Raw genomic sequence first — 55,251 nt, 5'->3', positions numbered from 1 at the left:
TTGAGCGCCCCCGTCACATCCGCTGCGCTTCGTTGCACCCGCGTGGACCAGTCACGGAGTTTCTTCTCGTTATAGGAGTTGTTGTGCTCATGGAGATCGCGGATCCGGTTGGCGAGGCTGTCCACGGCTGCACTGTGAGGATAGACGCGGGTGGCGGACTCAAGCGTCTCGGCGAGCTCCAGGAGGCCCAGAAGCGGACGCGGAGGCCCTTCCGCGGGTTCGTCTTCGGTCGGGACCCAGTCTGCGAACACATCCGCCCAACGTGCTTCGACCTCCACCCTGCTCACCGACGATTCGAATAGCGGCAGCACCAGGTCGAGCATCCCTCCCGGCCTATCCACGCGGCGGTCCAGGTCTGGCACCGACACCGTCGGCATCCCGAGCCCCAGGACGGGCATCGCTGTCACCGTTGTGATGGACCCGCAGGAGATCCCAATGTTGCCCTGCATCCTTTTCACGACACTCTGTTGAATTTTGGCGACCTCGACAATGTTGATGGGCCACCAGTGACTCATTTCTTGCTTGCGGAAGTAAGCAATGGCGTCGAGACGGGCGTTCTTCGATACAAACTGAAGACTGATGAAGGAGGGAAACTCGTCCGCGTCGGAAAGCGTGTCCTGGTTCACCAGAACAGCGAGGGCACGGCTGGACCCTGGCTTCTTGCCGAGCTCCTCGACGATCCGTTCAACGGCACTGACACGTCCGCGGCTGGCAACGTGGAGAAACTGGCCGTGATTGAACTTCGCTGCACGACCCGGTTGCTCCCGCTGCCACCACTCAATGACCGACTTCAGCCATTCATCCCGTAGCAGTCCGGGCGCCGGGATGTCCGGCATCGCGTTCGGAAGCCCAATCCCCGAAGCACCATCCTCGATGCGGCATACCAGCGGAGTGGGGAGCTCAGTCAGCCGCGGGAGTGCCGCGCTGATACGCGCGTACGTAACATCAACGGTTGCGCCGGAAATGACCCCATTCGCTGTCAACTCCTCCAACGGCCGCGATCGCCGGGCCATCGCAGCCAATGGTGTCGGTGCCCCAGACTCTGCCCCCGGGACGGAGACCACGTCGTACTCACTCAATCGGGGCAGGTGGGCCGACACCCGGATCAGCTGTCCAAACGGCTCGTCCGCTCCTCGAACCGAGGAGATCGAAGGAGCACTGAGAATGGTCAGTTCATGAGGGGGATGCGCACCCCCGCTGTCGATACGGTCGCGCATGACCGCACCGTTGTGTTTGTGACCGTGCAGAACCAGGTCGACCTGGTTGGCGGCGAGCCACCGCCGGAAGTGTCCGAGGTTCAGGATTCCCTCAAATGATTTGATCTCCTCGGCCGTCCCCACCGGCAGCAGCTGGTGATGCAGGCCAACGATGCGCAGCGGTCCGCTCTCATTCGCCCCCCCGAGGAGGCTGCGCGCTTCTTGGAGCTCGACGTCACTCATTCGCGCGATATCGGCGCGTCCACGCGCCGTCCACGCTTCGACGAGTGCGCTGATGGCGGGGTCCTTGTCAGCGCGCTTGCGCAGCTCGTCGATGTGCGCGGCGAGCCCGTCTTCGGTGTTCAGTTGCGAGCCCGAGTAGATGGAGGAGTTCAGACCGACTAACACGAAACTGTTGTCCGCGGCTGTCAACACCGGCGCGGGCTCGGTGGACATTTCGGACTCAGACAGCCATCCGACCAAGTAGCCCTCTGCGCGAAGGGCCCGTATCCCCGCGAAGCGCTCGTCGCCTGTCGCATCCCGATCCACGTCATGGTTGCCGGGGATGACCAGCACTCGTTCGCGCGCGGGCAGGCTGTCACCGAGCGCGTCGAGCACTTCCGTCAGCTCCGCGTACCCTCCGAACGCTCCCCCGTTGGTGATGTCACCCGTGACGATGACGGCATCCAGTGACTCGTCGGAGCCGCGCAGAGACTCATCCAGTCCGCGCAGGCTCGACATGAGCAGCTTCTTCCGAGTTCCCGCAACGTCCCGAGGAATGACCTTGTCTTTGTGATCCGCGGTAGGCACGTGGCGACCCGCGCCCGTGAGATGCAAGTCTGAAAGATGAAGAAGCGTGGCCATGCAGATCCCCCCAGGATTCGAGTCAGGTAATGGGGAGCCTAATCATTCGATGGATCCGAAACCGCGGCTCGCCCTCTCAGGAAGGTCGCCCGAGCAGGCGCACAGATACGCTCTCAGGGAAGGGGGGGGGGCGATGGATTATCGCAATGCGCAGTCCGCGTTTCTTTCGCAAGCAGCTGAGATCCTGTCTCGCGGGCAGGTCGTGGGTGTGCGGGGTTCGCTGACGCGGGAAGTGCGCCAGGCAACCATCACGCTGCGCAGCCCGCTCGAACGATGCATCGTCGTGCCCGGGCGCAACAACAACCCCTTCGCAGCGATCTACGAAACGCTGTGGGTGATCGCCGGCAGAAACGACATCGAAGACCTGTCCGAGTACCTGCCACGGGCACGAGACTTCTCCGACGACGGGGACACCTGGCGTGCAGGCTACGGCCCTCGCCTTCGCGCGTGGCGCGGTTTCGACCAACTCTCGGGGGTCGTAGAGACTTTGACGGGGGACTTACAGAGTCGTCGCGCGGTCATCTCCATCTACGACCCGGAACTCGACAGCCGGCCGTCGAAAGATGTCCCGTGCACGAACTGGCTGCAGTTCACCTGCCGAGACGGGCTCCTCGATCTTGGTGTGACAGTGCGCAGCAACGACTTGGTGTGGGGCTTTTCCGGAATCAACACCTTCGAGTGGAGCGTCCTCCAGGAGATGGTGGCATTTTGGCTCGGCGTCGGTACGGGCAAGGTCACTTACTTCATCGGCTCGCTCCACCTGTACGACCGTCACTTTGCCCGCGTCGAGCGGATGCTCAGCAGTACGCTCGGGCCTGACCCCTACGAGGCACCTGCCGTGGCCCGGTTCGCCACCCCACTGCGCGACCTCGAGCTCGCGCTTGCGAAGTGGTTCGAACTGGAGGCTCAGACCCGTACGGGACGTCGGCTCGAGGCGGTGGAGCTGTCTCAGATCGCTGACCCTCTGCTCCGCGACTTCCTGGCGATGATTAATCAGTACTGGTCGCACCAGCGGGGCGAACCCGCTGGGTTCGACGACATCGTCGATGCCGGCCTCCGCGCGGCGGGCATCGAGTTCGTGTCCCGCGACCAGGCGCGGGCCCTCACCAGTCCCGCCCCCGACGGCTACCTGGCCGACTTCGTGAACACGCTGCATCGGGTGAAAACCAACGCCTACGGAGACAGCTGGAAGCGGCGTGGGGAGCTGCAGTCGATCCTGCCGAACATTGCCCGGAAGATCGACCGGCTAGAGCGCCTGGACCTCGAGAACGGCGCACCGCTCGTCGTATTCGATACCGCCGTGGATCTGTTCGTCTACTCCGTGAAGCACATGACGTTCCGGGCCGATGTCGAGTCACGTGATGGGCTCGCATCGTGGAGCGATGGCCCTGGAGGGTTCGAGCTTCTTGCTGGCCCGCTCATGTCTGGCGACCCTCACACCGTCGATGTCGAGACCGCTCGTAGCATGGTGCTCAGCGACTTCCGCACCGTGGAGGAGCTGGTGGATGGCGGCGCAGATGACTCGACGCGAGCTGCGGCGATCGAGGCCCTCGCTGCGAGTGCATGGGTTTTACTCACGAGTGTCGCGCGGGCAAACCCCTGGGTGATTCGCGAAGCGGCGACGGAACTAGCGAAGTTCGCGGACTGGAAGGAGTGAGATGGGACGCACACCCCCTAAGCCTCGGGCAGAGGTCTACGACATCTTCTGGCGCTTCACCGCTGAGCGTCACCGCGTCTACGAGCAGCGTGTTGCCGGGACGCCGGGCCCCTGGACCGACGACCCGATCCTTAACACATACAAGTTCTGCAACGTCTACCGCGCTGCCGACCGCGTCTCCCAAGCACTGATAAAAGAAGTTATCTACGTGGACGACACCACGGCGGCCGAAGACCTTGCATTCCAAATAACGATGTTCAGGACCTTCAGCAACATCAACACCTGGCAGTCCCTCGTCCGCCACTTCGGACGCAAGCCTGTCATCGACGACCTACTCGGAGATGGGCTCGAGGAAGCGCTGAACGCGGTACGCGCCGAGAATGGCAGGCTCTACACCGGCGCGTTTATTCTGTGCGCGACGAACGCCTACGGCCGGGGCACAAAGCACCTCAACCACATCGAACTGTTCCGCGACATGTTTGCTGCGCAGGAACTGCAGAAACAGATCCTGCGCGCAGGTTCGCTCCGGGAGGTGTACGAAGCGCTGCACTCGTTCCCATTGATGGGCGACTTCATGTCCTACCAGATCGCCATCGACCTGAACTACTCCGAGCTGACGGACTTCTCCGAGAACGACTTCACCCAACCCGGCCCGGGGGCGCTGCGCGGAATCAAGAAGGTCTTCGAGAACACGGGCGACTACTCGCCCGCCGACATCGTGCACTGGATGGTGGACCGACAGGAGTCCGAGTTCGCCGCACGTGGCCTCGAATTCAATGGCTTGTTCGGGCGCCCTCTTCAAGCTATCGACGTGCAGAACTTGTTTTGCGAGACGGACAAGTATTGCCGCGAGGCACTCCCCGAACTCAAAAGCGCTCGGACCCGCATCAAAGCTAAGTTCTCTCCCTCTCCCGATCCGGTCGAAGCCTACTTTCCACCAAAGTGGGACCTGTCGGTTTCCTCGCCCGCCCCATTGAGGAGGCTATTCTCGCTATTGCACGCGGGATGACCTCACCGGCCACAAAATGCGATGTCAGGTACAAGCGGGGCCAATCCACACCCACGATTCGAAAAGACCGCACGCTGTCACTCGCTGTCGCAAGCAGCTTTCGTAGGTTTTTTCGATTCATGCCCCTGGAGGGACTCGACGCCCCATCCGTGCCGCCTCCACATTCGCGGTTATGGGTGCAAGTGGTCAATCTCGTAAGCGAATGCGGCGGACTGCGCGAATGGGGACCCCAGGGGTTCGAGGGGCCACCCACCGGTACGAATCGAAAAGACCGCACGCAGGCACTCGATGTTGCGAGCAGCTCTCGTGCGGTCTTCTCGATTCGTGCCCCTGGAGGGACTCGAACCCCCAACCGTTTCCTTAGGACGGAACTGCTCTTCCATTGAGCTACAGAGGCTGGCGGGATTGAGTTTAGCCGCATCGCGACGGTGGGCCCTTCGAGAACCTCAGGGACCAGCGAGCGCCGATCCGTCGCACGGGGGATGCCGCGCGTCACCCGCGCCCGATAGCGTGAGCGGAGCCGAGCAAAGCTCGCGCCGCCCCCAAGACCCGAGAGCGAGACATCCGTGACCGACGCCTCGAACGCCCCACGACTCAGCGACGACGTCGTGGACGACCACATCCCCTCCCCCGACACCACACCGCGAGCCGCGGGCGCAGACGGCGAAACCGCCCTCAGCATCCGCGGCCTGCACAAGCGCTTCGGCGACAAGGTGGCCGTCGACGGCATCGACCTCGATGTTCCGGCCGGCTCGTTCTACGGCCTCGTCGGCCCCAACGGCGCCGGCAAGACCACCACGCTCTCGATGGCCACGGGCCTCCTGCGCCCCGACGCCGGCGAGATCACCATCCACGGAACGGATGTCTGGCATCACCCCCTCGAGGCCAAGAAACTCGTCGGCGTGCTGAGCGACAACGTCCGCCTCTTCGATCGCCTCACCGGCGAGCAGCTCGTCACCTACTCGGGCCTTCTCACCGGCTTGGACAGGGAGACCGTTGCGACTCGCGTCGCCGACCTCCTGCGCGTGCTCGACCTGCAGGAGGCCGCCGGCACTCTCGTCGTCGACTACTCGGCGGGCATGACCAAGAAGATCGCGCTCGCGTGCGCCCTCGTGCACGCGCCCCGGTTGCTCGTGCTCGACGAACCGTTCGAATCCGTCGACCCGGTGTCGGCCGCCAACATCCGCGACATCCTCGCCGGCTACGTGCGCACCGGCGGCACCGTGATCGTCTCGAGCCACTCCATGGATCTCGTGCAGCGCATGTGCGACCACGTCGCCATCATCGCGCAGGGCCGCGTGCTCACCGCCGGAACAGTGGATGCTGTGCGCGGCGACTCGAGCCTCGAAGACCGGTTCGTCGACCTCGTCGGCGGACGCAGCCACGAGGAGGGGCCCGAATGGTTGCGCATCTCCTAAAGCTCAGGTGGCTGCTGCTCGCCAACTCGCTCAAACGCAGCCCCTGGGTTCTCGTCGGCGCCATCTTCGGCGGGCTCTACGCCCTCGGCGCACTCGCCGTCGCGACCGTCGGGCTCGCCCTGCTCTCGGGCGCCGAACCCGAGACCGCCCGCATGATCGTGGTGCTCGCGGGCGCCGCGCTCATCATCGGGTGGGTCGTCGTGCCGCTGCTCACCTCCGGCATCGACCAGACGCTCGACCCCAGCCAGCTCGTCACATTCCCGATCCCCCTCAACAAACTCGTCGCCGGCCTCGCCCTCGCGGGCCTCCTCGGCATCCCCGGAATCGTCACGCTGCTCGGCGCCCTCGCCACCACGGTCACGTGGTTCCGCTACCCGCTCGCAGCCATCGCGGCACTCGTGTGCGCGGTCATCGGGGTGGCCACCTGCATCCTCGCCTCGCGCCTCGTCGCGACCCTCAGCCGCCGCGTCGCCGCCAAACGGCGCTACCGCGAGCTCGTGGGCATCCTCATCTTCATCCCCATCATCTTGATCGGGCCGATCCTCTCCTTCGTCGGAACCGGGCTCGACGCGCTCTCCGACCGCCTCCCCCTGATCACCGACGCCGTGTCGTTCACCCCGCTCGGCGCCATCTGGTCGGTGCCCGCCGACATCGCCCTCGGCGACTGGGGTGCCGCGGGCATCAAATTCGTCATCGGCCTCGCGACCCCCGTGGTGCTCGCGCTGCTCTGGCGACGCGGCCTCGCCGGCGCCCTCGTCACTCCCACCGAAAGCGGCGGTGGCGCGGCAACGCGCGGCAAGCTCGGGTTCTTCGGCACCCTCCCCGCGACCCCCACCGGAGCCGTCGCCGCCCGCGCCCTCACCTACTGGATTCGCGACCCCCGCTACTCCCGCCAGCTGCTCATCGTGCCTCTCTTCCCGGTGCTGCTCATCTTCATGAGCTCCACAGGCATGTCGCCGGGCCTCCTCATGCTCGCCGGGCCCGTCATCGCCTTCTCGCTCTCCCTCGCGATCTACAACGACATCTCGTTCGACAACACCGCCTTCGCCTCACACATCGCCGCGGGCCTCAGCGGCACCGCCGACCGCGCCGGTCGCGTGATCGCCGTCGCGAGCTTCGGAGTTCCGCTCGTCGTCATCGCGACACTCGCGACCGCCGCATTCTCCGGATCGTGGGATATCGCCGCACCCGTGCTCGGCATCGCCCTCGGGGTGCTCCTCAGCGGGTTCGGTCTCGCGAGCGTGTCCTCCGCGCGCGTCGTGTTCCCCGTCCCGGCCCCCGGCGACAACGCGTTCAAAACCATCCCCGGCACCGCGACCATCAGCTTCGTCAGCTCGTTCGCCGTCATGGGGCTGCTGTTGGTCGCGATCCTGCCCGAGCTCATCCTCGGCATCATCGCGCTCGTCACGGGTAACCTCGTGCTGGGCTGGATCACGCTCGTCGTCGGGGTTGTGCTCGGCGCAGGTCTCACGGTGGCGGGCATCCGCATCGGGGGGCGCATCGTCGACCGGCGCGCGCCCGAGCTGCTCGCGAGTCTGACCAAGCAGGGGTAGCGGGCCCTACGCCGCCGGCAGGTACTCTTCCCAGTCGGGCTCGGCGCGCTCGACCCCGCGCACGAGCCACGTCGTGCCGTGCGGGGGCTTCGGGCGCACGCGCAGCGTCCAGCCCATCTCGCCGGGAGTGCGGTCGCTCTTGAGGTTGTTGCACTTGAGGCAACACGCCACGAGGTTCTCCCACGAGTCCGCTCCCCCGCGCGACCGGGGCAACACGTGGTCGATCGTCGTCGCCGTGGTGCCGCAATATGCACACCGCTGACCGTCGCGCCGCAACACCCCGCGGCGGCTCACCGGCACGAGGCGGTTCGACGGGATGCGCACATACCGTCTCAGCAGAATGACCGACGGGCGATCCCACGCCTCAGACAACCCGAAGACCGGGTGCTCCTCGTCTGCGGCGATCACGGTGGCTTTGCCATTCATGACGAGCACGAGAGCTCGTTTGAACGACACGACCGCGAGGGGCTCGAACCCGGCGTTGAGAACCAAAGTGCGCATGCTCATCCTTAGACCCACGTCCCTGCACGGCTTGCAGGGAATCGAAGTGTCTTGGACCACGACCGGTTCACCCGGGAGCAGGCAAACAAAAAGGCACCGTCGAGGTGACGGTGCCTAACTGGTGCGAGCGGATGACTGCATTCCGCTCCGACTGCTGAATCGTATGTAGAACAGCGCGCGAACATCCACGGTTTGGATGCTGCGGCTACTCGACATTCGGCTCTCCGAAGAACTGGTGGAACTCCAAGGCCCTCAGAATAGCCCAGACCCCCGCGTTTGCACCTGTGCAGGAGCCCCGCGTCATCCGCTGTTCACACGAGGCGCGCGCCCCACACTGCGTCATTTCCGCGAGGGTACGCCCGATCCGGCGTACGCTCGCGGAAAGTGCGTACTCTCGGCTCGTACTTGAGCCCCAGGGGCGACCCCGCGAGAGAGCGGCAACCACGCCGGGAGCGGTGGGCGGCGGCCGTTCGCCTGGCCGGCGCTAGATGCCGACGTAGACGTGGATGGCCACCTCGTTGGGCAGCTCGAGGCCGTTCTCGTAGCCCTCGACCTCGACGAGCACATACGACCCCGCGGCCGAGAACTGCGCGTCGGCACCGGGCAGAACGCCGGCGCTGCGCAACTGCTCGAGCAGCTCGCTCTCGTATTGCACGGGCTCACCGAGCCTGCGCACCGTGCCCTTGACGGGTCCGACGGCACCGTGCACGAGCGCGACGATGTTGACGACGCCATCGGCGAACTTGCCGGTCGGCTCCTGCCCGAGCTCGTCGAGCCCCGGGATCGGGTTTCCGTAGGGCGAGTGCGACGGCCGGTCGAGCATCTCGATGATGCGGCGCTCCACCGACTCGCTCATCACGTGCTCCCAGCGGCAGGCCTCCTCGTGCACGAGCGCCCAGTCGAGACCGATCACGTCGGCGAGCAGGCGCTCCGCGAGGCGGTGCTTGCGCATCACGTGGGTGGCTTTGGCGCGGCCGTCGGCGGTGAGCTCGAGGTGCCGGTCGCCCTCGACGACCACGAGGCCGTCGCGCTCCATGCGGCCGACGGTCTGCGACACGGTGGGGCCGGAGTGACCGAGACGCTCGCTGATGCGGGCCCGGAGGGGAACGATGTTCTCCTCCTCGAGCTCGAAGATGGTGCGCAGATACATCTCGGTGGTGTCAATGAGATCCGTCATCGCGCCCTTCCTGCTCTCGCTCCCTAGGTAACCCTAACCTGAGGCGGCCCCCCGGCATTCCTGCCACCCCCCGCGCGCGCCGGCGCACGCCCGTGCGCGCTCGTGCGCAGAGCGGATGCCGCCGCGTCACCCTTCGACACGCCTCGATAACATGGGGGGCATGCCTGACATCGTCATCCCCACCGACCTCCTTCCCGCCGACGGTCGCTTCGGGTGTGGCCCGTCGAAGGTGCGGCCGGAACAGCTCGCCGCGGTCACGGCCCTCGGAGTGAACGTCATGGGAACCTCCCACCGCCAGGCACCCGTCAAGAACCTCGTCTCGAGCGTGCAAGTGGGCCTCGCCGACCTCTTTTCGCTCCCCGACGGCTACGAGGTCGTGCTCGGCAACGGCGGGTCGACGGCGTTCTGGGATTCGGCCGCGTTCTCCCTCATCGAGCGCCGCAGCGAGAACCTCACGTTCGGCGAGTTCGGGTCGAAGTTCGCCGCGGCCGCTGCCGCGCCCTTCCTCGACGCCCCGCACGTGCTCAAAGCCGACGCCGGGTCGCGCAGCGAACCCGAGGTCGTCGACGGCGTCGACGTCTACGCGTGGCCCCACAACGAGACATCCACGGGGGTCATGGCTCCCGTGACGCGCGTGCACGGCGACGCGGGCGCCCTCACCGTCGTCGATGCGACGAGTGCGGCCGGCGGCATCCAGTTCGACGCCGCCGAGACCGACGTCTACTACTTCGCCCCCCAGAAGAACTTCGCCTCCGACGGCGGACTCTGGTTCGCCCTCATGTCGCCCGCCGCGATCGAACGCATCGAGCGCATCGCCGCCTCCGACCGCTACATCCCCGAGTTCTTGAGCCTCAAGAACGCCGTCGACAACTCGCGGCTCGCGCAGACCCTCAACACCCCCGCAGTCGCGACGCTGCTCATGCTCGAGAACCAGATCGAGTGGATCAACACCAACGGCGGCCTCGCGTGGGCCGACGAGCGCACGCGCGAATCGTCGAACGCGCTCTACGCGTGGGCCGAGCGGGTCGACTACGCGACGCCGTTCGTTGCGAACCCCGACCACCGCTCGAGCGTCGTCGTGACCATCGACTTCGACGACTCGATCGACGCGACCGCCGTCACGCAAGCGCTGCGCGCCAACGGCATCGTCGACACCGAGCCCTACCGCAAGCTCGGCCGCAACCAGATCCGCGTCGCGACCTTCGTGGCCATCGACCCAGACGACGTGCGCAGCCTCATCGAGAGCGTCGAGTTCGTCGTCGCCGCCCTCTAGCGGGCAGCCCGACGACCCCGAGACCCCGAACTCATGCCCCTGCGCCTCTGGCTCAAAGACTCCGAGCGACGCCCCAACCCCGCGCCGGTGCAGACGGATGATCGTGCGCCCATGCTCCTCGGAACGGTCGGCTGGCTCGCGGCCCTCATCACCCTGCTGTTCTTCGCCGGCCCGATGATCGAGGGCGGCAACCGGTGGTGGCTTCTGACGTGCGCGATCGGCGTGGCACTCGGCCTCGCCGGGCTCGTCTACGCCCACCTCAAGCGGCGGCGCGCCCGGCGCTGACCCTGCGGGTGGCTCGCCCATTCGCAGGAAGAACCTCGCCCGGGGCCACAGAGACTCCTGCGGCCCGCGTTCTTCGGCCGAAAGCTCCTGCTAGTCGGGCCGTAGGTCAGCGCGGGTCAGCGGCGGCGACGACGACGCGATGTGGATGTCTGCGCCGCATCGTCGCTCGACCGCTGCGCGTCATCCGAATCGTCGTCTGACTCATCGCTGTCGTCGTCATTCGACTCGTCGTCGTCGTCTGAGTCGTCTGACTCGTCAACGTCATCGTCGTCGTCGTCGTCGTCGTCCGAATCGTCATCGTCGTCCGACTCGTCGTCGTCCGCCCCGTCTACGAGCTCATCGATGTCGACACCGTCGAGGTCGCCGCCGTGCAGCACGGGAACCGGCGCGCCGTCGTCGGATTCGTCGTCATCGTCCGACTCGTCGTCATCCGACTCGTCGTCGTCATCGTCTTCGAGGGCGGCGAGTTCGGCCGCTTCCGCATCCTGGGTCGCGCGGTACTCGGCGAGCCTGTCGACCCACGGCACCCAGTCCGGCGAGAGGATGGCGCCCTCACCGGGCATGAGCTCGACCTCGAGCACGCTCGGCTCTTCGCCCTCGACGTGGGCGATGCTCGCGGTCCAGAACCAGCCCGGGTAGCCGAGCATCGCGGTCTCGAAACGCACCGAGACGACGCCGTCGCCCTCGTCGAACGCCGAAGCGGGCGCGCCGATCATCTCGGCGGTCGTGATCTCGAGCAGCGCGGTGCGGGCGCGCGCGAGGTCGTCGTCGGTCGCCTCGATCGTCGGACGCGCGATCACCGCGGCTTCGACGGCCGCCGCGACCGCAGGGTCGATGTCGTCGGCGGCGACCTCGCTCTCGGCGACGTCGTCGATCGGGGTGTGCCGGCGATCGGTCTCGCCAGCAGCAGTGGTGTCCGCACCGCTCTCCGTAGCAGCGCCGTCGACCACGCCGTCGCTCACCGCCACGTCACTCGCGGCGGCAGCGTTCTGCTGTGCGTCGTCACCTGTCCCGTCGCCCACGGCGTCACGCATCCAGTTCGTCGGCGACTTTTCTCAGCATCGCCGCGATCTTGCGGCTGTGGCTCGAGTCGGGGTAGCGGCCGCGCTTGAGGTTCGCGCCGATGCCATCGAGGAGCTTGACGAGGTCTTCGACGATGATCGACATGTCGTCGGCGGGCTTGCGGGTGAGCTTCACCATGCTCGGGGGCGCCTCGAGGATGCGCACCGAGAGCGCTTGAGCGCCGCGCTTTCCGTCGGCGATGCCGAACTCGAGCTTCGAACCCGCCTTGACCGTGGCGCCTGCGGGGAGCGCCGAGGCGTGCAGGAAGACTTCGCGGCCGTCATCTGCTGAGATGAAGCCGAAGCCCTTCTCGTCGTCGTAGAACTTGACCTTGCCGGTAGGCATGGCGGCCCCTCTTTCTTGTCGCTGGAACATCCAAGCCTACGTGGTGCCGGGTGCATCTAGGCTTGACCCCGTGGTGAAACCGACGGAGTCCAGTGCGAACCGCGCCGAGCGCGTGCTCGCCTACATGCTGATCTCGATCGTCGCGCTCTCGCTGCTGTCGTTCCTGGCCGTGATTTTCGCCACACTCGCCGGCATGGTCCGCCAAGACTTCGGCGAGGGCGTCTGGCCCGCCATCACGATCCTCCCCCTCTTCGGTCTCCCGATCGCTTTCGTCATGCTGATCGTCCTGGTCGTGGTGAGTGCGCGACGGCGCGCACGCGGCAGCGCTGGATGAGCGACACTTTTTCGCTCGCAACCCGATTGCGAGCTCTCGATGACGAGACCCTGGCACGGGAGATCCGTGCGCGCGAGGTGCGCGCCGGCAGCATCAAAGACTTCTTCGACCTCGCCGAGGCTTTTCTCGACCGCCAGTCGATCCAGGTGCAGCTCACGCGCCTCGACCGCATGACCCTCGCGGTCGCGGCCGCCGCGTCGGCCGCGACGCCGTCTCGCGCGGTCACCGTCGACGAGGTCGTCGCGATACTGCGAGAGAAGGGGTCCGAGACGGATGCGAGCGCCGTCGAGTCTCGATTGCGAGCGCTCGTCGCGCTCCTCCTCGCCGACTCCGACACCGCCGACGAGGCCGACACCGACTCCGACAACTCGAACACGGCCGGGTCGGATGGCGCGGACTCCCCCACCTTCGCCGCGACCGTGTACGACAGCGTCGCCGAACAGCTGCGGTCGTGGCCGGCATTCGGTCTGCCGGGCCTCGACGAGCTCGCCTCCGCGGTGCCCGGGGGCGTGATGGAGCCCGTCGCCGACGTCGACATCCGTTTCATCGACCGGGTCGCCTCCGAGCGGGCGTTCGCGGCGACGAGCGAGATCACCGAGATGCTCGCCGAGCTCGAGCGCGAGCCCGCGCGCGAGCTCGCGAAGGGCGGCGTCGCCCTCCCCGACTCGAAGCGGCTCGCGAACGCCATGGCCGTGGCTCTCGAGAGCGTGCCGCGCCTGTTGACGATCGCGTTCGACGCCGACCTCGTGGCACGAGAAGGCGGCTTCGTGCTCATCACCGAGGCGGGCGGCGCGTGGCTGCAGCTCGCGACCGGCACCCGGTGGGGTGCTCTCGTCGACGGCTGGCGCAGGCGACTGCCGCCCGACATCCTCGCGGTTCTGCGCGAGCGCGACCACGCCGCGTGGGGTTCCGGTTTCGCGCGCTACATCGACTGGCTCTACCCCGCGGGAGGGTCGTGGATGGCCGACCGCATCGAGGTCTACACGACCGCGGCGGAGCTGCTCGGCATCACCGCAAACCAGGCGCCGAGCTCCCCCGGGTCGCTGCTGCTCGCGTCGGGAGCCGACGCGGCCGCGCCGGCCATGACCGAGCTCCTGCCGCGCGAGGTCGAACAGGTATACCTGCAGCACGACCTCTCGATCGTCGCCCCCGGGCCCCTGACACCCGAGGTCGACGGGCGGTTGCGCTCGATCGCCGACGTCGAGAGCCGCGCCCTCGCGTCGAGCTATCGCGTCACCGCGGCGACGATGAACCGCGCCATGGCCGCCGGCGAGACGGCCGAGAGCGTGCGCGAGTTCCTCTCCGCGATCTCCCTCACGGGCATCCCGCAGCCGCTCGACTACCTCATCACCGAGGCATCCGCTCGCTACGGACTCCTGCGTGTGGGCTCGATCTCGGAGAGCGACGCCGGCGACTCCGGCGCTCGCAGCTACGTGCGCAGCGACGACGAGGCGATGCTCGGCACCGTGCTCGTCGACCAGAACCTGTCGGCCCTCGGTTTCACGCGCATCGACGGCGGCCACGCCCACAGCCGCTTCGCCCTCGACACGGTGTTCTGGAGCCTGAGCGACGCGCGCTACCCCGTGGCCGCCGAGGATGCCGCGGGCGAGGTCGTGAGCGTGCGTCGCCGTCGGCACGCCCGACCCGCACCTCCCGCGACGGCCGACTCGGTCGCCGGACTCCTCGAGCGCTTGCGACTCGGAAGCGACGACGAACCCGACGAGGCCTCGGAGGCGTGGTTGTCGAGGCAGCTCGAGACCGCGATCCGCGTGAAAGCGGCACTCACGGTGAGCGTGACGATGCCGAACGGCTCGATCGTCCATTACCAGCTCGAGCCGACGAGCATCGCGGGCGGGCGTCTGCGAGCGCGGGACCGGCGCTCCGCGATCGAGCGCACCCTGCCGCTCTCGAGCATCGCCGGCATCTCGACCGCCGACGACGCCTGAGCGGCGGCGAGCACGCGGCCCGAACCGGCCACCCGGACGACCGCCGCTCGAAGGGGGTTTCGCGGGCGGCGGAGTCAGCTCTCCGCCAGCACGGCGCGGTTAGACTTCCGTGGTGAATTCCGCCCCCGCTCCCGCACCGGTGTCTGCCATCCCGGGCCCCCTCATCGTGCAGAGCGACCGCACCGTGCTCCTCGAAGTCGCGCACCCGCTCGCCGAAGACGCGCGCCACGATCTGGCGGTCTTCGCCGAGCTCGAACGGGCCCCCGAACACATCCACACCTATCGCATCACGCGACTCGGGCTGTGGAACGCGCGCGCAGCCGGTCACGCCGCCGACGACATGATGGCGACACTCGAGAAGTACTCGAAGTTCCCGATCCCCCAGAGCGTCTCGGTCGACATCGCCGAGACCGTCGCGCGATACGGACGCCTCGTCATCGAGCGCGACAACGAGGGCGTGCTGACGCTCACTGCCACCGACTCCGCCGTGCTCGCCGAGATCGCGCGCGCGAAGAAGATCGCCAACCTGCTCTTCGAGAAGCGCGGGGACAACTCGTTCGTCATGCAGCCGTGGGCGCGAGGCGAGCTCAAGCAAGAGCTGCTCAAGCTCGGGTGGCCGGCGGAAGACCTCGCGGGCTACACGCCCGGCACGCCCCACGAGATCGCTCTCGACCACTCGGGCGGGTTCGCTCTGCGCGAGTATCAGGACCACGCGGTCGCGAACTTCTTCGAGCACGGTTCGGGAGTCGTCGTGCTTCCGTGCGGGGCGGGCAAGACCCTCGTCGGCGCGGGCGCGATGGCCACCTCGAAGACGACGACGCTCATCCTCGTGACCAACATCGTGTCGGCCCGCCAGTGGCGCGCCGAGCTGCTCAAGCGCACGACCCTCACCGAAGACGACATCGGCGAGTACTCCGGGCAGCTGAAAGAGATCAAGCCCGTGACGATCGCGACCTATCAGATCCTCACGGCGAGGCGGAAGGGCGAGTACGCCCACCTCGCGCTCCTCGACGCCCTCGACTGGGGTCTCGTGATCTACGACGAGGTGCACCTGTTGCCCGCGCCCGTCTTCAAGCTCACCGCCGACCTCCAGGCGCGTCGCCGCCTCGGCCTCACCGCCACACTCGTGCGCGAAGACGGGCGCGAGGGCGACGTCTTCAGCCTCATCGGACCCAAGCGCTTCGACGCTCCGTGGAAGGAGATCGAAGCTCAAGGGTTCATCTCCCCCGCGTCGTGCTTCGAGGTGCGCATCGACCTCCCTCACCAAGAGCGACTCGAGTACGCCGCATCCGCCGACGACGCGCGCTATCGGCTCGCCGCGAGTGCCCCCGCGAAGCTCGACGTCGTGCGTCAGCTCGTCGCGAAACACGAGGGCGAACGCATCCTCATCATCGGGCAGTACCTCGACCAGATCGACGAGCTCGCCGAAGCCCTCGACGCTCCGCAACTCACCGGTGCGACCTCGGTCGACGACCGGGAGCGGCTCTACCAGGAATTCCGCGACGGCACGACGAAGATCCTCGTGGTGTCGAAGGTCGCCAACTTCTCGGTCGACCTCCCCGAGGCGACCGTGGCGATCCAGGTGTCGGGGTCGTACGGCTCGCGCCAGGAGGAGGCCCAGAGGCTCGGCCGCCTGCTTCGCCCCAAGGAGTCGGGACTGCCCGCCAACTTCTACACCCTCGTCACGCGCGACACCGTCGACCAGGATTTCGCCCAGAACCGGCAGCGGTTCCTCGCCGAGCAGGGCTACAGCTACACGATCCTCGACGCCCACTCGCTCGACGCCGCCGCGGCGTGACCACGCCGGACGTCCACTCGCACAACATGCGCTTTACGCCCAGACAACTCCCAGCGCTCTCGCAAATAATAGGGACATGAGTGATGGCCCGAAAATCCTTATCGTCGACGACGAACCCAACATCCGCGACCTCTTGACCACGAGCCTCCGGTTCGCCGGTTTCGCTGTGCGAGCGGTCGGCAACGGCGCCCAGGCCATCTCGGCGGTTCTCGAAGAGGAGCCTGACCTCATCATCCTCGACGTCATGCTCCCCGACATGAACGGCTTCGGCGTGACCAAGCGACTGCGGTCGAGTGGATACACCTCGCCCATCCTCTTCCTCACGGCGAAAGACGACACCGAAGACAAGATCACCGGCCTCACCGTCGGCGGTGACGACTACGTGACCAAGCCGTTCAGCCTCGACGAGATCGTCGCGCGTATCAAAGCGATCCTCCGTCGCACCATGGCCGAGGAGGAAGACGCCATCATCCGCGCGGGCGAACTGACCATGGATCAGGACACCCACGAGGTCACGATCGGCGCAGAGCAGATCGAGTTGAGCCCCACCGAGTTCAAGCTCCTGCGCTACCTCATGCTCAACCCCAACCGCGTGCTCTCGAAGGCTCAGATCCTCGACCACGTCTGGGAGTACGACTTCAACGGAGACGCCGGAATCGTCGAGAGCTACATCTCCTACCTCCGCCGCAAACTCGATCAGTTCTCGGCCGAGCCGGTCATCCAGACCAAGCGCGGATTCGGGTACATGCTCAAGGCGACCAAGGTCTGACGGGCTCCGGGCAGCCTCCGGAGGGTGCGCCGCCCAGAACCCCACCAGGCTGACGCGCTAGCCTGGCGTTCTTATGCCTGAGCCCCTCGCCGAGCGGTGGAACGCTGTTTCGCTGCGCACGAAGATCACCACGGTGACCGTGCTTCTGGTGACCCTCGGGCTCCTCGTTGCGGGAGTCGGCACGATGACCGTATTGCGCACGTACCTCATCGAAGCCGTCGACGCGAAGCTCGAAGACACCGTGGGCGGGCTCAGCGTCGGCGAACTGCTCGAACTCGACTGCATGAACCCCGGGCCGAACGACTACTACGTCGCCGTCATGAACGACAACGGCCTCGTCATCTGCGAGAGCACGCACGCCGACCCGCCGCCCGTGCTCTCCCAGATGAAAGAGGGCGACATGAGTGTCGACCCTCACCCCTTCACGCTGTGGGATGCCGCGGGAGCGACCCAGTGGCGTGCCGTCGCCGTGCCGATCGCCGACGTCAACTCCTCGGCCACCGGCGGACTGCTCGTGGCCCTCAACCTCGACGACACCAACGACATCATCGGGCGCTACGCGAGCATCTTCCTCGGATTCGGCCTTTCGGTCGTCATCCTCGGTGCGGCCCTCACGAGGCTCCTCGTCACGACGACCCTCGGCCCGCTGCGGCAGGTCGAGGCGACCGCCGCGGCGATCGCCGACGGCAACTTCAGTGAGCGGATGCCCGGCGCGACGCCCAACACCGAGGTCGGCCGACTCAACGGCTCCCTCAACACGATGCTCGCCCGCATCGACCGCGCCTTCGGCGATCGGGCCAACACGATCGAGCAGATGCGCCGATTCGTCGGTGACGCGAGCCACGAGCTGCGCACCCCCCTCGTATCGGTTCGGGGTTACGCCGAGCTCTATCGCATGGGAGCGCTGACCTCGCCCGAAGACGTCGCGCAAGCCATGGAGCGCATCGAGAAGGAGGCGATCCGGATGGGTGAGCTCGTCGAGGATCTCCTCGAGCTCGCGCGCATCGACGAGGCGAAGCCGCCGAAGTTCGCTCCCGTCGACCTCGTTCCCATCGCCTACGACGCCGCCCTCGACGCGATGGCGCAAGCGCCCGACCGCACGATCAGCGTCGAGATCATCGAGGTCGAGCTCGGCGAGCCCGACGAGAACGACGTCGGAGACACCCCGGCCGGGCCCGCATCGGACGACGCCGTTCCCGCATCGACGCCCCGGTCGCTCGTCGTCGCGGGCGCGCGTCGCCTCACGGGCTCGCAGCTGCTGCGGTTGCGGCCGCGCCGCTCGGCGAGCAAGCGCGCGACCGTCGACGAACCCGTCGAACGCGAGGCCGAGGAGAGCGCCCTCCTCGAGACCCCCGCGATCGTGCTCGCCGAGGAGAACAAGATCCGCCAGGTAGTGACCAACCTGCTCGGCAACGCGATGAGGTTCACCGACCCCGGAAGCCCCATCGAGATCGGTGTGAGCGTCGACCCGCGCGCCGAGGTCGCGATCGTCGACATCATCGACCACGGCGACGGAGTCCCCCCGCAGATCCGCGACAAGGTCTTCCAGAGGTTCTGGCGCGCCGACACCTCCCGCACGCGGGAGACGGGTGGCAGCGGCCTCGGCCTCGCGATCGTTCTCGGCATCGTCGAAGCCCACCGGGGCACCGTCGAGGTTCTCGACACCGAGGGTGGCGGAGCGACCTTCCGGATCGCACTCCCCCTCCTCCCCTCGGACTGGACGCCCCAGCCTTCCCCCGAGACGGCCTGACGCCTCACACCCGCGCGTCGCTGCCCTACGGTCGACCCGACATCCGCTTCACGCGGGTGCTCTGCGGCCGGCAGGAGTAGAAGAGAGGCCCATCCCATGACCCGATATCAGGTCGACAGTGACGCGGTAATGACCACGACGACCGCCGTTCGCGCGTCGATAGCCACGATCTCCTCGGAGGTCGGCGCGCTCAACGCGCGCTTGATCGAACTGCAGAGCAGTTGGACGGGGTCGGCGTCGACCGCGTTCCAGTCCGTCGTCATCGACTGGAAGGCGACACAGCAGCAGGTCGAGGCGAGCCTCGAGTCGATCACCGAGGCCCTCGCTCTCGCCGGTCAGCACTACGCGGACGCCGAGGCGACGAACGCCCGCCTCTTCCTGCGCTGAGCACACTGCCGCGCGAGCGCACGAAAAAGGGCGACTCCCGAAGGAGTCGCCCTGATTCGTGTTCTCGTCGAACGAACCGCTGAGCCGAGGCTTAGAAGTCCATGCCACCCGTGGGGTCGCCGGCCGGGGCCGGGTTCTTCTCGGGCTTGTCGGCGACGACGGCCTCGGTCGTGAGGAAGAGGCCGGCGATCGACGCTGCGTTGAGCAGAGCCGAGCGGGTCACCTTGACCGGGTCGTTGATGCCGGCGGCGAGCATGTCGACATACTCGCCGTTGGCGGCGTTGAGGCCGTGACCGGTGGGCAGGTTGCGCACCTTGTCGGCGACGACACCGGGCTCGAGACCGGCGTTGAGCGCGATCTGCTTGAGCGGCGCGTCGACGGCGACGCGAACGATGTTCGCACCGGTCGCTTCGTCACCCGTGAGGCCCGTGAGGGCGTCGCTCTCGAAGGCCGTCTTGCCTGCCTGGATGAGCGCGACGCCACCACCGGCGACGATTCCCTCATCGACGGCGGCCTTGGCGTTGCGCACGGCGTCTTCGATGCGGTGCTTGCGCTCCTTGAGCTCGACCTCGGTCGCGGCTCCGGCCTTGATCACGGCGACTCCACCGGCGAGCTTCGCGAGGCGCTCCTGGAGCTTCTCGCGGTCGTAGTCGGAGTCGGTGTTGTCGATCTCGGCGCGGATCTGCTTCACGCGACCGGCGATGAGGTCAGCGTCGCCGGCACCCTCGACGATCGTGGTCTCGTCCTTGGTGATGACGACCTTGCGCGCGCGGCCGAGCAGGTCGAGGGTCGCGTTCTCGAGCTTGAGTCCGACCTCCTCGGAGATGACCTGGCCACCGGTGAGGATGGCGATGTCCTGCAGCTGCGCCTTGCGACGGTCACCGAAGCCGGGAGCCTTGACGGCGACCGACTTGAAGATGCCACGGATCTTGTTGACGACGAGGGTCGCGAGGGCTTCCCCATCGACGTCTTCCGCGATGATGAGGAGCTGCTTGCCCGACTGGATGACCTTGTCGACGATCGGCAGCAGATCTTTGATGTTCGAGATCTTGCCGTTGACGATGAGCACGTAGGGGTCTTCGAAGACCGCTTCCTGGCGCTCGGCGTCGGTCACGAAGTATGCCGACAGGTAGCCCTTGTCGAAGCGCATTCCCTCGGTGAGCTCGAGCTCGGTGCCGAACGTGTTCGACTCCTCGACGGTGACGACACCCTCTTTACCGACCTTGTCGATCGCCTCGGCGATGAGCGCACCGATCTCGGGGTCCCCGGCCGAGATGGAGGCCGTGGCCGCGATCTCTTCCTTGGTCTCGATCTCCTTGGCGCCCGACACGAGGGCTTCGATCACCGAGGTGACGGCCTTTTCGATGCCGCGCTTGAGGGTGATGGGGTCGGCGCCGGCTGCGACGTTGCGCAGTCCTTCGCGCACGAGTGCCTGAGCGAGAACGACCGAGGTGGTCGTTCCGTCGCCCGCGACGTCATCGGTCTTCTTCGCGACCTCTTTGACGAGCTCCGCACCGATCTTCTCGTAGGGGTCGTCGAGCTCGATCTCCTTGGCGATCGAGACACCGTCGTTCGTGATGGTGGGGGCGCCCCACTTCTTCTCGAGAACGACGTTGCGACCGCGTGGGCCGAGCGTGACCTTGACGGCGTCGGCGAGGATGTTCAGGCCGCGCTCGAGGCCGCGACGGGCCTCTTCGTTGAAAGCAATGATCTTTGCCATGTGTGTTTCTCGTCCCTCCCGGACGTCGTAAAACCTGCAGTGCCTTTGGCACTCCCCTGAAGGGAGTGCTAACTGATTCTGGCACTCTGCCCCAGAGAGTGCAAGTGAACGACGGGGGCGGAAGCCCGTCAGCCCGCGGGCGGAGTGAACTCGACGGAGCCTTCGGTCGGCACGAGCTCGAACCACGTGGTGCCCGGCGCGAGGCGCACAACGGCACCGTGGTCGTCGACCAACCGCACGGGGCTCGTCGCATCCGGTTTCGACCACGTGCCGTGCACGGTCGCCCCGCCGCTCGACACCCACGCCTCGCCGGAGCCGACGAGCTCGGTCTTGGGGATGTCCTGGTCGATGGTCACGGCGACACGCAACACGACCACGTTGGTCGCCTCGAGCTGATCACCCGCCGCATCCACGTCGGGAGCGCCCGATTGAGCTCGGGCGAACGTCTCGGCCGCGGCATCCCACGTCCACGAGCCCGACACCTGGGGCGAGAACGCGTAGGAGAGGGATGCCGTCGGCTCGCCGTGTCGCGTCGCGGTCGCCGATGCGGCATCCCGCGCGAACGCGAACTGCTGCGCGGGCGGGGCGAGATCGGTGTGCTCGCTCGCGACCTCGCGCGCCTTGACGAGCACGTTGTGCGGCGCCCGCTTGTCGTCGGTGCGGTAGAACGTCGATGCCGTGTCGGGTTGACCGTGGATGGCGTTGTGGACGCCGGTCTGCTGCATGAGCGCAACGAAGCGTTCCTGGCCACCCGAGTAGGCGATGATTCCACCGAAGGGCGACACGATGTCGGGGTCCATGGGCCGGATCGACCGCACGGGACCGAGCACCTCGGGCATGTCGGAGTGCCACACCCCGACGTAGCGCGTCATCCCGCCCTCGACGAGCTCCTCGAAGACCACGTCTGCGGTGTCGAGACCGACCTGCGGCCTGGCGTCGGGATGATTGTCGATCTTGGCGCTCAGAGAGGCCCCCTCGAGCGATCCCGGCTCCACCGAGGTGCCCCGCAGCGGCGCGAATTCGGTCGGCGCGGGAGCCTCGAAGTCGGAGACGTAGCTCGGCGACGGGCTCGGCGCGACCGCCGCGAGCTCGATCGCGCACCCTGCGGAGACGAATGCCACCCCCGAGCCGACGAGGAGTGCAGCGGCGAGACGACGGCGAGACGGCGAGCGCCGCGGAGAAACCATGCGCCACACCATAGTGTCGACGCACGCCGCGCTCGAAGCGTGCGCCCCGCGATTCGCGATCAGGAGAGCCGCACGGACTCCGCTTGCGGTCCCTTGCTGCCGGTGCCGACCTCGAACGTCACGTGCTGGCCCTCTTCGAGCACTTTGTATCCGGTCATCTCGATCGCGGAGAAGTGCACGAAGACGTCCTCGCCGCCGTCGACGGTGATGAAGCCGTAGCCCTTCTCCCCGTTGAACCACTTCACTGTTCCGGTCGCCATGCCGTGCTCCTGCCGCGCTGTGCCGGTCGCACTCGCGACCTGCACAGGATGCTAGCGGCGGCGGGTCGGCCGGAACAGGCCGGACGGGGCTTCCGCGGCGCTCGGTCGCGAGATTAAACCTGCCCGAAACCTCGCGGAGATCAGCCGGCCGGAGGTGCGTAGTCGGAGCCGATGAGCACGACGATGGGCGACTGCGGGTAGTCCTGGCTCAACTGGATCTGTCCGGTGCCGAGGGTGTCGACGAGGGCGCGCGCGGCAGCCTCGTCGGCGGTGTCACCGTAGAAGACCGTCGTCGCGACGACATCCTCGGCCGCGGCGTTGGCGCGTGTGCCCACCCCCTCGGCTGCGCCACCCCACCCGGCAGCGACGAGACTGTCGCCGACGGTGTTGGCGAGGCCCGTCGTGGCGGTGCCGTTGAGCACGGTGATGACGACGTCGGGGTCGAGCTCGGCGACCGCGTCGGTCGGCTCGGGCTCCTCGGGGGCCGCATCGCCCGGGGCGGCGGACTCGAACGGCAGCTCGAAGTTGACCGAGTCACTGAAGGTGGAGAGCGCGAAAACCCCGGCCCCCACGAGCACGCCCGTGACGAGAGCGGCCCACGCGAAAGCGATCCAGCCGCGATTCCGGGGCGCCGGGGCGCGATGAGCCCCGACGCGTTCCGGTTCGTCGGTGATCTCGTCGAACCGGTCGCGAGGGAATGTCTTCGTCATGCAGTGGTACCCGTCTTAGTCGTCCGCTCGACCGGGAACGATCGAAGATCGGCTACCGCCTCGAGCTGCTCGCGCCGCCACGCGTGCGTCACGCACACGCCGCAGTCGGCGGGTGAGGATGGGATCGTGCGCGATGGCGGCAGGGCTGTCGATGAGTGAGTTCAGCACTTGATAGTAGCGAACGACCGAGAGACCGAACTGGAGACGGATGGCCTCCTCCTTCGCCCCGGCGTGCCTCGACCACGTGTGCTCGAACGCGAGGATGTCGGCATCGCGCGCCGTGAGCTCCGATGCGGGGTCGGCGGGGCGCCGAGCATCCGCGGGTTCGGGGGTCGTCATGGCGTCAGCCTAGGGCGGCGCGGTACATCGTCACGTGAGGCATGCCCGCTTCGAGGTAGATGTCCCCCTCGGCCTCGAAGCCGAACCCCGCGTAGAGCGACGCGACGTAGTGCTGGGCGTGCAGAACCACCGGCACGGGGCCGACGGCGTCGAGCGCCGCGGCCACGAGCGTCTTCGCGAGGCCCTCGCCGCGCCGGTCCTGGCGCACGACCACGCGCCCGACGATGTGGCGGGCGTCGCGATGGGAGGGCTCGGCGTCGACGAGCACGCGAGCGTATGCGGCGATGCCGCGATCATCCGCCGTGAAGAAGTGCAGGGTGCGCGGCTCCTGATCGCGATCGTCGAGCTCCTCCTCGTCGATGCGCTGTTCGACGAAGAAGACGTCGGTGCGCAGTTTGAGAAACGCGTAGAGCTCGGTTGTCGTGAGTTCGCTCCACGACTTGGCGACGACGGAACAATCTGGCACGGTCGCGAGTTTAATGGGGCAGTGAACGTTTTCCTGAAAGGAACCAACGCATGACTTCTGACTCCACCGACCTCACCGTGAAGAAGACGGATGCCGAGTGGCGCGAGCTTCTCGACCCCACCCGCTTCTCGATCCTCCGTGAGGCCGCGACCGAGCGTCCGTGGTCGGGCGCCCTCCTCGACGAGAAGCGTGCCGGCGTCTACACATGCGGCGCGTGCCACGCGGAGCTGTTCCCCTCGGGCACGAAGTTCGACTCGGGTTCGGGATGGCCGAGCTTCTACGAGGCCGTCAACCCCGACGCCGTGAAGCTCGTGACCGACACGAGTCTCGGCATGACCCGCACCGAGGTGCAGTGCGCCGCGTGCGGTTCGCACCTCGGCCACCTGTTCGACGACGCCTACCAGACCCCGACGGGCGACCGGTACTGCATGAACTCCCTCTCGCTCGAGTTCAAGGAAGAAGAGAAGTAACTCTCTCGTGACGGCACTCGATGCCGTGCTGAGGAGGCGGTCGCAGCCCAGAGTGGAGGCGGCCGCCCCGTCACGTGCGGACCTCTCCCCCCTCGTCGCGGCAGCCGCGACGGTCGCCGACCACGCGGCGATGCGCCCGTGGCGGCTCATCGAGCTGCGCGGCGACGCGCGGGGGCGACTCGGCGAGGCTTTCGTCGACGCGACGGGCGCGACCGATCGCGCGGCGGAGAAGCTCGCGGGCAAGCCTCTGCGCGCCGAGCTGCTCATCGCGGTGGTCGCGATCATCCGCCCGAGCATCAAGGTCGACGCGTGGGAGCAGGAGGCGACCGCGGCGGGTGTCGCCCACGTGTTGAGTCTTCTGCTCGACGAGGCGGGCTGGGGTGTCATGTGGCGGTCGGGTCACCTCACGCGCACCGAGCCGGTGAGCCGCATGCACGGTCTCGCCCCCCACGAGATCCTGCTCGGGTGGCTCTACGTGGGTGAGCCCCTCGACCGGGGCAGCAGGCCGGCGCGCGCAACCGTGCCCCTCGACGAGGTGCTCACGCGCCTCGACTGAGCATCGGGCCGGGCGCTTCGCGCCGTGCACACCCCGACACGGTGTTTCGCGGGCCGCCGCCGGCTGCGGATAGCATGGGGCGGTGCCTCGGCACGTTCGCCCCCTTAGCTCAGTGGCCAGAGCATCGCTCTTGTAAAGCGAGGGTCGTCGGTTCGACTCCGACAGGGGGCCCCCTTCTCTTGGGCTGGCTCCGCAGGTGCTAGCCCCTCCTCGCGGCAGCGATGCGCGCACCCTCGCCGAGCGCCTGCAGCTTCGCCTCGGCGATCTGCGGGTGGATCCGGCCTCCGAGTCCGCAGTCCGTCGACGCGATGACGTTCTCCGCGCCCACGAGCGACGCGAAGGCGTCGAGGCGGTCGGCGACGAGTTCGGGGTGCTCGACGACATTGGTCGCGTGGCTGACCACACCCGGGGCGATGCGCTTGCCCGCCGGCAGCGCGACATCCTTCCAGAGCTTCCACTCGTGGGCGTGCCGCACGTTGCCCGCCTCGAACGAGTAGCTGCCCGCGTCGATCTCGAGCATGAGGTCGATGATGTGCCGGAACTCGATATCGGTCGTGTGCGGTCCGTGCCAGCTCCCCCAACACAGGTGAAAGCGCACCTGGTCGCGAGGGAGGTCGCGGATGGCCCAGTTGAGCGCCTCGACACGGATGCGCGTGAAGGCGCGGTAGTCCTCGATCGTCGGTTCGGGGTTGATCTGGTCCCAGTTCTCGGCGATCGACGGGTCGTCGATCTGCACCGTGAGGCCCGCATCGACGATCGCCGTGTACTCCTCGCGCATGACCTCGGCCCACGCCCAGATGTGCTCCTCCTCCGTCGCGTAGTGGTCGTTGTGGATGCGCGCCCCGCTGCCCGGAGAGAGCGACGTGAGAAAACCGTCGGAGACCCCGGCAGCCTCGAGACCGGCCTTGAGGTTGGCGATGTCCGACGCGATCGCGGACTGCCCGACGTAGCTCAGCGGGCCGGTCGTGCTCGGGAACGGCGTCGCGGTGTTGCCCGTCGAGATGCCCGACGCGGAGTCGGTGTAGGCGTCGTGAAACCTCGTCCAGTCGCGGCGGTCGGGAAAACTCGTGAGCCGCACCGCTCCGGGCTCCGAGCGCACGGGCTCCTGCGTGAAGATCGTGTGCTCGGTGAGTGAGAGCCCGGCGACGCGCTGGAACGAGTACGACCACCATGCCCCGTAGTCGACCGCGCTCGTCATCGCCTTGCCGAACTCGCCGTCGCCGGGGATCGTCACCCCGAGGTCGACCTGGCGCTGCACGAGCTCGACGACCGCTGCAGTGAGCAGCTCGTCGAACTCGGGGGTGCGCTCAAGGGTGAACCCGTCGTCGGCGAAACTGCGCGCGTCGTTGGCCGCGATCAGTTCGGGACTGCGGGGAAGGCTACCGGCGTGGCTGACATCGAAGGGTGACATGCCGTCTTGTCTAGTCGCGGCATCCGCACGACGCCACCCACCCCGGGTCGAGCCGCAACACGGCGACTCATTCGGCGCGGCGCGTGCTGCCGGTCGCTGCGGCCTCAGTTGGGCGGAAGCAACCTGATGGCACGGTCGATCACGGTCACGACGGCCATCGCGACGAGGGTCCCCCCGGCGACCATGAGCGCCCCGACAGCCCACAGCCCGGAGTCGTCGACAGCGGATGCCGCGATCGAGAACCCGAGGGTGAACCCCGCCGTGACGCTCACGACCGCCACCGGGGCCGACGTCCATCGCGACGAGACGATCGTGAGAACGACGAGGGTCACGGCGGCGCCGATCCACTGCCACGGCTCCGAAGCACTGCGCAACGCGCCCTCCGCCCCGCGCGCGATCGCTGTCGCGAGCACGAACCACGCGCCCCACGTGAGGCCCGCGAGCACGATCGTGGTGACCGCGACGATGAGATCGGATGCGGCCGTCGCGAGCTTCCCGCGCCGTGGCTGCTCGGGGTCGACGTGGGTCGGGGCGGGTGACGCCATCTCGTCCATCACGACGTCGACACTCTCGCCGGAGCGGCCGCGAGCGCTCGGCCGTGAAGACGGAGCGACGGCCACGACGATGACCGCGAGGAGACGAAGGTCATGACCTCACAATAATGCGAAGCGGGCATCCCCGACAGGCGCCACGCGCGGCGCGGTCAGGGACTCGGCGAGGGCGACGGTGACGCCGACGGAGAGGTCTCCTCGGTGAAGGCCTCGCCGTCCGCGGCCGCGACGAACTGGGCGAACACGGTCGGGTCGTCGGCCGGACCGGGGTAGCGCTCGCCCGCGACGAAGATCGTCGGGGTCACGAAGTTGCCGTCCTCGTTGAAGAGCGACTCGTCTGCCGTGGCGCGCTCGGTCGAGGCATCCACCCAGTTCTCGAACTCGAGGTCGTCGATGCACTCGCTGATCACGGTCGGGGCGTCGACCTCGGCGTCGCGGGTGATCTCGATGAGCTGCTCGTCGGTGAGACCGGTCTCGCCCTCGGCGGGCTGGTTCTCGAACATGAGGCCGTCGAAGGCCCAGAAGCGGTCGGGAGAGTACGACGCGACGCACGCCGCGGCGTTCGCCGCACGAGTGGAGTAGCGCGAGCCGGCCGACGCACGGTCGAGGATTGCGACGGGGTGGATCTCGATGGTCGCGGCGCCCTCTTGGAGGAGGGTCTCGAGGAGCTCCTTGTTCGCCGAATCGAAGTCCGCGCAGAACGGGCACTGGTAGTCGACCCAGACCTCGATCGGGATGACATCGCTCTCGGGGTCGACCGCCGTCGTGACGGGTTCCTCGTCCGCGGCGAGCGCGGGGGTCGTCACCGCGGTGAACCCCTCGCCGATGACGATGCCGTCGCTCGCCATGTTGGCGGGGCCGGGGCCGGGCGGACGGATCGAACCGACGACCACGATGGTCACGATCGCGACGACGGCGAGCAAGCCGACGATGATGCCGCCCTGGAGCAGGAACTTGCCGCGGCGCTCCTTCTTACGCTGTTGCTCGCGGAGCGCGCGCGCCTTGTTGCGCGCCATCTCGCGGCGCTGATTCTTGCTCATGCGCTCGATGTCGGAGCCGTCGCCAGTCATACAACCTCATCCAATTTCCGGTCACAAATGCCGCCCCAGCCTAACGAAGCCACCTGAGCGCGACCGACGCGGAGGGTTACCCCGAACGGGTGACAGTGGCATAATGGCCCGTGGCGCGCACAGACGCTCGCCACGGGATGATGACTCACCCCACATCCATTCACTACGGATCGTCCGGCACGTACCTGCCGGTGAAGGAGAAGTACAGTCATGGCATCAGTCACATTCGACAAGGCAACCCGCCTCTACCCGGGATCCACGACCCCGGCCGTCGACTCGCTCGACCTCCAGGTCGCCGACGGCGAGTTCCTCGTTCTCGTCGGACCCTCCGGTTGCGGAAAGTCCACGTCGCTCCGCATGCTCGCGGGCCTCGAAGAGGTCAACGACGGCAACATCCTCATCGGTGACCGCAACGTCACCGACGTTCCGCCGAAAGACCGCGACATCGCGATGGTCTTCCAGAACTACGCCCTCTACCCCCACATGACGGTCGCCGAGAACATGGGCTTCGCGCTCAAGATCGCGGGCGTCAACAAGGATGAGCGCGCCACGCGCGTTCTCGAGGCGGCGAAGCTGCTCGACCTCGAGCCCTACCTCGGCCGCAAGCCGAAGGCCCTCTCGGGTGGTCAGCGTCAGCGTGTCGCGATGGGTCGCGCGATCGTGCGCCAACCCCAGGTGTTCCTCATGGACGAGCCGCTCTCGAACCTCGACGCCAAGCTCCGCGTGCAGACCCGCACGCAGATCGCGTCGCTGCAGCGTCGACTCGGCGTCACGACCGTCTACGTGACCCACGACCAAACCGAGGCGCTCACGATGGGTGACCGCATCGCGGTTCTCAAAGACGGCGTGCTCCAGCAGGTCGGAACGCCTCGCGACCTCTACGAGAAGCCGCAGAACGTGTTCGTCGCCGGCTTCATCGGGTCGCCCGCGATGAACCTCTTCGAGGCGAACATCGTCGACACGGGAATCACCTTCGGTACGGCCGTCGCCCCCGTCGAGCGCGAGACCCTCGCGGCCTCGTCGGGCAACAAGGCCACGATCGGTGTGCGACCCGAAGACCTCTTCGTGTCGACCACCGGCGAGGGCCTCTCGGTCGAGGTCGACCTCGTCGAGGAGCTCGGCGCCGACGGGTACCTCTACGGTCACCACGAGGTCGACGGTCGCCGTGTCGACATCGTCGCGCGGGTCGATGGTCGCATGCACCCGAACGCCGGCGAGACGGTGTTCATCACTCCCGAGCCGAAGCACATCCACGTGTTCGACATCGAGTCGGGCCAGCGCCTGAGCAAGCCGGTCACGGTCTGACCTCACCGCTCGTCACAGCCTGCCGGGGACTCGACTCGAGACCCCGGCAGGCTTTCTCGTTTCTCACCCGGTCGCGGCGCGGCCCCAGCAGTCAGGATTCACTGTGAGCGGCTCCCTCAACATCACCTCGGCCATCGTCGACCCGGCGCTTCTCGACCTCCCGTGGAACCGCCCCCTCGACACCTGGCCCGACGACTCGATCGCTGCGCTCCCGAAGGGCATCTCCCGCCACCTCGTGCGGTTCGTGCACTTGAGCGGGTACGTCATCGCGATCAAAGAGACCTCGGTCGAGCTCGCGAAGCGCGAATACGAGATGCTCCGCACCCTGCAGAGGCTCGACGTGCCGTGCGTCGACCCCATCGCGGTCATCACCAACCGCACGGATGACGACGGCGAGCCCCTCGAGGCCGTGCTCATCACGAGGCACCTCAAGTTCTCGCTCCCCTACCGGGCGCTCTACTCCCAGACCCTCCGACCCGACACCGCGACGAGGCTCATCGACGCCCTCGCGGTGCTCCTCGTGCGGCTGCACATGATCGGCTTCTTCTGGGGCGACGTCTCGCTCTCCAACACCCTCTTCCGCCGCGACGCCGGAGCCTTCTCGGCTTACCTCGTCGACGCCGAGACCGGGCAGCTCTACAACGGTCTCTCGAACGGCCAGCGGGAGAACGACCTCGAGATCGCGCGCGTCAACATCGCCGGCGAACTGCTCGACCTCGCGGCGGGTGGGCGCACCGACGAGGCCCTCGACCCGGTCGCCGTGAGCGACGGCATCGTCGCGGCATACCGCACGCTGTGGGTCGAGCTCACGGGCTCGGAGTCGTTCTCGTCGAGTGAACGCTGGCGCATCAGCCAGCGCGTCGAGCGCCTCAACGATCTCGGGTTCGACATCGAGGAGCTCGCGATCAAGACCGACGACTCCGGAACCCAGGTGCGCATTCAGCCCAAGGTCGTCGACGCCGGACACCACTCCCGCCGCTTGCTGCGACTCACGGGACTCGACGCCCAGGAGAATCAGGCGAGGCGCCTCCTCAACGACCTCGACTCCTATTCGGCGACGCTCTCGAAGCGCGACCTCGACGAGGAGATGGTCGCGCACGAGTGGCTCGCGACCGTGTTCGAACCCGTCGTGCGCGCCATCCCGAAAGACCTCAAGGGTCGCCTCGAGCCCGCGGAGATGTTCCACCAGATGCTCGAGCACCGCTGGTACCTCTCGCAGAACGAGAGCCGCGACGTGCCGCTCGCCGAAGCGGTGAGCAGTTACATCGACACCGTCCTGCGCCACCGCCGAGACGAGGCGACCGTGATCGACCCGCCCACGGGCACGTTCACCGTTCCCGTCGAGCTGCTCGACGATGACGACTGGCGCAGTAAGGTCTGACCCCGCGGCCGTCCCCCCGCCCAATGTGCGCAGTTTCCGCGAGCGTACGTCGGATCCGACGTACGCTCGCGGAAACTGCGTTGTTTGGGGGTGGCGTTGCTGGAGGCGCGGCGGAGGCGGGCGTCAGCGCTTGGCGGCGGCGCGCAGCTTCTGGATCTCGTAGAGGGTCACGGATGCCGCGATCCCCGCGTTGAGCGACTCCGTCGACGCACTGATCGGGATCGACACGACCGCGTCGCACGTCTCGGTCACGAGGCGCGAGAGGCCTTTGCCTTCGCTGCCGACGACGACGACGAGAGGCTCGGTCGCCCAGCTCAGACCGGGCAGGTCGACGTCGCCCTCGCCGTCGAGCCCGAGCACGAACACGCCGCGCTCCTTGAACGACTTGAGGGTCTGCGTGAGGTTCGCGGCCATCGCGACGGGGGTGCGAGCCGCAGCACCCGCCGAGGTCTTCCACGCCGACGCGGTGAGCCCCACCGACCGACGCTGAGGCACGATCACGCCTTGCCCACCGAAGGCGGCGACCGACCGGATGATCGCCCCGAGGTTGCGCGGGTCGGTGATGCCGTCGAGCGCGACGAGCAACGGCTTCTGCCCGCGCGAGATGATCTTGTCGAGCAGCTCACCCGGGTGCGCGTACTCGTACGGCGGCACCTTGAGGGCGAGGCCCTGGTGCACGGAGTCGAAGCCGGCGAGGCGGTCGAGCTCGGGGCGCATGACCTCGAGGATCGGCAGGCCACGCTTCGTCGCGATGTTCATGACTTCTTTGACGCGGTCGTCGTACTCGATGCGCGTCGCCACGTAGAGCGCGGTCGCGGGGATCTTGGCCCGCAGCGCCTCGAGCACCGAGTTGCGTCCGGTGACGACCTCGATGTCGTCGCTCTGCTTGGGGCGACGAGCCCCACCCGATGCCGCCGCGGGGCGCTGGTCCGAGCGACCGGAACCGCCACCGGTGGACGCGGCGCGCTTGCCGCCGCCCGCGGCCGAAAGTCGCTCCGCCGCCGCCTTGCGCTTTCCGGCGGGGTGATACGGCCGGTCTTCGGCTTTCGGGGTGGGCTTCTTGCCCTCGAGGGCCTGCCTGCCCTGGCCGCCCGATCCTACCTGCGGACCTTTGCGTCCCTTGCGCACTGCGCCCGCTCGGGGCTTCGCACCGTTGCTCTTCATTGTTCGATTCTCCAGTCCGGCCCCGTGGGGGTGTCTTCGATGTGGATGCCGGCTGCGGCCAGGTCATCGCGGATGCGGTCGGCGGCGGAGAAGTCGCGGGTCGCCCTCGCCTCGTCGCGCTGCTCGAGGAGCGAGGCGACGAGCGTCGCGAGTGCGCCTGCCGCGGGGGTCGAGTCGGTCGACTGCCACTCCGGCGCGAGAGGGTTGATGCCGAGAACGTCGGTCATCGCGAGAACGTCGCGCCTCGCGGATGCCGCCCCCTCGAGGTCTTCGGCGTCGAGCGCGGCGTTGCCGGCTCGCGTGCGCTCGTGCACGACGGCGAGAGCCTCGGGAACGGCGAGGTCGTCATCCATCGCCGCGGCGAAAGCGTCGGGAACGCTCGCATCCGCGATCGAGGCGAAGCGCGTGTCGGCGAGCCTGCGCTCGGCGCGACGGAGGAACACCTCGATGCGGTCGAGCGCCGCTTCGGCTTCGACGAGCGAACCCTCGTGGTAGTCGATCGTCGACCGGTAGTGCGCGGCGCCGAGATAGTAGCGCACGACGAGCGGGCGCGCCGAGGCGAGGAAGTCGCGCGCGAAGATCGAGTTGCCGATCGATTTCGACATCTTCTGGCCGTCGACCGTCACGAGGCCGTTGTGCACCCAGTAGTTGGCGAACTCGGCCCCCGCGGCAGCGGACTGCGTCAGCTCGTTCTCGTGGTGCGGAAAACGCAGGTCGAGACCTCCGCCGTGGATGTCGAAGTGGTCGCCGAGGTAGCGGGCCGACATCGCCGAGCACTCGATGTGCCAGCCCGGCCGACCGTCGCCCCACGGGGAGGCCCACGAGGCCGATGCGGGCTCGGAGTCTTTGCGCGTCTTCCACAGGGCGAAGTCCCGCGGGTCGCGCTTGCCTCGCGGGTCGGCATCGGTCGCGGCGGCCATGTCGTCGGGATCCTGGTGGGTGAGCTCGCCGTAGCGACCCCACGACTTCGTGTCGAAGTAGACGTCGGCAGATCCGTCGCTCGCGGGGTAGGCGTGACCGCGCTCGATGAGTCGGGCGATGAGGGCCTGCATGTGCTCGACGCTCGCCGTCGCACGCGGCTCGTACGTGGGCGGGCGGATGCCGAGCGCCGCGTAGTGCGCGCTGAACTCGAGCTCGACCCGGTAGGCGAGCGCCCACCACTCTTCGGTCGACCCGTCGGATGCCGCGAGGATCTTGTCGTCGATGTCGGTGACGTTGCGCACGAGGGTCACGCGGTAGCCGCGGTGCTCGAACCATCTCGACCACTGGTCGTAGACGAGAGCCGATCGCAAGTGGCCGATGTGGGGCGACGATTGCACCGTCGGTCCGCACACGTACATGCCGACGCGGCCGTCGACGAGCGGGACGAAGTCTTCGAGGGTTTGCGACTTCGAGTCGTAGAGGCGCACTGTCACGGGAGCAAGCTTAACGACTGCGTTCGAGCAGCACCGTCGCGACGGCGGCGACGCCCTCGGCGCGACCGGTGAACCCGAGGCCGTCGGTCGTGGTGGCGGAGACGCTCACGGGTGCTCCCACGAGTGCGGAGAGGAGCGTCTGCATCTCGTCGCGGCGCGGCGCGAGCTTCGGGGCCCGGGCCACGACCTGCACGGCGACGTTCGCGATCGTGAATCCCGCGTCGGTCACGAGCCGCACGGTCTCGCGGAGGAAGACGTCGCCGTGTGCCCCCGAGAATCGCGCGTCGGACGTGCCGAATCGTCCGCCGATGTCACCGAGACCGGCGGCGGAGAGGAGCGCGTCGCACATCGCGTGGCTCACGGCGTCACCGTCGCTGTGCCCCGCGAGGCCCCGCTCGCCCGGCCAGTACAGTCCGCCGAGCCACAGCGGGCTCTCGTCGTCGTAGGCGTGCACGTCGATGCCGATGCCGGTGACGACGGATGGCGCGCGCTGCGCTCCGGCATCGCGAGCGAGTTGCTGGGCGCGCCCGAGGTCCCACGGCGTCGTGATCTTGAAGGCGAGGGCGTCGCCCGCGACCGTCGTGACCCGGCCCCCCGCAGCGGCGAAGAGCGACGCGTCGTCGGTGTGCTCGACGGTCGCGCTCGCGTAGGCCTCGGCGAGGGCGTCGCGGGGAAATCCCTGAGGTGTCTGCACCGCGACGAGGGAGGCGCGATCCGGTGTCTCAATGACGGCGCCGGTCGAATCGGTGCGCTTGATGGTGTCGGTCACCGGGAGCGCGGGGATGACTCCGCCTCCCGTATGGCGCACCGCCGCCGCGACGGCCTCGAACTGCGCCGTCGGGGTGAACGCTCGAGCGCAATCGTGCACGAGCACGATGTCGACGTCGTCGGGCAACGCGCCGAGCCCCGCGAGCACCGACGTCTGACGAGAGGCCCCGCCGACCACGACGCTCAGGTGTTCGTGCGCGGCGCCCGCGGCCTCCGCGCACGCCAATCTGGTCTCGTCGAGGTGCGTCGGTGGAGCGACGACGACGACACGCACCGGCTGCGTGAGCGCGAAGACGGCGTCGAGCGAGCGCGCGAGGATACTGCGGCCCGCGAGGTCGACGAGAGCCTTGGGGCGGCCCTCGCCCAAGCGAGTCCCGCTGCCCGCGGCCACGACGATGACACCGATCATGATTGTGCGCCGATCACGGCCACACGAGCCGATCGGGAGCTGGCTCCGCTAGGACGCCAGCACCTCGTCGAGGACCGTCGAGGCCTTCTCTTCGTCGGTCTTCTCGGCTAGCGCGAGCTCGGAGATGAGGATCTGCCGCGCCTTCGCGAGCATCCGCTTCTCTCCGGCCGAGAGGCCGCGGTCCTGATCGCGGCGCCACAGGTCGCGAACGACCTCCGAGACCTTGATGACATCGCCCGACGCGAGCTTCTCGAGGTTCGCCTTGTAGCGACGCGACCAGTTGGTCGGCTCCTCGGTGAACGGTGCCCGCAAGACCTCGAAGACCTTGTCCAGGCCCTCACGGCCGATGACATCGCGCACGCCGACCAGATCGACGTTGTCGGCTGGCACCTCGATCGTCAGGTCACCCTGAGTCACGTTGAGCTTGAGATACATCTTCTCTTCGCCCTTGATGGTGCGGATTTTGACTTCGGTGATAGTTGCGGCACCGTGGTGGGGATATACGACGGTTTCGCCGACCTCAAAAAGCATTGATGGAACTCCATTCTGCGGCGCTCAGTTTACCACAGCGTTTTCTCAGTAAGGGTGGCCTTACTCAGTCGTCGCCCATCGCGCAAAGTAAGGTGGACTCGTGAGAAGACGCGCGACATCCATCGTCCTGGCCGCTACCGCCGCCCTGGCCCTGAGCGGCTGCACCTTCACCGCCGTGCAGGCGACCCAGAAGGTCTACGACCCGAGCGACGGCGTGGGCGCGACCGTCGGCTCCGTGCGGGTGCTCAATACGATGCTCCTCACGGATGACGGTGAGACCGGCAACCTCGTCACGAGCTTCGTCAACACGGGCCAGCAGAACGTCGCGATGTCCGTGTCATGGGAGGGCCCGAACGGCCGCGTCGACCGCAACGTCTACATCCCCGCCGGCACGGTCCGCGACCTCGGAACCGGGGGCAACCAGTTTCTCCTCCGCGGCATCGACGCCGAACTCGGCGGGCTCTTCCCGGTCTACTTCCAGTACGACGACAGCGCCGAAGAGCTGCGGGTTCCCGTGCTCGACGGCGACCGCCCGGAATACGCCGACCTCGTGCCGACGACGGACGACGACACCGCCGACGACGACACGGGGACCGCGGAGACCACTGAGTCCGAGTGACCGGCCGCCCGTAGTCCGGGCGGCGCGCGTGCGAGCTACGCCTCGAAGCGGTATCCGAGCCCTCGCACCGTCACGAGCATGACGGGTTCGCTCGGCACTTTCTCGATCTTCGAGCGGATGCGCTTGATGTGCACGTCGAGCGTCTTGGTGTCGCCGAAGTAGTCGGCCCCCCACACCCGGTCGATGAGCTGGCCGCGCGTAAGCACCCGACCGGCGTTGCGCAGCAGAAGCTCGAGGAGCTCGAACTCCTTGAGCGGCATCGCGATCTCTTTGCCGTCGACCGCGACGGTGTGGCGCTCGAGGTCCATGCGCACGTCGCCGGCCTCGAGTGTGCCGTCGGGCTCGTCGTCGAGATCGGTGCGGCGACGCAGCACTGCGCGGATGCGCGCGAGCAGCTCTCGCGTCGAGTACGGCTTCGTGACGTAATCGTCGGCTCCGAGTTCGAGCCCCACGACGATGTCGACCTCGCTGTCTTTCGCCGTGAGCATGATGATCGGCACCGTCGAGCGCGTGCGGATCTCGCGGCACACCTCGGTGCCCGAGACACCGGGCAGCATGAGGTCGAGGAGCACGAGGTCGGCCCCGTTGCGCTCGAACTCGTCGAGCGCCTTGCGACCGTCTTTCGCGATCGTCGTCTCGTAGCCCTCGCGCTCGAGAAGGAAAGCGAGGGGCTCGCTGAGTGAGGATTCGTCTTCGACGATGAGGATGCGGGTCATAGCGTTTCTCCTGATGCTGTCGCAGCGGGCCGCGCTGCTTCGGGGAGTCGGATCGTGAAGGTCGAGCCGCGACCGACCTGAGACCACACCCGCACGTCGCCACCGTGATTCTGCGCGACGTGCTTGACGATACTCAAGCCGAGCCCGGTGCCCCCGGTTCGGCGGGAGCGAGCGGGATCCGTGCGGAAGAAGCGCTCGAAGACGCGGTCGAGTTCGTCTTCGGGGATGCCGACGCCCTGGTCGGTCACGGCGATCTCGACGAGGCCGTCGACCGTGCGCACCCCCACGCCGATGCGGGAATTCTTCGGGGAGTACTGCACGGCGTTGACGATGAGATTGTGCAGCGCGGTCACGAGGAGGGTCTCGTCTCCGTAGACTTCCGCTCCCGTCGGTGTTCCCGTGCGCACCGTGATCTTGGCGTCGTCGGCCGCGACCCGCGACTGGTCGACCGCGTGGGCGACGACCGAGTCGATCGACACGACCTCGGGCGCCGTGAGCGGATCGGCGGACTGCAGCCTCGAGAGCTCGATGATCTCCTGCGTGATGCGCGCGAGCCTGTTGGCCTCTTTTGTGAGGCGCTTGGCGAACCTCTTGACCTGGTCTGGCTCTTTCGCCGCAGCCTGGAGGGCCTCGGCGAGAAGTCCGACGGCGCCGATCGGGGTCTTGAGTTCGTGGCTGATGTTCGCGATGAAGTCGCGACGCACGGCGTCGAGCCTGTGCGACTCCGTGCGGTCTTCGGCGAGGAGGATGACGTGGCGGGCGCCGAGTCGCGCCACGCGCACCGAGAGCACGATCGTCGTCTCTCCCGACGGACCGCGCGACAGCTCGATCTCGTCGCTGATCGACTCGCCCGAGCGACGCACGCGATCGACGATGTCGAGCAGCTCGGGGTGCACGATCGACTGGTTCCACACGAGCCCGTAGGTCAGTGCCCCCGTCGACGCCTTGACGACGATGTTCGACGGGTCGATGACGACCGCGGCCGACTCGAGAGTGTCGATGACGGCATCCACCCCGTCGGGCACCGCCGAGTTGATGACCCGGTGCGCGCGTTCGCCTCGGAGGGCCGCGAAGTGCAGCAGGGTCACGATGCCCGCCCCGACGACCAACCCGAAGATCAGCGACGCAGGCACCAACCAAACGGGGTCCATGCATCCAGATTAGTTACTCGCCGACGGCTCGCCGTCAGCGGGGGACCCTCGCACCCGGGTACTTTGGAATCTGTTCAGCCATCCACCACCGGTTGTTAACCTGGTGCGACGAAGCTGAATGGACCTGTGTGGGAACATCCACGCTGCAGTGAAAGGGATGTCACGACCATGCGCGAAGTCTTCCAGCAGGAATTGCGAGAGGTTCAGGACCGTCTCGTCGAGATGGCCGAATTCGTCGAGAACGCCATCGAGAACGCCACGCGGGCGTTCAACGAGTCGGATGTCTCGCTCGCCGAGCTCGTCATCGCCGACGACCGCAAGATCGACAGCGCCGCTCTCGCGCTCGACGAGCTCGCGATCAACATCCTCGCCCGCCAGCAGCCGGTCGCGCGTGACCTGCGCATCGTCGTGAGCGCCCTGCGCATCAGCGCCTCGCTCGAGCGCATGGGCGACCTGTCGGAGCACATCGCCCAGCTCGCCCGCTACCGCTTTCCCGAGAAGGTCGTTCCGTCGAGCCTGCGCGAGACGTTCCACGAGCTCGGCGTTCTCGACGTCGCCATCGCCAAGAAGCTCACCGAGCTCCTCCGCACCGAAGACCTCAAGCTCGCCGAGGAGATCCGAAACGACGACGACCGCATCGACGAGCTGCACGTCGGCGTCTTCGACGCCGTGCTCGGCGAGACCTGGAAGGGTGCCGCCGTCGACACCGTCGATTCGACCCTCGCGAGCCGCTACCACGAGCGTTTCGCGGATCACGCCGTGACCATCGCGAAGAACATCCAGTACCTCGCGACCGGTGAATTCAGCGCGACTGCGTAGCACCACCCACGAACACACGAAAGCGCTGCGAGCTCAGGCCCGCAGCGCTTTCGCGTTGCCTGCCCCGGATACGGCCGGGGCGCAGCCCTACTTCTTGCCCTGGGCCGCGACGGCCGCCGCACCCGCCGCGGCGGCTTCGGGGTCGAGGTAGCGCGCGGGCCTCGTCGGCGCGAACGAGTCGTCGAGCTCGTAGACGAGCGGGATGCCGGTCGGGATGTTGAGCTCGGCGATGTCGCCGTCGGAGATGCCGTCGAGATGCTTGACGAGCGCGCGCAGCGAGTTGCCGTGCGCCGTCACGAGAACGGTCTTGTCGTCGGCGAGGTCGGGGATGATGTCGGACTCCCAATACGGCAGCATGCGCTCGATCACGAGGGCGAGAGACTCGGTGCGCGGAACACCGTCACCGAGGTCGGCGTATCGCGGGTCGTGCACTTGCGAGTACTCGTCGTCGGCGTCGAGCTCGGGCGGCGGCACGTCGAACGACCGGCGCCAGGTCTGGAACTGCTCGGCTCCGTATTCGGCGAGCGTCTGCGCCTTGTCTTTGCCCTGCAGGGCACCGTAGTGACGCTCGTTGAGTCGCCACGAACGCCGCACGTCGATCCAGTCACGGTCGGCGACCTCGAGCGCGATGTTGGCGGTCTGGATGGCCCGCTTGAGACGCGAGGTGTGCTGCACGTCGGGGAGGATTCCCGACGAGAGCAGGAGCTCGCCCGCGCGCTTGCCTTCTGCTCGCCCCTGGTCGGTGAGGGGCACATCCACCCACCCCGTGAAGAGGTTCTTCTGGTTCCACAGGGAGTTGCCGTGACGCAAGAGAATGAGGGTATGGGTCATGCTCCCAGCCTATCGAGAGGCGTCGCGCCCGCAGGAATCGGATGCCTCGCCCGTCGAGGCCGACGAGCCCGACAAGCCCGCCGCGAGCGCCGCGGGCAGCGCTGAGTCACGAGAGAATCGACTATGCCTATCGGTTCCGTCACACGCGGCACGACGGGGACCAACAGGCTCAGGCGCGTCGACCGCTGGATCGAAGCGAGCGCCGTCGTGCGGGCGATCGAGAGGCCCCTCGTGGTCGACCTCGGTTTCGGCGCGTCGGCTACGACGACACTCGAACTGCATCGACGGCTCGCCCGCTCGCATCCGCTCGTGAGGGTCGTCGGAGTCGAGATCGATCCGGCGCGCGTCGAGGTCGCGAAGCGGTCGGAGCGCCCCGGGGTCACCTTCAGGGTCGGAGGTTTCGAGGTCGCGCTGCCGGGAGGCGAGAGACCCGACGTGATCCGCGCGTTCAATGTCTTGAGGCAGTACGACGAAGCCGACGTGCTCCCCCAGTGGCGGCGGATGTCGGCGAGGCTCGCCCCCGCCGGCATCGTCGTCGAGGGCACGTGCGACGAGATCGGCCGCGTCTCGAGCTGGGTCGCGATCGGCGCGGAGGGCCCGCGCACCCTCACGGTGAGTCTGCGCGTGAGCGGACTCGAGACGCCCTCGATCGTGGCGGAACGACTGCCGAAAGCCCTCATCCACCGCAACGTCGCGGGCGAACGCATCCACGCCCTCCTCGAGGATCTCGACCGCGCGTGGTCGGTCGCAGCGAACCTCTCGCCGTGGGGTCCCACCCAGCGTTGGATCGCGACCGTGGATGCCCTCGAGTCGGCGGGATGGCCCGTGCGCGACGCCCGGTCGCGCTCGCGCCTCGGCGAAGTGACCGTCGATTGGCACGCGGTCGCCCCGGCGGGATTCCGCTGGGCACCCTGACCGCGCGACGTGGTGGACGCTGCCGACTCGTCGGGCCGCCGAGTCTCGCGCCCGATCGTCAGACGTCGGGGAGACACTCCCGCGCTTCGGCCGAACTGAGGCCGCTCGCGACGAGCACATCGACGACGAGGGGGCGCAAGAGCAAGACGATGACCGCCTCGGTCATCTCCGAATCGGGGAGCTCGCTTCCGGGAGACAACCGCTCGCCCACGGCCGTGAGCACGACGCGAGACGCCTCGGGGTCGGACTCGAGCAAACGGATGCCCTCGCGAACCTCGTTCATGAGCTCGGCCAGTTGCGGCCGGGGCGCCCCGTCGCGCACGAGAAAGTCGACGCGGCGAGTGATGATCCGCAAGTGACGCGTCGCGAGGTCGAGACCGGCGAGCTGGCGGGAGTGCCGCGAAAGTTCGGGGAGGTGGCGCCGCAGGAACGGCGAGATCGTGGCGATGCCGATCGCCGACTCGAGCGACTCCGACCAGGCGTCGACGAGTTCCTGCGTGCGGCGCAACCGTGTGAGGGCGAGGTCTGCCGCAGGCTCGTCGCCGCGCTCGAGCGCCGTCACGACGGTCTGCAGCGACTCGTCGATCGTCGCGAACAAGCGCCGGCTGTCGCGCTGGGCCGCGCGCCGGGGGTCGCGCGGGATGAGCGCCGTCACGAGTAGGGCGAGCACTCCCCCGACGAGGCCGTCGACGCTGCGGACGAAGACCCCGCCGTCGGGAGCGGGGAGCACGACGACGAGCATCGACTGCACCGCGGCGGCGATCGCGAACGAGGCGCTCGGCGAGAAGAAGCGGGCGACGAGCAGAGTCGTGGCCAAGACGAGGGCGAGCTGCCAGATTCCCGAGCCGGTGAGCACGACGATCGCCTCGCTCAGGGTGATGCCCACGAGGATGCCCACGATCGTCTCGAGCACGCGCCGGGGCCGAGCGTCTCGCGTGAACCCGAGGGCGGTGATCGTGACGGTCACCGCGACGATCGGCAGCTCGTGGCCGAGCAGGAACCGCGCGACGGCATACGCCGCGGTGGCCGCGACCGTGATCTGGAGCACGGCGGGGATCGACGCCGTGAGCCTGCGGGCCCTCTGGGTCAGTTCGATCCGACGGCGGATCGACCTTTCGAACCGGCGCATCGCCGACGGGTCGGGTGCGGGTGTCGACACGGTCAGCGCCGCACGGCACCCAGGCGGGGCAAGCGCGCCACGTCGGCGACAGCGCCGGCATCGGTCGGCACGATGGTCTCCTGAGCCGCGGCGACCTCGGTTCCCTTCGAGAGCACCCGGAGCGCCGCCGAGGCGTCGGTCGTGCGCTTGATGACGGCGAGCGCGATCGGCCCGAGTTCGAAGTGCTGTGCCGCCGCGGTCACGTGACCGACCACGACGTCGCCGAGGAGAACGTCGTCGCCCGCGATCGGGAGCACGTCGTCGGACCCGTCGAGGTGCAGCATGACGAGTCGGCGCGGGGGGTGACCGAGGTTGTGGACTTTGGCCACCGTCTCCTGCCCCCGGTAGCAACCCTTGTTCAGGTGCACGGCCGTGCGCAGCCAATCGAGTTCGTGCGGGATCGACTTCTCGTCGACCTCGGTGTCGCGCGCGGGCCGCCACGCGGCGATGCGCAGCGCCTCGTAGGCGAGGAGGCCCGCGAGGGGATACCCCGCGGCGATCTCGGCGAGCCGTTCACGCTCGACGATCTGCTCCGTCCACTGCCAGTCGAGGGCCGGATGCTCGGCTTCCGCGGCGTACTGGTAGCCGCCGGGCGACACGGCAGACCACGGGTCACGCCAGTCGAGTGGCACGCCGTGCGGCGTCGCGGCCGTCGCGATCCCCGCACGCGAGCCGATCGCGGCGAAGTCGGCCGAGCGATCGGCGACCTCGACCCGGAGCATGAACCTCATCCGGTCGAGCCAGGCGACGAGACCGGGGGCCGACGCCGCGTCGACGAGCATCCACAGCGTGTCACCGTCGTCGATGAGACCGGCCGCGTATTCGAGGCGACCGTTCTGGTCGAGCACGAGGGTTTCGCTCGATTCCCCGGGGGCGAGCCGCGCGACGGACTGGCTCGTGATCGAGTCGATCCACGTGAGTCGGTCGGGCCCCGACACGGTCACGATCGCGCGGTGGGAGAGGTCGACGATCGCGTCGCCCGCGGCGAGCGCGCGCTGCTCGCGGAACGGGTCGCCGTAGTGCGCGGCGACCCCGAGGTCGCCCGCTTCGACCGCTCCCGGCCGCGCGAGGAACTCACTCGACACGAGCGAGCCTCCCCGACGCGTGCGTGCGCAACTCGAGGCCGAGGGCGGCGATGTCCCACGCCCAGAGCAGGTGGTTCTCGACGAGACCGTAGAGCCGCGTGGATGCCGCGTGGTTCTTGGAGTTCGCCGACCGCAACACGGCGTCGGTCGACAGGTCGATCCGCGCTCCCTTGACCTGGCCGACGTAGAGCTCGCTCACCCCGCCCGGGTGCACGAGGGAGACCTCGATGTCGAAACCTCCCGCGGCGTTGCGCAGGGTTTCGACGGAGTCGGTCGTCGCGAACGGCCGCGCCCCGACACCCGGAAGGAGGCCGGGACCGGGGTCGCCGTCGGTCGCGGGGCGGCTCAGCCGCCAGTATCCGGTCTCCGTCGCGAGGGGCATCGACTCGGTAGCCGAATCACTGCCCACGGCAGGGTCGATGAGCCACGTGTACGAGGTGTAGTTGAGGTGGGGCAGCCCGTCGTGGCTGAAGCTCACGCGGTGGCCGAACTCGTAGTTGCGCGTCTCGTCGTCGCCGACGTCGTAGCCGACGACGCCCGTTCCTTCCCACACTCCGATGAGCCAGGAGAGAGGCACGAGCTCCGAGGGGAGCCCGGAGTCGAGCTCGATCATGAGTGCGTTCCGAACGGTGATGTCACCGGGTCAGCTCTGGCCCTTGTAGAGGTTGTAGACCACGAGAACGGAGATGTAACCGATCGCGAGAGTCGCCAGCACGAGAAGGCCGACGAAGAAGAGTTCGATCGCGAGCAGCATGTCCATAATCCTATCCTCCCCCTCTTCAGATGAGCGTCAAGACGACGGTCGCGATGGCGAGCAGAACGATCGAGCCGCCCACGGTCGCCATGATGCGGGTGACGAGGCCCTCCTTCTGCACGAGGGCGATCTGCAGGCAGAAAGTCAGGATGATCGCGGCCGCGAGGAGGATCGTCACGAAGTCGATCTGCGCCGCCGGCTCGACGAGAACGCCGATGAGCACCGCCCCCACGACGACGACGGTCCACACCGGGAGGGCGGACTTCACGAGCAGAGACATGATCCGATTCTGCCTCACCTCGCTGAGCGCGTCGTGCCGCACGGCGCGGACGGCGGCGACGCTCCTTATAGACTTCAGTCCTGGCTCATCAGGAGGACGCGTGGCTCAGCTGCTGATTCTGACCCCCGCGGTCAACAGCGAGGTGCTTCCGGCACTCAGCCTGCTCAGTCACAAGACTCGGCAGATCCCCGCCGAGCCCGCTCAACTCATCAACGCGCCGAGCTGCGACCTCTTGCTCGTCGACGCGCGATACGACCTCGCGAGCGCCAAGTCGCTGTGCAAGATCCTCAAGACGACGGGCATCAACGTGCCTCTCATGCTCATCCTCACCGAGGGCGGGCTCACGGCGGTCAACGCCGAATGGGGGATCGACGACGTCATCCTCGAGACCGCGGGGCCCGCCGAAGTGGATGCGCGCATCCGGCTCGTCGTCGCTCGTCAGACGAACGACCCCAACTCGGGAAAGATCCAGGCCTCGGGTGTCGTCATCGACGAGGCGAGCTACTCGGCCAAGGTGCACGGTCGCCCGCTCGACCTCACGTTCAAAGAGTTCGAGCTCCTGCGGTTTCTCGCGACGCACCCCTCTCGCGTGTTCACGCGCGAACAGCTCTTGAGCGAGGTGTGGGGCTACGACTACTTCGGCGGCACGCGCACGGTCGACGTGCACGTGCGTCGGCTCCGGGCGAAGCTCGGCGACCTCGAGTCGCTCATCGGAACCGTGCGCAACGTCGGTTACCGCTTCAACCTGCACGAAGACGACTCGGAGCTCCGTGGCCAATCCACCCGCTGAGTCGCTCGACGTCCGGAGCCCCTTCGAGATCATCGATCCTCGGAATGCCGACGACGTGCGATCGGTTCTCGCCCTCGCGGCGCGGGCGGCGGATGTCGACGGCCAACCGCCGTTCTCCGACCAGACCCTCATCGATGCGCGCTCGGGCGCGCGCACCCTCGTCGCGGAGAGGTCGGTCGAGACGGGGGAGATCGCCTCGGTCGCGGCGGTCTCGATCGCCGCGGCCTCGCCCGCTTCTTCGCCCGGCGACGCCGCACCCGCCGAAGCGGAGGCCGTCGTCGACCCCGACGAGCGGCGCCGGGGGCACGGCGCGAGGCTCCTCGACGAGGTTCTGCGAGTCACCGATCACGACGCGCTCCTCTGGGCCCACGGCGATCACCCCGGGGCCCGCGCCCTCGCCCGGTCGCGCGGACTCGCTGTGACTCGTGAGCTCCTCCAGCTGAGACTCGACCCCGTCGAGCAGAACGGCACGGCCGCAGACGTGCGCTCCTTCCGGGTCGACGTCGACGACTCCGAGTGGCTCGCCGTCAACGCCGCCGCCTTCGCGTCGCACCCCGAGCAAGGCAAGCTCACGCAAGCCGACCTCGACGCGAGGATCGCCGAGCCGTGGTTCGATGCCGACGACTTCCTCGTGGCGCGCGACGACGGCGGCGCGATGATCGGCTTCTGCTGGCTCAAGACCGTCGACGGGATCGGCGAGTTCTACGCCGTCGGCGTCGCTCCCGAGGCCCAGGGCAGCGGACTCGGTCGCCGACTCGTCGAGAGCGGGCTCGCGAGACTCGTCGCCCGCGGCATCCGCACCTCGAGCCTCTACGTCGACGGAGACAACGTCGCCGCCGTCTCGCTCTACCGCTCGGTCGGTTTCGTCGATCACACGATCGACGTGCAGTACGCGCCGACCCCGACGCCCCCGCTCCACGCCGCGGGTTAAGGCTCCGTTCACCGATCGCGACGATGCGCACCGACCCCTGGTGGCATCATGGGGTCATGGATAGCGAGACCTATGTCGGCGATGCCGTCGGAGCCGACCTGATCGACGACGATTACGACGACGAGTCGACGTGGTCGGATGACGGCAGCCTCCCAGCCGATCGCTACCTCGACCGCGAGCTCAGCTGGCTCGCGTTCAACACGCGCGTGCTCGAGCTCGCCGAAGACCCCGCGCTCCCGCTGCTCGAGCGCGCGAACTTCCTCGCGATCTTCGCGAGCAACCTCGACGAGTTCTTCATGGTGCGCGTCGCCGGACTCAAGCGCCGCATCGTCACGGGCCTCGCGGTGCCGACGAACGTGGGCCGCGCACCGAGCGACGTGCTCGCGCACATCGCGCGCACGGCGCACGACCTGCAGTCGCGTCACGCGGCCGCCTTCACCGACCTCGTGAAGCCGGCGCTCTCCGAGGCAGACATCCACATCGAGTCGTGGAACGACCTCGACGCGGCTGACCGGGTGCGACTCGAAGAGATCTTCTCGACTCAGATCTTCCCCGTGCTCATGCCTCTCGCGGTCGACCCCGCGCACCCGTTCCCCTACATCTCGGGTCTCTCACTCAACCTCGCCGTGCGCATCCGTCACCCCAAGAGCGGCAACACCGAGTTCGCCAGACTCAAGGTTCCGTCGATGCTCCCCCGATTCGTGCCCCTCCCCGACGACGGATCGGGATCGATGCGGTTCATCCCGCTCGAAGACCTCATCTCGAACCACCTCGGTCACCTCTTCCCCGGCATGGAGGTGCTCGACCACCACGAGTTCCGGGTCACGCGCAACGAAGACGTCGTGCTCGAAGAAGACGAGTCCGAGAACCTCATCCAGACTCTCGAGCGCGAACTGCTGCGTCGACGGTTCGGTCCGCCCATCCGCCTCGAGATCACCGACGACATGGATCCCGTGACCCTCGACCTCCTCGTGCGCGAGCTCGGCATCACCGAGCAGGAGGTATACCGCCTCCCCGCTCCCCTCGACCTCGGCGGTCTGTTCGACATCACCAAGATCGACCGCCCGCACCTCAAGTACCGCAAGCACGTGCCCACGACCGCGGCGCAGCTCATGCCCACCGAGCCCAACGCGAAACCCGACATCTTCGGGTCGATCGCCCGGCAAGACGTGCTCCTGCACCACCCGTACGAGTCGTTCGCCACGAGTGTGCAGGCCTTCCTCGAGCAAGCCGCGGCCGACCCCAACGTGCTCGCGATCAAGCAGACCCTCTACCGCACGAGCGGCGACTCCCCCATCGTCGAGGCGCTCATCGACGCGGCCGAATCGGGCAAGCAAGTGCTCGCGCTCGTGGAGATCAAGGCGCGCTTCGACGAGCAAGCGAACATCACGTGGGCGCGCAAGCTCGAGAAGGCCGGCGTGCACGTGGTCTACGGCCTCGTCGGGCTCAAGACGCACTGCAAGCTCGCGCTCGTCGTGCGACAGGAAGCCGACGGTCGACTGCGGCACTACAGCCACATCGGCACGGGAAACTACAACCCCAAGACGTCGCGCATCTATGAGGACCTCGGTCTCCTGACCGCCGACGACACTGTCGGCAAAGACCTCACGCGGCTCTTCAACGAGCTCTCGGGTTACGCCATCGAGCGCAAATTCAAGAGACTCCTCGTCGCCCCCCTCCACTTGCGCAAGGGGCTCATCAAGCACATCAACACCGAGACCGCCAACGCCAAGCGCGGTCTTCCGTCGGGTATCCGGATCAAACTCAACTCGATCGTCGACGAGGCGATCATCGACGCCCTCTACCGCGCGAGCGCCGCGGGGGTTCCCGTCGAGCTCGTCGTGCGCGGCATCTGTGTGCTGCGCCCTGGCGTCGAGGGGTTGAGCGAGAACATCACCGTGCGCTCGGTGCTCGGTCGCTACCTCGAGCACTCGCGCGTCTTCTCGTTCGTCAACAATGACGACCCCCAGGTCTACATCGGCAGCGCCGACATGATGCACCGCAACCTGGACCGCCGCATCGAGGCTCTCGTGAGGCTCACGAGCAGCGAGCACATCAGGCAGATCCACAACCTCTTCGAGCTCGCCACCGCCCCCGACACCGCGTGCTGGACGCTCTCGGGTGACGGAACCTGGACGCCGCACACCGCCGGCCCCGACGACAAGCCCCTCCGTGACATGCAGAACGTCATGATGAGACGCATCGCTCAGCGCAAACGCGGCGGGGTTCTGCGGTAATGCCGCCGACGATGTCGACGGTCGTCGCCGCCGGAACGGTGTGCTGGCGCGAGCGCAACGGCACCGTGCTCGTTCTCGTGATCCGACGCGACGAGCACGAGGATGTCTCCTTTCCGAAAGGCAAGGTCGAAGCGCGCGAGACTCTGCCCGAGACCGCCGTGCGCGAGACGCGCGAAGAGACCGGGCTCGCGGTGACCCTCGGTGCCTCGCTCGGGTCGATCGAGTACCCCCTCCCCGGCGGGCGGGGAAAAGTCGTTCACTTCTGGGCGGCCGAGGTGACGGATGCGGCGCGCAAAGCCTCGGACTTCACTCCGAACACCGAGGTCGCCTCGATCGAGTGGCTCCCCCTCGCCGCCGCACGGAGCACCCTCACCTACGACCACGATCGCGGCGTGCTCGACGGGCTCGCCGCACGCATCGAGCGCAACACCGCCCGCACCTTCGCGATCATGGCGCTCCGCCACGGCAAAGCCGTGCCCGCGAGCACCTGGCGAGGCCCCGACGCCTCCCGCCCGCTCGAACCGCTCGGCCACGACCAGGCCGCGAGCATCGCGAGAGCGGTCGCGAGCTTCGGGCCCCGCAAACTCGTGAGCAGCACGGCGGCGCGCTGCCTCGCGACGATCGAGCCCGTCTCGACCCTCACGGGGCTCGAGGTCAAAGCGACCGCGGCCATCAGCCAAGACGCCCACGAGGATGGCGACGCGAACGTCGAGCGCGTCATCGACAAGAGGCTCGCACGCGCCGTGTCGGCCGTCCTGTGCAGCCACGGGCCGGTTCTGCCGGACATCCTCGACCGGGTGGGCGCCGCGACAGGCGCGATCGGACGTCGCGCTCTCCGTCACGCCTCCATGCTCGACACGGGCGACGTCGCCGTCGTGCACGTGTCGACGTCGCAGCCGCACTCGATCGTGTCGGTCGAGACATACTCACCCGCGCTCTGAGCGCGCGGAGACCCCCGGAGGATCGTCGACCATTCGACGTCTGTTCACCGTCCGTTCACCGAAGCGGACGAGCCTGGACACGCGGGGTGACTACCGTCGGATCTCGGGTCAGCACCGGCCCGCACCCAGCAATCACCCCCGAAGGGAACACTGTGAAGTTCAATCGTCTTGGCCGCGCGGCCGTCATCGCCGCCGCGGGCGCGATTCTCCTCTCCTCTTGCGCTGCGAACGAGGGCGGCACGACCGACTCCGACTCGGGCAGCGAATCCAGCCTCACCGGCACGCTCGTCGGCGCTGGCGCATCATCGCAGCAGGCCGCACAGCAGGCCTGGACCGCTGGCTTCCAGGAAGCCAACAGCGACGTGACCGTCGAGTACGACCCCTCGGGTTCGGGCGCAGGCCGCGACACGTTCATCGCCGGCGGAAGCTCGTTCGCGGGCTCCGACGCCGCGTTCGACGACGAGGCCCTCGAAGCCGACGAGTTCGGTTCGTGCGTCCCCGGAACGGGAATCATCGAGATCCCCGCCTACATCTCGCCGATCGCCGTCATCTTCAACCTCGACGGCATCGAGACCCTCAACATGGACTCCGCGACCATCGCGGGGATCTTCACCGACGAGATCACGACCTGGAACGACCCGGCCATCGCCGAGCTGAACGAGGGCGTCGACCTTCCCGACACCGCCATCACCGCGGTGCACCGCGCGGACGAGTCGGGAACCACCGAGAACTTCGCCGAGTACCTCAGCGCGACCGCACCCGACGTGTGGGACGCCGAGGTCAGCGGTGACTGGCCCTACGGTGGCGAAGCCGCCAACCAGACCTCGGGTGTCGTCGACACCGTGACGAACGGAACCGGAACCATCGGTTACGCCGACGCCTCGCAGGCCGGCGACCTCGGAACCGTCGCCGTGCAGGTGGGCGACGAGTTCGTCGAGTACTCCGCCGAGGCCGCTGCCGCCATCGTCGACGCCTCGCCGTTCGTCGAGGGTCGCGAGGACGGCGACCTCGCCATCGAGCTCGACCGCGAGTCGACCGAGGCGGGCGTCTACCCGATCGTTCTCATCAGCTACCTCATCGCGTGCAACGAGTACGAAGATGCCGAAGCCGCTGAGCTCGTTCAGGCGTACCTCAGCTACATCATCAGCGACGAGGGCCAGCAGGTCGGAGCGGATGCCGCCGGTATCGCACCGATCTCGGAGAACCTCTTCGAGCTCGCCACCACCGCAGTAGACAACATCCAGTAACACGCACCACCCCGGGTCCGCTCGGCAGAGCGCGGATGACCATCCGCCTCCGCCGAGCGGGCCCAGCCCCGTGCGGGGCAACCCCCCAGTCCTCCTCCGAGACCCCGACACGAGGGACACAGACGACATGAGTTCTCCAGCCAGCGCGACAGCTCCGGCGCGAGTGAAGCCCAAGCAGCGACCGGGCGACCGGGTATTCGCCGGAAGCGCCCTCACCGCCGGCTCGCTCATCCTCGCGATCCTCGCCGCCGTTGCCGCGTTCCTCCTGCTGCAGAGCACCGAGGTCTTCACGACCCCCAACGAGGACATCCAGATCCTCGGCGGGCAATCGTTCTGGTCCTACGTCGGCCCCCTCGTCTTCGGAACCCTCTGGGCCTCGGCCCTCGCGCTCCTCATGGCTGTCCCCATCGCCATCGGCATCGCGCTCTTCATCTCGCACTACGCTCCGCGGCGCCTCGCCCAGGGCCTCGGCTACATCATCGACCTGCTCGCCGCCGTGCCGTCGATCGTCTTCGGCCTCTGGGGCGCGACCGTGCTCGCCCCCGCGGTGCAGCCCTTCTACTCGTGGCTCGTCGAGAACTTCGGGTGGTTCCCGCTCTTCACCGGGCCCGTGTCGGGCACCGGCCGCACCATCCTCACCGCGGGCGTCGTTCTCGCGGTCATGATCCTCCCGATCATCACGGCCCTCTCGCGCGAAGTGTTCCTGCAGACACCGGTCCTTCACGAAGAGGCGGCTCTCGCCCTCGGCGCCACCCGCTGGGAGATGATCCGGATGACGGTGCTCCCGTTCGGCCGCCCCGGCGTCATCTCGGCCGCCATGCTCGGCCTCGGTCGCGCCCTCGGAGAGACGATCGCCGTCGCCGTCGTGCTCTCCGCGGCCGGCACGGTGACCTTCGCCCTGCTGACCTCGCAGAACCCCGGAACGATCGCCGCCAACATCGCGCTGAGCTTCGCCGAGGCCTACGGGGTCAACGTCAACGTGCTCATCGCGACCGGTCTCGTGCTCTTCGCGATCACCCTCATCGTCAACTCGCTCGCTCGATACATCGTCAGCCGTCGTAGCGCTTTCTCAGGAGCAAACTAATGACCCAGATGCCGACGATGATCCGGCCCGACTCCGCAGACAAGCCCATCACCAACACCTACGCCTCGGGACGCCTCGGGCGCTGGACCCCGCTCTTCCTGCTCGGGGGCGCTGCGGCCGTGTCGATCGGCGTGTTCTCGCTCATGCAGGTCGCGGGCACGACCGAGGAGTTCAACATCTCGGGAGCCGTGCTCCTGACCCTCGTGGTCTACGCCATCGCCGTCTACGTCGCCTCGAGGCTCATCGAGGGTGCTCGCCGCGCCGTCGACCGGCTCGTGACAACGCTCGTCGCGACGGCATTCATCATCGCCCTCCTGCCGCTCATCTCGGTCATGTTCACCGTGCTGACGAGAGGGTCGGCACGGTTCGACGTCCAGTTCTTCAGCGAGTCGATGCGCAACGTCGTCGGCGAGGGCGGCGGAGGACTGCACGCGATCGTCGGAACCCTCCTCATGACCGGAGCGGCGACCCTCATCTCCGTGCCGATCGGTCTGCTCGCGGCCATCTACCTCGTCGAGTACGGCCGCGGACACCTCGCTCGCGCGATCACCTTCTTCGTCGACGTCATGACCGGCATCCCCTCGATCGTCGCGGGGCTCTTCGCCTACGCGGTGTTCGCGATCATCTTCGGGCCCGGCATCAAGCTCGGCATCGCGGGAGCCGTTGCGCTCTCCGTGCTCATGATCCCGGTCGTCGTGCGCTCGTCGGAGGAGATGCTGCGGCTCGTTCCCAACGAGCTGCGCGAGGCCGCGTTCGCTCTCGGGGTGCCGAGGTGGCTGACCATTCTCAAGGTCGTCCTGCCGACATCCATCGCGGGAATCACGACGGGTGTCATGCTCGCCATCGCGCGAGTGATCGGTGAGACCGCCCCGCTGCTCGTCGCCGCGGGCTTCACCAACAACATGAACTACGACCTCACCGACGGCCGCATGCAGAGCCTCCCCGTGTTCGTCTACTCGTCGTACGTGAGCCAGGGCATCGACGCCCAATCGGCCCTCGACCGTGCCTGGGCGGGAGCGCTGACACTCATCGTCATCGTCATGCTGCTCAACCTTCTCGCCCGAATCATCGCCCGCATCTTCGCGCCCAAGCTGGGCCGGTAAGGATACAGATGTCAAAACGCATCGAAGTCAACAATCTCGACGTCTACTACAGCAAGTTCAAGGCCGTCGAAGGTGTGAGCCTCTCGATCGAACCCCGCACCGTCACGGCCTTCATCGGGCCGAGCGGGTGCGGCAAGTCGACCTTCATCCGCACGCTCAACCGCATGCACGAGGTCATCCCCGGGGCCTACGTCGACGGTGAAGTGCTCATCGACGGCAACAACCTCTACGGCGCCGGCGTGGACCCCGTGCTCGTGCGCCGCCAGGTCGGCATGGTCTTCCAGCGTCCGAACCCGTTCCCGACGATGTCGATCCGCGACAACGTGCTCGCGGGCGTCAAGCTCAACAACCGCCGCATCTCGAAGTCCGACGCCGACGACCTCGTCGAGAAGTCGCTTCGCGGAGCGAACCTGTGGAACGAGGTCAAGGACCGCCTCGCCCTGCCGGGATCGGGCATCTCGGGTGGACAGCAGCAGCGACTGTGTATCGCTCGTGCGATCGCGGTCTCCCCCGAGGTCATCCTCATGGACGAGCCGTGCTCGGCCCTCGACCCCATCTCGACCCTCGCGATCGAGGACCTCATCGAGGAGCTCAAGAAGGAGTACACGATCGTGATCGTGACTCACAACATGCAGCAGGCGAGCCGAGTGTCAGACCGCACCGCGTTCTTCAACATCGCGGGCACCGGCAAGCCGGGCAAGCTCATCGAGTACGACGACACCACGACGATCTTCTCGAACCCGAGCGTTCAGGCGACCGAGGACTACGTCTCGGGCAAGTTCGGTTGATCACCTGATCAGCGCGTCGCGCACGACGAAGGGCCCCGGACGATCCGTCCGGGGCCCTTCGTTCGATCTCACTGCGGCACTCTCCCGACTAGCAAGCTCGCGCCGTCAGAACGGATCGCGGCTCAGACGTCTCCGACGACGAGGATCGGATCGGTCGTCGGGGACTCGGATCCGCCCCGCGGCTCAACCGTGATGCCGACCGTCGCCGTGGATGCCTTCGTTCCATCGAGAACGCGCCAGGTCGGGCCCGCATCGACCGCCGTGAACGTGCCGGCGGGCGCCGCCGTGCCTTCGGCGTCGATGTACCAGAGCTGGTAGACGAGTTGGGCGTCGAGCTGGGGAAGAGAATCGATGACCACCGCCGAGAGCTGCGCGTCATCGGACGACAACACTTTGGCGACGCCACCCCCGGCGACCTCGGCGACCGCCTGCTCGAGGTCGGGGGCGCCCGTGAGCTCAGCGAGTTGCTCCGCTTGAGCGAGTTCGGTGTCGGCGGGGGCGAAGAGGGGCCCCGCGAGGGCTCCTCCCGCGAAGATGGCGACCGCGGCGGCGGCCGAGAGCATCAGGGTCGCGGGCTTGCGATACCAGCGAGCCGCGGCTTTCGCCTCGGCGGGCGACTGCCGTCGCTCGGAACCCGGGCGCTCCGAACCGGAGCGCTCGGCAGCGAGGGAGTCGATGCCGCGCTGCTGGGCGATGGTCGGGGCCACCGTGTCGTCGAGGTCGCTCGTCGGCGCCGTAGGAGCCTGTGGGAGCGGCGGCAGCTGGGCGGTGGAGCCGAGCTGCGCCATGAGCCGCGCCTTGAGGTCGACGGGAGGTGCGACGGGGGCGGCCGCGAGGCCGAGCATCACTGCGGTGTCGGTCAATTCAGCCACCTCCGTTCGTGCTTCTTCGGATCGGGCGAGATACGCCTCGAATTCTTGTTTCTCTTCTTCTGTCACAGCGTCGAGGGCGTAGGCACCCGCAAGCAGGTGCATGTCATCGCGTTCGGTCACGATGCCACCCCCAATTCGTCACGCAGTCTGATCATTCCGTCACGCAATCGGGTCTTGACCGTGCCGATCGGGATGCTGAGCATCGACGCGACCTCACTGTGGCTGTAGCCGCCGTAGTAGGCGAGGGTCACCGCCTGGCGCTGCAGTTCGGTCAATCGCGTCATGGCCTTCTTGACCCGTTCGTGCTCGATCGTTATCTCGACGGCTTCGGATACGTGGTCGTATTCCGGAGCGATGTCGCGGATGCCGATCTTGGTGTCGCGGTCGCGTCCGGACTGCGATGATCGGATTCGATCGACCGCGCGTCGGTGCGCCATCGTGAGAATCCACGTCGACGCTCCCCCGCGCGATGCGTCGAAACGCGATGCGGTTTGCCAGATCTCCAGGAAGACCTCTTGAGCTACTTCTTCCGACTGCGCGTGATCGATGAGCAATCGGCGGATGAGCCCGAGCACTCGCGGTGCGATGTCGTCGTACAGTTCGCCGAAGGCCGTCTGATCACCGGCGGCCACCCGGCTGAGGAGGTCTTCGCGAGACGTCACGGGACGCGAAGGCTCGACGCCCTCGCTCGACTCACTCGCACTGACCACGCGCTCCAGCATGTCAAACATTCGACACACTCGCGCACCACCACGTCGAGACACCCGGTCGCCGGGGCGATGAGTGTCGTCGGGGGATGGTCACACTGAGAGTTCGCAGCGTCAGCCCGAACGGTTTGGTCCGGTTGACCGGAAGTCGCGGCGAGGAGTCCGCGGAACCGGGAATCTTCGGAGAGTCGGTGAGGCCGGACCGCAGAACGCCTCTCGGCGTGAGGCCGCTCGGAGCGGCGAATATTGGAGCCCGGGGTTACTGCGGCCCGACCGTGGCCCGAAGGCCGAGATCCAGTCTACGCGCTCCTCGCCGGGTCAATCCAACGAGCCTGTACGCCACAAGCGAGCACACGCGGCGAGCTCGACGCTCGTGCGCGAGAGCCGCAGCGCCATGCGCGTGAGGTCGCTCGCGTGGTCGGGCTGGCTCAGGTCGGCGTCGTCGGCGTGGGATGTCGCACCCGCGGCCGTGATGCGGCAGAACGCCGCCGCGCGCTCGAGTGCGACCGCGAAGTCGCCGTCGAAGACGCCCCGCAGGATCGCATCGGCGAGGGTCATGATCTCGGCGGGGCCCGTCGGACTCGTCGCTCCCGCGACGACGGGGTCGATCGTCACCGAGATCTCCGAGCCTCGCTGGAACAGCAGGCTCGTCGACTCCGGGTTCTGCCTCACGAGCGTGCGCATGAGGTAGAGCCTCCACAGGGCTCCCGGCAGGCTGCGGGCGCTCGCGTGCGACCACAGCTCCGCGATCGCGTCGATGCCGTTCTCGTCGGCGAATGTCACGACCCGATCGAGGATGTCGGGGTCGGGGCTTTCGCGCACGCGCGACAGCAGGGCTCCCGCGGTCTCGTGCGCGATGCGACTCACGGTCGCGGGGTCGTCGCCTCCGACCATGCTCTCGAACTTCGAGCCCGAGAACTGTGTGGGCTTGTGGAACTCGTCAGTCATCGGGGCCACACTATGTCACCGGCACTGAGCGGAGGTACCTCCGTTTTGCCTGTAGATTTGTGTCCGTATGGACGCACGAGCGCCCATGGGGGCCTCTAGCTCAGTTGGTAGAGCATCGGACTTTTAATCCGCGGGTCGTCGGTTCGAGTCCGACGGGGCCCACCGCACCGCTGTCCGACGGACACCATGTCCAGGCTTCGTTCGGCTCGCCTCCAGAGTGGCCGGGTACGGTCGCCG

General features: G+C 67.7%; 55 protein-coding genes and 3 tRNA genes (1 of these 58 cut by a window edge). 29 read left to right on the top strand and 29 right to left on the bottom strand.

Annotated elements, in window-relative coordinates; genetic code table 11:
* Positions 1–2,060 carry the 5' portion of a metallophosphoesterase gene (locus ACLHIH_RS13995; protein ID WP_411317457.1) on the bottom strand. It extends 31 nt beyond the left edge of the window, so the window shows 2,060 of its 2,091 coding nt (coding positions 1–2,060); the start codon lies at positions 2,058–2,060; its stop codon lies beyond the left edge, outside the window.
* Between the two features lie 133 nt (positions 2,061–2,193).
* Here ACLHIH_RS13995 and ACLHIH_RS13990 point away from each other — a divergent pair, with 133 nt between their 5' ends.
* Complete coding sequence (locus tag ACLHIH_RS13990; RefSeq protein ID WP_411317456.1) at positions 2,194–3,717, top strand: thymidylate synthase; 1,524 nt, start codon at positions 2,194–2,196, stop codon at positions 3,715–3,717.
* Between the two features lies 1 nt (position 3,718).
* Positions 3,719–4,726: a nucleotide kinase domain-containing protein gene (locus ACLHIH_RS13985; protein WP_411317455.1), complete on the top strand. Its 1,008-nt coding sequence runs from the start codon at positions 3,719–3,721 to the stop codon at positions 4,724–4,726.
* A 325-nt stretch (positions 4,727–5,051) separates the two neighbouring features.
* Here ACLHIH_RS13985 and ACLHIH_RS13980 read toward each other — a convergent pair.
* Positions 5,052–5,123 (bottom strand) — tRNA-Arg (locus ACLHIH_RS13980).
* A 223-nt stretch (positions 5,124–5,346) separates the two neighbouring features.
* Here ACLHIH_RS13980 and ACLHIH_RS13975 point away from each other — a divergent pair.
* Both ACLHIH_RS13975 and ACLHIH_RS13970 read left to right on the top strand, forming a co-directional pair.
* Positions 5,347–6,144, top strand: coding sequence for an ABC transporter ATP-binding protein (locus tag ACLHIH_RS13975; RefSeq protein ID WP_411317488.1), 798 nt, complete (start codon positions 5,347–5,349; stop codon positions 6,142–6,144).
* On the top strand, positions 6,126–7,697 hold the full coding sequence (locus ACLHIH_RS13970) for a transporter (protein WP_411317454.1): 1,572 nt from the start codon (positions 6,126–6,128) through the stop codon (positions 7,695–7,697). Before ACLHIH_RS13975 ends, ACLHIH_RS13970 begins: the two co-directional genes overlap by 19 nt.
* 6 nt (positions 7,698–7,703) lie before the next feature.
* On the opposite strand, the gene ACLHIH_RS13965 is transcribed toward ACLHIH_RS13970, so the two are convergent.
* A complete protein-coding gene (locus ACLHIH_RS13965; protein WP_411317453.1) occupies positions 7,704–8,198 on the bottom strand; it encodes an HNH endonuclease in 495 nt (164 codons plus the stop codon).
* Positions 8,199–8,682: 484 nt separating this feature from the next.
* Complete coding sequence (locus ACLHIH_RS13960) at positions 8,683–9,375, bottom strand: metal-dependent transcriptional regulator (protein ID WP_411317452.1); 693 nt, start codon at positions 9,373–9,375, stop codon at positions 8,683–8,685.
* Positions 9,376–9,535: 160 nt separating this feature from the next.
* Here ACLHIH_RS13960 and serC point away from each other — a divergent pair, with 160 nt between their 5' ends.
* Together serC and ACLHIH_RS13950 are read left to right on the top strand one after the other, a co-directional pair.
* Positions 9,536–10,648 (top strand): phosphoserine transaminase, encoded by a 1,113-nt coding sequence (gene serC / locus ACLHIH_RS13955; RefSeq protein ID WP_411317451.1) that lies wholly within the window; start codon positions 9,536–9,538, stop codon positions 10,646–10,648.
* Positions 10,649–10,681: 33 nt separating this feature from the next.
* Positions 10,682–10,933 carry a DUF2530 domain-containing protein gene (locus tag ACLHIH_RS13950; protein WP_411317450.1) on the top strand — a complete coding sequence of 84 codons (252 nt, stop codon included), beginning with the start codon at positions 10,682–10,684 and terminating at the stop codon, positions 10,931–10,933.
* A 116-nt stretch (positions 10,934–11,049) separates the two neighbouring features.
* Here ACLHIH_RS13950 and ACLHIH_RS13945 read toward each other — a convergent pair whose 3' ends face one another.
* Both ACLHIH_RS13945 and ACLHIH_RS13940 read right to left on the bottom strand, forming a co-directional pair.
* Entirely contained in the window at positions 11,050–11,967 is a 918-nt protein-coding gene (locus ACLHIH_RS13945) for a DUF3027 domain-containing protein (RefSeq protein ID WP_411317449.1), read from the bottom strand.
* On the bottom strand, positions 11,960–12,340 hold the full coding sequence (locus ACLHIH_RS13940) for a cold-shock protein (RefSeq protein ID WP_411317448.1): 381 nt from the start codon (positions 12,338–12,340) through the stop codon (positions 11,960–11,962). Before ACLHIH_RS13940 ends, ACLHIH_RS13945 begins: the two co-directional genes overlap by 8 nt.
* Before the next feature lie 70 nt (positions 12,341–12,410).
* On the opposite strand from ACLHIH_RS13940, the gene ACLHIH_RS13935 reads away from it, so the two are divergent.
* The 6 genes from ACLHIH_RS13935 to ACLHIH_RS13910 all read left to right on the top strand — a co-directional run bounded on the left by ACLHIH_RS13935 (position 12,411) and on the right by ACLHIH_RS13910 (position 19,324).
* Positions 12,411–12,674 (top strand): hypothetical protein, encoded by a 264-nt coding sequence (locus ACLHIH_RS13935; protein ID WP_411317447.1) that lies wholly within the window; start codon positions 12,411–12,413, stop codon positions 12,672–12,674.
* A complete protein-coding gene (locus ACLHIH_RS13930; RefSeq protein ID WP_411317446.1) occupies positions 12,671–14,620 on the top strand; it encodes a helicase-associated domain-containing protein in 1,950 nt (649 codons plus the stop codon). Before ACLHIH_RS13935 ends, ACLHIH_RS13930 begins: the two co-directional genes overlap by 4 nt.
* A gap of 112 nt (positions 14,621–14,732) precedes the next feature.
* Entirely contained in the window at positions 14,733–16,418 is a 1,686-nt protein-coding gene (locus ACLHIH_RS13925) for a DNA repair helicase XPB (RefSeq protein ID WP_411317445.1), read from the top strand.
* A 76-nt stretch (positions 16,419–16,494) separates the two neighbouring features.
* Entirely contained in the window at positions 16,495–17,187 is a 693-nt protein-coding gene (locus tag ACLHIH_RS13920; RefSeq protein WP_411317444.1) for a response regulator transcription factor, read from the top strand.
* Positions 17,188–17,260: 73 nt separating this feature from the next.
* Positions 17,261–18,937 (top strand): sensor histidine kinase, encoded by a 1,677-nt coding sequence (locus ACLHIH_RS13915; RefSeq protein WP_411317443.1) that lies wholly within the window; start codon positions 17,261–17,263, stop codon positions 18,935–18,937.
* A 96-nt stretch (positions 18,938–19,033) separates the two neighbouring features.
* Positions 19,034–19,324 carry a WXG100 family type VII secretion target gene (locus tag ACLHIH_RS13910; RefSeq protein WP_411317442.1) on the top strand — a complete coding sequence of 97 codons (291 nt, stop codon included), beginning with the start codon at positions 19,034–19,036 and terminating at the stop codon, positions 19,322–19,324.
* Positions 19,325–19,415: 91 nt separating this feature from the next.
* Here the strand turns inward: ACLHIH_RS13910 and groL are convergent, their stop codons facing one another.
* The 6 genes from groL to ACLHIH_RS13880 form a co-directional block, all read right to left on the bottom strand.
* Positions 19,416–21,044: a chaperonin GroEL gene (gene groL / locus ACLHIH_RS13905; protein WP_411317441.1), complete on the bottom strand. Its 1,629-nt coding sequence runs from the start codon at positions 21,042–21,044 to the stop codon at positions 19,416–19,418.
* Positions 21,045–21,172: 128 nt separating this feature from the next.
* Positions 21,173–22,231, bottom strand: a complete 1,059-nt coding sequence (locus tag ACLHIH_RS13900) for a DUF3048 domain-containing protein (protein ID WP_411317440.1) — start codon at positions 22,229–22,231, stop codon at positions 21,173–21,175.
* A 59-nt stretch (positions 22,232–22,290) separates the two neighbouring features.
* Positions 22,291–22,491 carry a cold-shock protein gene (locus ACLHIH_RS13895; protein ID WP_411317439.1) on the bottom strand — a complete coding sequence of 67 codons (201 nt, stop codon included), beginning with the start codon at positions 22,489–22,491 and terminating at the stop codon, positions 22,291–22,293.
* 140 nt (positions 22,492–22,631) lie between these two features.
* Positions 22,632–23,201, bottom strand: a complete 570-nt coding sequence (locus ACLHIH_RS13890) for a LytR C-terminal domain-containing protein (RefSeq protein ID WP_411317438.1) — start codon at positions 23,199–23,201, stop codon at positions 22,632–22,634.
* A 15-nt stretch (positions 23,202–23,216) separates the two neighbouring features.
* Positions 23,217–23,540, bottom strand: coding sequence for a DUF3263 domain-containing protein (locus ACLHIH_RS13885; protein WP_411317437.1), 324 nt, complete (start codon positions 23,538–23,540; stop codon positions 23,217–23,219).
* A gap of 4 nt (positions 23,541–23,544) precedes the next feature.
* The gene (locus ACLHIH_RS13880) at positions 23,545–24,006 is read right to left on the bottom strand and encodes a GNAT family N-acetyltransferase (protein WP_411317436.1); all 462 of its coding nucleotides are present in this window, start codon (positions 24,004–24,006) and stop codon (positions 23,545–23,547) included.
* 50 nt (positions 24,007–24,056) lie between these two features.
* Here ACLHIH_RS13880 and msrB point away from each other — a divergent pair, with 50 nt between their 5' ends.
* From msrB to ACLHIH_RS13865, 3 genes are all read left to right on the top strand, one after another.
* Positions 24,057–24,476 (top strand): peptide-methionine (R)-S-oxide reductase MsrB, encoded by a 420-nt coding sequence (msrB, locus tag ACLHIH_RS13875; protein WP_411317435.1) that lies wholly within the window; start codon positions 24,057–24,059, stop codon positions 24,474–24,476.
* Positions 24,477–24,483: 7 nt separating this feature from the next.
* Positions 24,484–25,032, top strand: a complete 549-nt coding sequence (locus ACLHIH_RS13870) for a nitroreductase family protein (RefSeq protein ID WP_411317434.1) — start codon at positions 24,484–24,486, stop codon at positions 25,030–25,032.
* Between the two features lie 98 nt (positions 25,033–25,130).
* Positions 25,131–25,203 (top strand) — tRNA-Thr (locus ACLHIH_RS13865).
* A 28-nt stretch (positions 25,204–25,231) separates the two neighbouring features.
* Here the strand turns inward: ACLHIH_RS13865 and ACLHIH_RS13860 are convergent.
* The 3 genes from ACLHIH_RS13860 to ACLHIH_RS13850 all read right to left on the bottom strand — a co-directional run bounded on the left by ACLHIH_RS13860 (position 25,232) and on the right by ACLHIH_RS13850 (position 28,064).
* Complete coding sequence (locus ACLHIH_RS13860; protein ID WP_411317433.1) at positions 25,232–26,443, bottom strand: cobalamin-independent methionine synthase II family protein; 1,212 nt, start codon at positions 26,441–26,443, stop codon at positions 25,232–25,234.
* 104 nt (positions 26,444–26,547) lie between these two features.
* Positions 26,548–27,000 carry a hypothetical protein gene (locus ACLHIH_RS13855; RefSeq protein ID WP_411317432.1) on the bottom strand — a complete coding sequence of 151 codons (453 nt, stop codon included), beginning with the start codon at positions 26,998–27,000 and terminating at the stop codon, positions 26,548–26,550.
* 146 nt (positions 27,001–27,146) lie between these two features.
* On the bottom strand, positions 27,147–28,064 hold the full coding sequence (locus ACLHIH_RS13850; protein ID WP_411317431.1) for a DsbA family protein: 918 nt from the start codon (positions 28,062–28,064) through the stop codon (positions 27,147–27,149).
* 210 nt (positions 28,065–28,274) lie between these two features.
* On the opposite strand from ACLHIH_RS13850, the gene ACLHIH_RS13845 reads away from it, so the two are divergent.
* Together ACLHIH_RS13845 and ACLHIH_RS13840 are read left to right on the top strand one after the other, a co-directional pair.
* Complete coding sequence (locus ACLHIH_RS13845; RefSeq protein ID WP_411317430.1) at positions 28,275–29,369, top strand: ABC transporter ATP-binding protein; 1,095 nt, start codon at positions 28,275–28,277, stop codon at positions 29,367–29,369.
* Between the two features lie 103 nt (positions 29,370–29,472).
* Positions 29,473–30,750, top strand: coding sequence for a DUF4032 domain-containing protein (locus ACLHIH_RS13840; RefSeq protein ID WP_411317429.1), 1,278 nt, complete (start codon positions 29,473–29,475; stop codon positions 30,748–30,750).
* Positions 30,751–30,873: 123 nt separating this feature from the next.
* On the opposite strand, the gene rlmB is transcribed toward ACLHIH_RS13840, so the two are convergent.
* From rlmB to ACLHIH_RS13820, 4 genes are read right to left on the bottom strand one after another with little or no spacing between them, the layout of a single operon-like run.
* Entirely contained in the window at positions 30,874–31,914 is a 1,041-nt protein-coding gene (gene rlmB / locus ACLHIH_RS13835) for a 23S rRNA (guanosine(2251)-2'-O)-methyltransferase RlmB (protein WP_411317428.1), read from the bottom strand.
* On the bottom strand, positions 31,911–33,329 hold the full coding sequence (gene cysS, locus ACLHIH_RS13830; protein ID WP_411317427.1) for a cysteine--tRNA ligase: 1,419 nt from the start codon (positions 33,327–33,329) through the stop codon (positions 31,911–31,913). Before cysS ends, rlmB begins: the two co-directional genes overlap by 4 nt.
* 10 nt (positions 33,330–33,339) lie before the next feature.
* Positions 33,340–34,506 (bottom strand): 2-C-methyl-D-erythritol 4-phosphate cytidylyltransferase, encoded by a 1,167-nt coding sequence (ispD, locus tag ACLHIH_RS13825; RefSeq protein WP_411317426.1) that lies wholly within the window; start codon positions 34,504–34,506, stop codon positions 33,340–33,342.
* A 48-nt stretch (positions 34,507–34,554) separates the two neighbouring features.
* On the bottom strand, positions 34,555–35,037 hold the full coding sequence (locus ACLHIH_RS13820) for a CarD family transcriptional regulator (protein ID WP_411317425.1): 483 nt from the start codon (positions 35,035–35,037) through the stop codon (positions 34,555–34,557).
* A gap of 100 nt (positions 35,038–35,137) precedes the next feature.
* On the opposite strand from ACLHIH_RS13820, the gene ACLHIH_RS13815 reads away from it, so the two are divergent.
* The gene (locus ACLHIH_RS13815; RefSeq protein ID WP_411317424.1) at positions 35,138–35,656 is read left to right on the top strand and encodes a hypothetical protein; all 519 of its coding nucleotides are present in this window, start codon (positions 35,138–35,140) and stop codon (positions 35,654–35,656) included.
* Between the two features lie 35 nt (positions 35,657–35,691).
* Here ACLHIH_RS13815 and ACLHIH_RS13810 read toward each other — a convergent pair whose 3' ends face one another.
* Both ACLHIH_RS13810 and ACLHIH_RS13805 read right to left on the bottom strand, forming a co-directional pair.
* Positions 35,692–36,372, bottom strand: coding sequence for a response regulator (locus tag ACLHIH_RS13810; RefSeq protein WP_411317423.1), 681 nt, complete (start codon positions 36,370–36,372; stop codon positions 35,692–35,694).
* A complete protein-coding gene (locus ACLHIH_RS13805; RefSeq protein ID WP_411317422.1) occupies positions 36,369–37,523 on the bottom strand; it encodes a sensor histidine kinase in 1,155 nt (384 codons plus the stop codon). Before ACLHIH_RS13805 ends, ACLHIH_RS13810 begins: the two co-directional genes overlap by 4 nt.
* Before the next feature lie 168 nt (positions 37,524–37,691).
* On the opposite strand from ACLHIH_RS13805, the gene phoU reads away from it, so the two are divergent.
* Positions 37,692–38,342 (top strand): phosphate signaling complex protein PhoU, encoded by a 651-nt coding sequence (phoU, locus tag ACLHIH_RS13800; RefSeq protein WP_411317421.1) that lies wholly within the window; start codon positions 37,692–37,694, stop codon positions 38,340–38,342.
* An 87-nt stretch (positions 38,343–38,429) separates the two neighbouring features.
* On the opposite strand, the gene ACLHIH_RS13795 is transcribed toward phoU, so the two are convergent.
* Positions 38,430–39,173 carry a phosphoglyceromutase gene (locus ACLHIH_RS13795; protein ID WP_411317420.1) on the bottom strand — a complete coding sequence of 248 codons (744 nt, stop codon included), beginning with the start codon at positions 39,171–39,173 and terminating at the stop codon, positions 38,430–38,432.
* A gap of 123 nt (positions 39,174–39,296) precedes the next feature.
* Here ACLHIH_RS13795 and ACLHIH_RS13790 point away from each other — a divergent pair, with 123 nt between their 5' ends.
* A complete protein-coding gene (locus ACLHIH_RS13790; protein WP_411317419.1) occupies positions 39,297–40,088 on the top strand; it encodes a class I SAM-dependent methyltransferase in 792 nt (263 codons plus the stop codon).
* A gap of 58 nt (positions 40,089–40,146) precedes the next feature.
* Here the strand turns inward: ACLHIH_RS13790 and ACLHIH_RS13785 are convergent, their stop codons facing one another.
* The 4 genes from ACLHIH_RS13785 to ACLHIH_RS13770 all read right to left on the bottom strand — a co-directional run bounded on the left by ACLHIH_RS13785 (position 40,147) and on the right by ACLHIH_RS13770 (position 43,366).
* Positions 40,147–41,247: an FUSC family protein gene (locus tag ACLHIH_RS13785; protein WP_411317418.1), complete on the bottom strand. Its 1,101-nt coding sequence runs from the start codon at positions 41,245–41,247 to the stop codon at positions 40,147–40,149.
* Between the two features lie 2 nt (positions 41,248–41,249).
* A complete protein-coding gene (locus tag ACLHIH_RS13780) occupies positions 41,250–42,332 on the bottom strand; it encodes a YgfZ/GcvT domain-containing protein (protein ID WP_411317417.1) in 1,083 nt (360 codons plus the stop codon).
* The gene (locus ACLHIH_RS13775; RefSeq protein WP_411317416.1) at positions 42,322–42,945 is read right to left on the bottom strand and encodes an FABP family protein; all 624 of its coding nucleotides are present in this window, start codon (positions 42,943–42,945) and stop codon (positions 42,322–42,324) included. The genes ACLHIH_RS13780 and ACLHIH_RS13775 overlap by 11 nt, the downstream gene beginning before the upstream one ends.
* 166 nt (positions 42,946–43,111) lie before the next feature.
* Positions 43,112–43,366 (bottom strand): hypothetical protein, encoded by a 255-nt coding sequence (locus ACLHIH_RS13770; RefSeq protein WP_411317415.1) that lies wholly within the window; start codon positions 43,364–43,366, stop codon positions 43,112–43,114.
* 100 nt (positions 43,367–43,466) lie between these two features.
* On the opposite strand from ACLHIH_RS13770, the gene ACLHIH_RS13765 reads away from it, so the two are divergent.
* The 8 genes from ACLHIH_RS13765 to pstB all read left to right on the top strand — a co-directional run bounded on the left by ACLHIH_RS13765 (position 43,467) and on the right by pstB (position 52,487).
* Positions 43,467–44,156 (top strand): DNA-binding response regulator, encoded by a 690-nt coding sequence (locus ACLHIH_RS13765; RefSeq protein ID WP_411317414.1) that lies wholly within the window; start codon positions 43,467–43,469, stop codon positions 44,154–44,156.
* On the top strand, positions 44,137–45,087 hold the full coding sequence (mshD, locus tag ACLHIH_RS13760) for a mycothiol synthase (protein ID WP_411317413.1): 951 nt from the start codon (positions 44,137–44,139) through the stop codon (positions 45,085–45,087). The genes ACLHIH_RS13765 and mshD overlap by 20 nt, the downstream gene beginning before the upstream one ends.
* A gap of 56 nt (positions 45,088–45,143) precedes the next feature.
* Complete coding sequence (locus tag ACLHIH_RS13755; protein ID WP_411317412.1) at positions 45,144–47,324, top strand: RNA degradosome polyphosphate kinase; 2,181 nt, start codon at positions 45,144–45,146, stop codon at positions 47,322–47,324.
* Positions 47,324–48,265, top strand: a complete 942-nt coding sequence (locus ACLHIH_RS13750) for an NUDIX hydrolase (RefSeq protein WP_411317411.1) — start codon at positions 47,324–47,326, stop codon at positions 48,263–48,265. The genes ACLHIH_RS13755 and ACLHIH_RS13750 overlap by 1 nt, the downstream gene beginning before the upstream one ends.
* 152 nt (positions 48,266–48,417) lie before the next feature.
* Positions 48,418–49,512, top strand: coding sequence for a phosphate ABC transporter substrate-binding protein PstS (locus ACLHIH_RS13745; RefSeq protein ID WP_411317410.1), 1,095 nt, complete (start codon positions 48,418–48,420; stop codon positions 49,510–49,512).
* 127 nt (positions 49,513–49,639) lie between these two features.
* Positions 49,640–50,596, top strand: coding sequence for a phosphate ABC transporter permease subunit PstC (gene pstC / locus ACLHIH_RS13740; protein WP_411317409.1), 957 nt, complete (start codon positions 49,640–49,642; stop codon positions 50,594–50,596).
* An 8-nt stretch (positions 50,597–50,604) separates the two neighbouring features.
* Entirely contained in the window at positions 50,605–51,699 is a 1,095-nt protein-coding gene (pstA, locus tag ACLHIH_RS13735; protein ID WP_411317487.1) for a phosphate ABC transporter permease PstA, read from the top strand.
* An 8-nt stretch (positions 51,700–51,707) separates the two neighbouring features.
* The gene (pstB, locus tag ACLHIH_RS13730) at positions 51,708–52,487 is read left to right on the top strand and encodes a phosphate ABC transporter ATP-binding protein PstB (RefSeq protein ID WP_411317408.1); all 780 of its coding nucleotides are present in this window, start codon (positions 51,708–51,710) and stop codon (positions 52,485–52,487) included.
* A gap of 122 nt (positions 52,488–52,609) precedes the next feature.
* On the opposite strand, the gene ACLHIH_RS13725 is transcribed toward pstB, so the two are convergent.
* The 3 genes from ACLHIH_RS13725 to ACLHIH_RS13715 form a co-directional block, all read right to left on the bottom strand.
* Positions 52,610–53,479 (bottom strand): anti-sigma factor domain-containing protein, encoded by an 870-nt coding sequence (locus ACLHIH_RS13725; RefSeq protein WP_411317407.1) that lies wholly within the window; start codon positions 53,477–53,479, stop codon positions 52,610–52,612.
* On the bottom strand, positions 53,476–54,081 hold the full coding sequence (locus ACLHIH_RS13720; RefSeq protein WP_411317486.1) for a sigma-70 family RNA polymerase sigma factor: 606 nt from the start codon (positions 54,079–54,081) through the stop codon (positions 53,476–53,478). The genes ACLHIH_RS13725 and ACLHIH_RS13720 overlap by 4 nt, the downstream gene beginning before the upstream one ends.
* 303 nt (positions 54,082–54,384) lie before the next feature.
* A complete protein-coding gene (locus ACLHIH_RS13715; protein WP_411317406.1) occupies positions 54,385–55,014 on the bottom strand; it encodes a DNA-directed RNA polymerase subunit beta in 630 nt (209 codons plus the stop codon).
* Between the two features lie 89 nt (positions 55,015–55,103).
* On the opposite strand from ACLHIH_RS13715, the gene ACLHIH_RS13710 reads away from it, so the two are divergent.
* A tRNA-Lys gene (locus ACLHIH_RS13710) sits at positions 55,104–55,176 on the top strand.
* Positions 55,177–55,251: the final 75 nt, after the last annotated feature.

Origin of the sequence: Marisediminicola sp. LYQ134 (assembly GCF_046599635.1) — a bacterium.
In the GTDB taxonomy this organism is placed as follows: domain Bacteria; phylum Actinomycetota; class Actinomycetes; order Actinomycetales; family Microbacteriaceae; genus Marisediminicola.
Note: the sequence above shows the minus strand (reverse complement) of the source record. Positions and strands in the feature narration are given on the sequence as shown.

Excerpts from the sequence above, each read along its gene's own strand:
- ACLHIH_RS13900 (WP_411317440.1), bottom strand. The coding sequence starts at position 22,231 with ATGGTTTCTCCGCGGCGCTCGCCGTCTCGCCGTCGTCTCGCCGCTGCA.
- ACLHIH_RS13820 (WP_411317425.1), bottom strand. The coding sequence starts at position 35,037 with ATGCTTTTTGAGGTCGGCGAAACCGTCGTATATCCCCACCACGGTGCC.
- ACLHIH_RS13965 (WP_411317453.1), bottom strand. The coding sequence starts at position 8,198 with ATGCGCACTTTGGTTCTCAACGCCGGGTTCGAGCCCCTCGCGGTCGTG.
- ACLHIH_RS13775 (WP_411317416.1), bottom strand. The coding sequence starts at position 42,945 with ATGATCGAGCTCGACTCCGGGCTCCCCTCGGAGCTCGTGCCTCTCTCC.
- ACLHIH_RS13985 (WP_411317455.1), top strand. The coding sequence starts at position 3,719 with ATGGGACGCACACCCCCTAAGCCTCGGGCAGAGGTCTACGACATCTTC.
- ACLHIH_RS13770 (WP_411317415.1), bottom strand. The coding sequence starts at position 43,366 with ATGTCTCTGCTCGTGAAGTCCGCCCTCCCGGTGTGGACCGTCGTCGTC.
- ACLHIH_RS13790 (WP_411317419.1), top strand. The coding sequence starts at position 39,297 with ATGCCTATCGGTTCCGTCACACGCGGCACGACGGGGACCAACAGGCTC.
- groL (WP_411317441.1), bottom strand. The coding sequence starts at position 21,044 with ATGGCAAAGATCATTGCTTTCAACGAAGAGGCCCGTCGCGGCCTCGAG.
- msrB (WP_411317435.1), top strand. The coding sequence starts at position 24,057 with ATGACTTCTGACTCCACCGACCTCACCGTGAAGAAGACGGATGCCGAG.
- ACLHIH_RS13715 (WP_411317406.1), bottom strand. The coding sequence starts at position 55,014 with ATGACTGACGAGTTCCACAAGCCCACACAGTTCTCGGGCTCGAAGTTC.
- ACLHIH_RS13795 (WP_411317420.1), bottom strand. The coding sequence starts at position 39,173 with ATGACCCATACCCTCATTCTCTTGCGTCACGGCAACTCCCTGTGGAAC.
- ACLHIH_RS13850 (WP_411317431.1), bottom strand. The coding sequence starts at position 28,064 with ATGACTGGCGACGGCTCCGACATCGAGCGCATGAGCAAGAATCAGCGC.
- ACLHIH_RS13755 (WP_411317412.1), top strand. The coding sequence starts at position 45,144 with ATGGATAGCGAGACCTATGTCGGCGATGCCGTCGGAGCCGACCTGATC.
- serC (WP_411317451.1), top strand. The coding sequence starts at position 9,536 with ATGCCTGACATCGTCATCCCCACCGACCTCCTTCCCGCCGACGGTCGC.
- ACLHIH_RS13720 (WP_411317486.1), bottom strand. The coding sequence starts at position 54,081 with ATGCTGGAGCGCGTGGTCAGTGCGAGTGAGTCGAGCGAGGGCGTCGAG.
- ACLHIH_RS13970 (WP_411317454.1), top strand. The coding sequence starts at position 6,126 with ATGGTTGCGCATCTCCTAAAGCTCAGGTGGCTGCTGCTCGCCAACTCG.
- pstC (WP_411317409.1), top strand. The coding sequence starts at position 49,640 with ATGAGTTCTCCAGCCAGCGCGACAGCTCCGGCGCGAGTGAAGCCCAAG.
- pstB (WP_411317408.1), top strand. The coding sequence starts at position 51,708 with ATGTCAAAACGCATCGAAGTCAACAATCTCGACGTCTACTACAGCAAG.
- ACLHIH_RS13920 (WP_411317444.1), top strand. The coding sequence starts at position 16,495 with ATGAGTGATGGCCCGAAAATCCTTATCGTCGACGACGAACCCAACATC.
- ACLHIH_RS13860 (WP_411317433.1), bottom strand. The coding sequence starts at position 26,443 with ATGTCACCCTTCGATGTCAGCCACGCCGGTAGCCTTCCCCGCAGTCCC.
- ACLHIH_RS13930 (WP_411317446.1), top strand. The coding sequence starts at position 12,671 with ATGAGCGACACTTTTTCGCTCGCAACCCGATTGCGAGCTCTCGATGAC.
- ACLHIH_RS13810 (WP_411317423.1), bottom strand. The coding sequence starts at position 36,372 with ATGACCCGCATCCTCATCGTCGAAGACGAATCCTCACTCAGCGAGCCC.
- pstA (WP_411317487.1), top strand. The coding sequence starts at position 50,605 with ATGCCGACGATGATCCGGCCCGACTCCGCAGACAAGCCCATCACCAAC.
- ACLHIH_RS13990 (WP_411317456.1), top strand. The coding sequence starts at position 2,194 with ATGGATTATCGCAATGCGCAGTCCGCGTTTCTTTCGCAAGCAGCTGAG.
- ACLHIH_RS13940 (WP_411317448.1), bottom strand. The coding sequence starts at position 12,340 with ATGCCTACCGGCAAGGTCAAGTTCTACGACGACGAGAAGGGCTTCGGC.
- ACLHIH_RS13915 (WP_411317443.1), top strand. The coding sequence starts at position 17,261 with ATGCCTGAGCCCCTCGCCGAGCGGTGGAACGCTGTTTCGCTGCGCACG.
- ACLHIH_RS13950 (WP_411317450.1), top strand. The coding sequence starts at position 10,682 with ATGCCCCTGCGCCTCTGGCTCAAAGACTCCGAGCGACGCCCCAACCCC.
- phoU (WP_411317421.1), top strand. The coding sequence starts at position 37,692 with ATGCGCGAAGTCTTCCAGCAGGAATTGCGAGAGGTTCAGGACCGTCTC.
- ACLHIH_RS13890 (WP_411317438.1), bottom strand. The coding sequence starts at position 23,201 with ATGACGAAGACATTCCCTCGCGACCGGTTCGACGAGATCACCGACGAA.
- ACLHIH_RS13960 (WP_411317452.1), bottom strand. The coding sequence starts at position 9,375 with ATGACGGATCTCATTGACACCACCGAGATGTATCTGCGCACCATCTTC.
- ACLHIH_RS13885 (WP_411317437.1), bottom strand. The coding sequence starts at position 23,540 with ATGACGACCCCCGAACCCGCGGATGCTCGGCGCCCCGCCGACCCCGCA.
- ACLHIH_RS13895 (WP_411317439.1), bottom strand. The coding sequence starts at position 22,491 with ATGGCGACCGGAACAGTGAAGTGGTTCAACGGGGAGAAGGGCTACGGC.
- rlmB (WP_411317428.1), bottom strand. The coding sequence starts at position 31,914 with ATGAAGAGCAACGGTGCGAAGCCCCGAGCGGGCGCAGTGCGCAAGGGA.
- ACLHIH_RS13845 (WP_411317430.1), top strand. The coding sequence starts at position 28,275 with ATGGCATCAGTCACATTCGACAAGGCAACCCGCCTCTACCCGGGATCC.
- ACLHIH_RS13750 (WP_411317411.1), top strand. The coding sequence starts at position 47,324 with ATGCCGCCGACGATGTCGACGGTCGTCGCCGCCGGAACGGTGTGCTGG.
- ACLHIH_RS13805 (WP_411317422.1), bottom strand. The coding sequence starts at position 37,523 with ATGGACCCCGTTTGGTTGGTGCCTGCGTCGCTGATCTTCGGGTTGGTC.
- ispD (WP_411317426.1), bottom strand. The coding sequence starts at position 34,506 with ATGATCGGTGTCATCGTCGTGGCCGCGGGCAGCGGGACTCGCTTGGGC.
- ACLHIH_RS13945 (WP_411317449.1), bottom strand. The coding sequence starts at position 11,967 with ATGCGTGACGCCGTGGGCGACGGGACAGGTGACGACGCACAGCAGAAC.
- ACLHIH_RS13910 (WP_411317442.1), top strand. The coding sequence starts at position 19,034 with ATGACCCGATATCAGGTCGACAGTGACGCGGTAATGACCACGACGACC.